We start from the raw sequence: 57,671 nt of genomic DNA, 5'->3' as shown, positions 1-57,671 counted from the left end.
CACCCCGAGATATTGACACGAGGACCAATGACACAACCCTCGCCTACAACGCAATGCTCAATCATGCATTCTTCAAAAATTGTGCAGCGCGCGAGTATAAGGGAATCGATGATCTCTGTTCTCTCCCCAATCGTGCTCTCTCTACCAATGACCGAAGAAGTGATTCTTGAAGTAGAGCCGAGTCTCACATCCCTTCCAAGAAAAGAATCTTCTAGGGGCTCAACATTTCCCCCCTGATCGCGCTCGATTTGCGCGCCATAGATTGCCTTTTCAGATTGCCTGTTAATGCGCTGTGCCATGAGGAGGTTTGCTTCTAGTAGATCAAACGGTCTTCCTATATCTTTCCACAAGCCTGAAATCTTGTACCCATAAACTCCTCTCCCATTCGCCAAAAGCTTTGGAAAGAGGTTTTTCGAAAAATCGAATTTCTCTTCGAAGGGTATCTCCTCCAAAACTCCCCTCTCAAGCACGTAAATCCCAGCATTGACAAGATTTGAAAAAATCTCTTCTTTAGCTGGTTTTTCCTTAAATCTTAGTATTTTCCCGAGCTCATCTATCTCAACTATTCCAAATTCCTCGGGTCTGCTCACCTCAGTAAGTGCAAGCGTGGCCTCGGCGCTTTTTTCATCATGGAAGTTGACAAGCGCCGTAATATCGACATCTGCAAGCACGTCGCCGCTTGCTACAATAAACCTTTCGTCTAGCTTATCCTGCAAAAGCTTCACTGCGCCTGCAGTCCCCATCGGCTCTTCTTCAAATGAATAAATAATATTAACTCCTAGTTTCTCGCCGTTGCCAACAGCATCCACGATATCGCTAGATCGGTAAGAACAGGTAAGAAAAATGTCGGTAATACCTGCTCTAGCTAGCGATTCAATCACATAATCTAGGCAGGGTCTGTCTAGGACTGGTAACAACGGCTTCGGCCTTGTGTTTGTGAGGGGTCTCAATCTTTGACCCTCACCGCCTGCCAAGATCACCGCTTGATTGATTTTCTTCAATCCTATCTCTCCTCGATAGCGTCGAATCGTGATATGTGAATAAAAAATAAAAAAACAACTGATTTTACCTGCGCTAGATATCGTTGCGTGGAGCTATTGCTTCTTCGGTTTCATGTATCAAATCCCGAGCAATTTCGTGCCCAATCCTGGCCTCCCACTGGGATACAAGAAACCACGATCGAACTTCACACCCTCCGTAGGATCATTAATAAAAAAGAAATGTGAATCCAGATCGGCATATTCGACAGAGCGCCCCGACAACGAAAAATGGAGCCCCCCTGCTATTGAGGCCTGACATTCAGACATGCAACCAACCTGCGTTTTCAGTCCATGATCGCAACAGAGTTCATCGACGAGCCTCGATTGAAAGACCCCTCCGAACTTTACGAGTTTTATATTTACCATGCTTGCAAGATTCTCAGCGACAATTTTCTCTACGTCCTGGAGACTCTTTGCCGATTCATCTGCCATGATTGGGATTGATGAACGTGATGCAAGCTTTTCCAGGGCTCGCAGTTCTACAGCTTTTACCGGCTGCTCAACGAATTCGATGTCAAAGGGCTCGACCGCCTGGAGGAACTTATCCGCTTCCTCGAAGCTATATCCTTGGTTCGCATCGATTCTCATCACCACTTGCCTTCCAAAAACCTCCCTCAATGCCGCTATTCTCCTGATATCTTCTTCAACATTGAGCCCAACCTTCACCTTTAGAATATGAAATCCATGTCCCACGGCGATGCGTGCTTTTTCAATAGTTTCACGAAGAGGGGCAATGCCCAATGTATATGAGGTTTCGATCGTCATTTTGTTTCGCCCTAGGATATCACAGACTTCCTTACCTTCAGACTTCGCCACGAGATCGTAAAGTGCAAGATCGAAGCCACATGCAACTGCCGGTGATCTCGGTATCACCTCATTCATCAGGTTGTGAATTTCCTCGAGTTTCTCTGCATCCAATCCCCTCACTTCGCTACAAATCGTCTGGATAGCATAAAGAACGGAGTCGTCTGTCTCACCCGTCACAAGATTCGGCACCGCAACACCGATCCCAGTAAGTTCCCCGGATTTCAGCAAAATGATGAAATTTATGACGTCTTTTGATGTTCCAGTGGCAATTCGAAACGGTTCCTTTCGCTTCAAGCAAATCTTCATAATATCAATTGAATCGATTCTCACAAACAATCACCAACCCCATTTCTTGAAGCGCAAGTCATAAGACCACGCGGACGACATTGTCGTTGATGTTCGCACCAATGGCGTGCGCCACTGGGCGACATTTTGCGCGCAGGATGTAAGCAACTGGAGCAAATGAGCAGTCCGATAGGGCTTCGAAATTGGCCATCCCTTTTGATATGATAAGGTCCGCATCTTCAAACTGCTTCCTTAAGAAGGGGTTCAATCTTGAAACATCGACGCCGATCGCAAACATGCCCGTCGTTTCTAGTTTGTCGAGAATTGATGCGACCGAAGTTTCAACTGCGTCTTCCCACGTTGCGTCAGTAAGGATCGGTTTCCCTTTTACCACGCCAGTCACTTTTGTTCCGAACGACTTGACCTCTTCGATGAGGAGCTTGTCAAAAATGATTTCACCGCAGTTATCGAAGAGATAAACAATCCTCTCGGCTTCTTCCAAAATTTTCCTCATCGATTGTACATCATTGACATTAAGTCCCTGCGCAATAATCGAATCAAAGGCATCAGCAAATGCATCTGGCCTTTCGACAGACATACGAATTCCAAAATCCAGCACGTTGCCTGCGATGGAACAAAGACACGCTGCTTCAAGCCGATCTTTCGACTTACTCACAAAATCTTTTGCCCGTTCGAGGAGTGAGGCTGCCGCCAAATTGCTCTTCTTTTTTAGATCTTTATACGGGTCGGAACATAATAATTCATATGCGCGTTTGTGTACCCTCGTGGCAACTTGTGCTGAATTGACACCAGGTCTGAACTCTCTGCAAAGTACCTTCAAACATTCCTCCATCACCTCTTCTTTTTTATCTGGCAGACACAGCCTCGTTTCATAAAGGACGCGTCCGAGAAGGCACGGCACACATTCCGCATCCATTCGCATGCTTGGGCCATTACATCCCCTCAAATTAACCCTTTGCAAAATTCTATCTTGATATTCCCACATAAGAACGATATTTGGGCCAGTGTGGAGAAACTTTAATAGATGCCACCGCATTGTGAAGACGAAAGGATGTGGGGATAAGATGGTTGAGTCCGTCACCCTGAGGGTCGCGCGTGCCCAGCACCAGTCTGAAGTTGGCCTTGGAAGGGCTAGAATTGATGCAAAGACTAGAAAGGAGCTTGGCGTCGAAGTCGGTGATGTCATAGAGATCATTGGGAAGAAAAAAACCGTGGCAAAAGTGTTTAGGGCCTCTCAAGAGGACGAGGGGAAAGGGATCATACGCATCGATGGTATGATCAGGTCTAACGCGGGCGTTTCGATAGGAGAGAAGGTGACTGTAACGAGGGCAGATCCCCAGCCCGCCTCCAAAGTTGTAGTGGCACCGAAGATTCCTCAGGGGAAGAAGGTGAGGTTCGGGCAGGGGGTGGAGGAGCTCTTTAGAAAGGGGCTCATTAATAGGCCGCTGATCAAAGGCGATGAGATCATTATTCCCAATATCGCACTCATGGGCGGCTTTTTGCCCTTCATCGTCGTTAATACACAGCCAGCGGGTGTCGTAGTTGTGGGCGAGCACACGGAGTTGGCTGTCAAAACCGAACCAGCTGAAACTACTGAAATTGTAACGCCCTCTGTAACCTATGATGATATCGGTGGCCTCGAAGCAGAGCTACAAAGAGTTCGGGAAATGATCGAGCTTCCTTTGAAGCACCCCGAGCTCTTTGATAGACTTGGAATCGATCCCCCCAAAGGCGTGCTGCTCTACGGACCGCCTGGTACGGGTAAGACTCTTATTGCAAAAGCAGTGGCGAACGAAGCGGGTGCAAATTTCTATGCAATACAAGGTCCCGAAATTATGAGCAAATACTACGGACAAAGTGAACAGAAACTGCGTGAGAAGTTCGAAGAGGCAGAAAAGAACGCTCCATCGATCATATTCATCGACGAAATAGATTCGATCGCTCCAAAGAGAGAGGAGGTTCAGGGCGAGGTTGAAAGGAGGGTGGTTGCACAGCTTCTAACGCTCATGGATGGACTTGGCGGGAGAGGACAGGTTATTGTCATAGGCGCGACGAACCGTGAGGATGCCCTCGATCCAGCGCTCAGAAGACCGGGGAGGTTTGATAGAGAAATTGAAATCGGCGTACCTACGAAGGAAGGCAGAAAAGAAATTCTCCAGATACATACACGTGGCATGCCGCTTGCTGAAGACGTCGATCTTGACAAATACGCGGGCCTGACGCATGGATTCGTAGGCGCCGATCTTGCTGCCTTGGCAAGAGAAGCGGCCATGAAATGCCTTGCACGACACGTTCCGGAATTGGATCTAGATAAACCCGTTCCACCCGAGTTGCTTGAAAAGATGAAAGTTACAGCAAGAGATTTTGATGAGGCTTTGAAAGAAGTCGAGCCAAGCGCTATGAGAGAAGTTCTCATCGAGATTCCTCGTGTCACCTGGGATGACATAGGTGGTCTTGAAGATGTCAAAAGGCAGTTGAAGGAGATGGTCGAGATGCCCCTCGAAAACCCAGAGGCATTTCGACGGATGGGGATCAGACCGCCTAAGGGGATCCTTCTTTACGGTCCGCCTGGTACTGGAAAGACTCTCATTGCTAAAGCTGTGGCTACAGAGTCGAAGGCAAATTTCATTTCTATCAAAGGTCCAGAGATTATGAGCAAGTGGGTTGGAGAAAGTGAAAAAGCGGTTAGACAGATTTTCAAACGCGCAAAGCAGGTAGCCCCTTCCATCGTATTCCTTGACGAAATCGATGCCATCGCACCGAGGAGAGGGTTTGGCGGAGATACGAAGGTTATTGAAAGGGTTGTGAACCAGTTGTTGACAAGCATGGACGGCCTTGAGACCCTCGACCGTGTGACCGTGATCGCAGCTACAAACCGCCCTGACATTGTAGATCCAGCCATCTTGAGGCCTGGTAGATTCGATCGAATAGTCTATATACCCGTGCCAGATCTGAGCTCGAGAATATCCATTCTGAAGATCCACACGAGATCCATGCCTTTAAAAGATGTTGATATCGAGTTGCTTGCCGAGAAAACCGAAGGATACGTCGGAGCTGACCTCGAGAATCTCTGTAGAGAGGCGGCGATGACTGCACTGAGGGAAAATAAGGATGCGTGCATCGTGGAGAGTAGACATTTCGAAGCAGCGTTGAGAGTTGTGCGTGCGTCGGTCGACAAAGATGTAATAAGACAGTATGAGAACATCGGAAAGAATTTGCAGAAGGTTAAGGCGGGTTGGGAGGAACTAGGAGCGTACAGGTGAGAAGCAATGCGTGGCTTTCTTAACACTTCACATAAGGAGTTTTTGCATTCGAAGCCCATCGACACCGCTCTTGTAATAGTCTTTTAGTTTTCGGACAACCACAAAGTCCAGCGACTGATAGAAAGTTATCGCCTTCAAATTCTGCACGCTAACCTCGAGCGTCATTCTCTTACACTTATGCTTTCTTGATAACTCTTCAGCGGCGCGCATGAGGGAAGAGCCTATTCCTTTGTTTTGGCATGCAGGATGGACGCAGATCGAATACACGCGGGCGGAGTCGGAGTCACTTCTAAAGAGCAAAATGAGATATCCACAAATTCCGCCGTCGTCATCCTCGACAAAGGTAGCAGATTTTGCCTTGGTTACGAGGTAATTGATTTGCCTGCGGTTGAATCGATCGTCTGTGAAACAAAGATCTTCAATTTTCTGGATCATTGGGATATCTGATCGCGATGCGAATCTTATCAAATACTAACCACCGGCTAAATATTGAACGATTCTTTCGTAGACTTCCGGGTTTTTCGCGTCTTCTCCTCCAGCATCGATGTTGGGATTGTCATTCACTTCGATCACAAGATATTCTCCATCAACTTCCTTGATATCCACGCCGTAGAGTCCTTTGCCGATGGATTCTGATGCCTTTATTCCTGTTTCGACAAGTTCCTCATCAACTTCCTTGAGATCCATCGCTTCAATCCTCGCCCAAGTAACATGCCCGTTTTCACGATGTTGGATTTTCCAACTGCTAGGCGGCATCACATACTTGCAGACAAAGAGCACTTCTCCATTGAGCGTTGTCACACGCCAGTCGAAATTCGAAGGTACGAAACGCTGGGCGACGATGCTGCTTGTTCGTCTGAAATATCTCTTAGCGGTTTCGCAGAAATCGTGCAGATTATCGACCTTCTCAACGTAGGTTGAAAAACTTGAAAACGGTGCCTTCAAAACGAGCGGAGTGCCCAATTCTTCGAAAGTATTCTCGGCAACTTCATGGGTTAGCGCATTCTTGCTGATAAATCTCGTCTCGGGAATCCTGAGCCCGTTTTTCTCGAGTCTCATGTACATGTTGATCTTATCGCAGCAAATTATGATTGAATCAGGATCGTCGATTACACGAAGTCCGTTCATCTCCGCGATCCGCGATGCAACGTACGACGCATTCATGGGATCTGTCGTGGATCGAATGAAAAGCGCATCGAATTCCGGAATTCTATGGATTTCGGATCTGAAAATGTAATCAAACCGGTGTCCTAAATTAAGCGCTGCCACTTTGAAATTTGTGAGCGCGTTGAGTTCCTCCGATCGATTGATCGTATAGCGTTCAACAAAACACGCTATATTTGCCATTCATTCGCCTTCCTAAGAAGCTTGAGCTCTTTGCTCTTGAGCTGATGAAGTGGTAGTGGCTCGATAGCGCTGAGCATGATTTCCCCATCCTCAATCACCCTCACTTTGCAAAGCGGCAGGTGGAAGAGCATCCAAATTCTCTCTGCGATTCCTGTGAACTCGTCAGTTGTAGCTGTGCCTACCACGCATTTGAATTCCCTGATTGACGCGTCTTCCCTTATTTTTTGAACAAGTATTGGAAACTTATAGTTCCTCGTGAGCGATTTGCTAATAGTTTTTACATGACCTTCTTTGTACACGACGCTGTGCTTGCGCATGAATGGGTTAATTGGATAAACAATTGCAGGGGGTTCAAAAAATCCGTTCGAAATATAATACTCGGGAATCGGGATTCCTGCACGCTTGGCGCGCTCCATGCATATGGGCACGACGTATGCATCGAGAGCTTCTTTTACCCTGGGATAAACTGGTATCCCCAGTACCTCGGCTTCAACGCTCTCATAATGCCCTTCACTCAGGTATCTGTAGTCACCTGCGATGTTAACGAAGGCGCTTTCTTTATGTGTGTATTCAAGCCTTTGGCTTAAGCCCATCACGAACGACCTGCGCGAGGAGGTCTTAGGACCTCGTCGAAGGGTGCGTTAAGAAGTTGCTTGATTAATAAATCTTTCCTTTCAATTTCTGGAATTCATCTACTTCATGAAAAGACGTATAAATATAAGGTCCCAACCTTAGTCGCAAAAAATATTTACTCTTATCTTCACACACAGAAGGTACAAATATTTCGAATCGGCAAGAAAAGAATGTAAGATGTCAATTTCGAATGAAGAGAGCGATCTCAACCGTTATCGTGAGATTCACAAGGCTTGATTTAGAATCGGAAAACGGCTTTGCAGGAGCAGATTATTTTGACAAAATGGACATCAATGAGCCCGTCTTCTGCCACACAATCATTTTTCCAGATAGGCCAGATCTAGGATCCTTTTGAGATAAAGCTAAATATGGACTATTTCATTCATATTACCAGATAAATGAAAAATTTCAAAGGGTGCTCATTATGAGAAAGTTCATCACGGAATTGAAGGGCAAGACCGTAATGACGAATGATGGACAGATTCTGGGAATGATTGACAATTTCGTCATTGACACAAGTACAGGCGAAATACAACATGTACTTGTAGTGCCAGCAGAAGAAATTGAAACCCGTCTTTACAAGACAGATGCCCAAGGCCGACTGGTACTGCCATTCAGCGAGATGCGAGCGGTGCGAGACGTCGTCGTTATGAATATCAGCTGAGAAAACCAATGAATATACCTGCTGGTGTTACTACCTGCCTTCTTTGAGAAGACCTAGCACCCTGTCCCGGTTGACTCTGGCATCATGGAATTTTGGCGCTTTTTCTAGCGCAGCGTTATAGAGTTCTAATGCCCTAACGAACTCCTTCTTTCTCTCAGCAACAATGCCAAGACAATTAAGAGCGTCGGCGCTCTCTTCGAGACGAAGTGCCGAGAGGAAGGAAGTGCTCGCACCTTCGAGATCGTCACGCGCCAGATGGCACATCCCTTTATTGATGAGAAATGAGGGGCGGGTGTCAAGAACAAGAGCTTCGTCAAAACATTTTAAGGCCTGAGTGTACTCAGCCGTCAAATAGTACAGACACCCAAGATTGTTCCACGCATCTGGATATGCCGGAGCAAGAGAAATTGCCTTTTTAATAGACTCCATCGATCTCTCAAGATCGCCGATAAGACGGTAGCAGACGCCCAGATTGTTTAAGATCTCTGGGGTAGATTCACCCTTGGCAAGAAAATCTTCAAACAATTTAATTGCGTCGTGGTATTTTCCTGATGCCATGCACAGAAGAGCCATGGCCTCACGAGAAATCCCTCCGTTTCCCTCTAGCGAGGAAGGTTCGAGCTGGTTAGTACGGTTCGTCTCAAGAAGCAGAAGTAATTGCCTGGCATTGGATTCCGGGCATCTGCCAAGAGCGTTAAGGATTCTAAGGCTATCTTCCCTCCTCCCGAGACGATAGACGATAGCCTCCAAATCGAGCAAATTGTACTTGTCAGATGGGGATTCCCGCACGGATTCCCTGATTGAAGCCAAAGCTTCTTCCATGCGTCCAAGATTCAAAAGGAGCCCAGCTCGAAAGCGGTGGGCAAAAGGTACACGCGGCTCTATCTTTAGACATTTTTCTATTTCCGCTAGCGATTCTTCATACCTGCCCAGAGAAGAAAGAATAATGGCGGCGCTGAGAAATTCCGACACAACCCCTTCTTTCTTTTTTCTATCAAATACCGCAATCATATCCCCCGCCGCAAGAGCTTCATCTCTTTCAGCTAGCGCCTCTTCTAGGTTTGGATTCAATTCAAGTGCCATGTTAAATGAGTTCGCAGCTTCCTCAAAGAGACCAGCTGCCTTCTGAGCATGGCCAAGCTGCAGCCAGAACTCTGCTCTTCCTCCTTCCACCCTCACAACTTCCTGCCATGCGTCCACTGCTTCGTTTATCATAGCCAACGATGAAAGGAGTGAGGCTTTATTGACGAGAGCTTCCAAATTACGAGGATCGCTTGCAAGAGCAAGTTCAAAAGATTTCAGCGCCTCATTTGTTCGTCCCATTGCTTTCAGCACAAGTCCTCTGTTATTCAAAGCCTGAGCATGCGAGGGGTAAATGCGCAACATCGCATCATATACCACAAGTGCTTCCTCGAGTTTTCCAAGCTGGTAAAGAGCCGCACCCTTGTTGAGAAGCGCTGGAGCCATTTGAGGATGCAGTTTGAGAGCATTGTTATATGCATGGACTTCGCCTAGCAAATCACCAGATTGACCTTTGAAAACCCCGAGAAGATACCACGTGTAAGCTTCATCTGGTTTCATCTCGATAGCCTTTTCACACGCTTCAATTGCCCTCTCGATTTTTCCTAATGAAGCCAGTGCCAGTGCTTTCTTCTGCCAGGCAGCAAAGTTATCAGACTTGATGCGAAGAGCTTCTTCAATGCTTGATAAGGCTTCTTTAAACTTATTGCGCTTCATGAGCTCTTCGGCTGCCTGGAGTGCCGCATCGAACTTCTCTTTGCTCGGGAGATATCTCGGTCCTTCCCTTTCGAGTATGCGTCGGTCAATTTCGCTGAGGAGTCTTTCAGCGATTCCATATTTTCTGAGCAATGCTACGAATATAGAGCGATCCGCAAACGCTATCTCATTATCCTGCGCAAATTTTCTCGCAGATTCATCAAAATCTCCGAAAACTATCAGGCCAGGAATCCTTTCTTCAAGTTTTGCCTTTTCTCTAATTACTTTTAGAGTTTCGAGGGATGCATCGCTTGCCCGTCGAGATATGAATATAAGATATTTCTCTTCTTTCTTTTCCGCTTCAATCATAAGTGACTCGTCGTATTTAGCGACACCAGTCACCATAATTTCCATCGAGCGCAACAACTCTATGGCAACTTCCCTAAACCCATTAGCATCCAGTGTCGCAATGGCTTCGGAAATTCTCTCGACGAGTCGCTGCTCCAGACTCTCTTTAATATCTTTCATTTTAACCTGCCTGCAAGTGACATCAATCTTTCAATCTTCCAATCGCGCTTCTCCCCTGAAAGACTCTCAATAATCCCCATCGCCATATCTTCCTTTCCAGATTCAAGGAGCGCCAGCGCCATGAGCACCTTGATGTGCCTTTTCCCCTCCTCGGACTCTTCTTCCACAACGAGCTTTTCCAGTCTAGCTAATGATTGATCGATTTCTCCAGTGAAATACGGAATTGCTGCTCTATTCACTTTTGCGATTTGCTCCAAATGGCGATAACTCCTACTGCGCTCGTATAACTCCTCAGCGCTCTCACGAAGCGAATTCACGAATGGGTAGAGACCCGATGGATCAATGGGAAGTTTGATCACTTCTTTAGTGAGCAACATTTCGACGTTAGCTATACGGATCGATGCACGAGCGCCTGTTTCCGTTCCATCTTCGAGTTTTGATGATGCCTTCAGGACTTCAAGTAAGATGTTGCGATGCGGCAAACGTTCAATTCCATACAGTCTCAAATCAACCCCAATGTACGAAAGATATCGATCGACAAACACTGAGAGCTCGCCTGAGTCGCCTGAATGTATGAGTTCCCTCAGGCGCAAGGAGGCATCTATTCCCCTTCCAAAAATGACGTCTGAGGAGTGGAAGGGACCAATCCTCATTGAAGCGCTATTCAAGCGATTCAGGCGCATATCCGCAGTTGGATCGAGAAGTGAAGGCATCAAAGCCGTTGGATCTCCTATCATTTCAAAGCAGTTCCTGCAAAGCAGGATGCCTTCGCCTGTCTTCCCGCCGCAGCCGAGACATGACAATGGAACACCATGTAAGTATCAGCGCTATCAAATAAAAAATATTGGCTTCTCGGTCAAGGTTTAATTTGCGGTGGCGCGAAATCGCTTTGACATATAAACGCCGTTTCTCGAGTACCCTAATGATGCATAATATCGTCTTGCACCAACCCCGCTTGTCACATTGATGCCTCTGCATCCATTTTCTTTCGAAATTCTCTCAGCTTCAAAGAGAAGACGTTTTCCGAAACCGCGGTGTTGCCACGAATTACCTTCATAACCGATTGGTATCATCTGGCCAAATACCTTAAGCTCCCTCAAGGATGCCATGTCATTCAACAGAGGATCGCTTATTCTCAATCTCGCATAGCCAACCAAAGCCTCCTGGGAGGGGATCTCCAAAGAAATGAAGAATTCGTCTCCTCCTGAAGCCCTGTATTTTAATACTGTGAGCTCCGCCTGCGACACTTCACCTGGATCTACGCCTAGCAAACCGACCTCCCTGCATCTTATGCAGTGGCATTTTGTTCCTTCTCTCTTCATTCTTTCTTGAACCAACTCTCGGAGATGCCCTTTGTCAACGCCTGCCTCTATGAGAGGTACTGGAATATCTCTCTGAATTCTTTGAATGCGCACATATGGAGGCACGATTTTTTTCATATTGGAGATGACCTCAACAGCTTCATCTGTCAGGTACGGTCTGTATTCGCCTGCTTTCCACATATCGTAAAGTTGCGTGCCCCTGACGACAAGTGTGGGATAGATCTTGAGCATATCGGGGCGGAATCTTTCGTCTTCAAATATCATGGAAAAACTTTGCAAATCTTTCTCAGGTGAGGAGCCGGGAAGACCGGGCATAATATGATAGCAGACCTTAAGCCCTAATTCTTTGGCAGTGCGCGTAGCTTTCGCCACTTCTTCAGTGCCATGACCCCGACTGACGAGGCACAGAATTTCATCATCGAGTATTTGAACGCCGAGTTCAACTCTCGTTGCACCGAGCGCCATAGAAAATTCAGCCCTCTCCCGATCGAATGCATCTGGTCGAGTTTCTACGGTCATGCCTATGCACCGATGTCGAGCTGTCTCATTAATTGAGTGCGCCTCTTCAAGAGAACTGCTTCTAGATCCGTTCATGGCATCGAAACAACCTTTGACGAATGCTATCTGGTAGTCCTCAGGACGTGTTGTGAAGGTGCCACCCATTATGATGAGGTCTATTTTGTCCGTTGGATGTCCTATGGATTCCAGCTGCTCGATCCTGCATTTTACCTGCTCGTAAGCGTCGAAATCATGCGTCTGCGCCCTTCTCGCAGCTGGTTCCTTTCCCGTATACGATTGAGGCGATCCAAATTCGACACCACCCGGACAGTAGATGCACTTGCCGTGTGGGCATGGGGAAGGGGATGTCATAACTGCAACAACTGCCACGCCACTCAGAGTTCTGACTGGTTTTCGCCTCAGCAGTCGCTCAACCAAAGGATATTCATATTCATCGGCCGCGGCAAGGGTTTCTGAGTTTGGAGGGATCGAGTCGAGTCCGAACTGCTTCGCTAGTTCTATCTTTGCCGACTGAAGGGCATGTCTATCCCTGATCTCACCAGCAAGTATTCGCCTGATGAGTTCACCATGGTAGCTCGCACGGAGCTTATCGCGAGTATTCGATGTCATGCCACTTTCAACGTAATTATTCATCCGTAAAATCACGTCGTTTTATCTAAAATAAACCTCTCGCTCTTCGCTTTCCTTCTTTTCTTCCTCTTCTTTGAGATACAGCAAGTCGATGGACACGACCGCAATACATGGAATCAACCTGATCCTGCCTGTGTCAGACCCATGCGTTTCATCGAGCTCTATGCTGATCGCAGTGTCGTGCCCGAAAGCAATATATCCTCTGAATTCGCCAGAGGTTACCAAAGGCTGGTTGTCTCCTCCCCTGCTAATTATGCGGCATCTTGAGCCCTTTGTAAGATTTGGCTCAATCTCCTTACCAGACATTTACTCAGCCTCCTCGATCAATTTCTGAAGATGTTCGACCGTCTTACGATAATTTTCCATCGCCATTTGGACATTTGCCTCGGTAAAACTCCACGCTTTCCTCAAATCGCCGTAACGTATTCTGTATCCTTTTTTGATCTGACCATCGCGTTCGGTTTCGATTTCTTCGATGAGATCAAGAGACTTGAGTTTATTGAGATGTCTGTAAACTGTAGGTTTCGTCGTATTGAGATACGCTGAGAGTTCGTCGACAAGCCACGCCCGCTTCAGATTTTTAACAAAGCACTCCAAAAAAAGTCGATACGGGATGCTTTCTTCCGAGTCCTTTCCTTTTTTTCTCGCATCGAAATTCTGTGGAAGATATCCTATCAGCTTGAGAAATTCAGCTACGACTTCCTCAACATTTCTGATAGGAGTTAGTGGGGTATTGCTTACGACGGTGAGTTGAAACATAGTATCAAGGATATCGAATTATTTTAAGCATATTAATTTTATACTATCGGTGATGCCATTTCTTTTTGCAATTTTTCATATTTAGCCGTATTGGAAGTTATTGTGCTGCGAAAGCGCTACGAAACAGAGCTGGTGCAGGAGTCATCTTTTTTTGCTGAAGGTGTAATTTTGCCTCTCAAGTAATTATGAAATCGCGCCTTCCTTCGTCCATTTGGTACAATATACCTACCGGTGTTGTACAAGGAGGACAAAATTCATCTAATTGTGAGAAAGTGATTTATAGAATGTTAATATAATTGAATATGGTGAGCTGATGAAGCGATCAGCAATTTATGCGATTGTGGTGGTGATCATAGCTCTGGTCGCCGCTGTTGCCGTTGCCGTTGTTTATGTCCCAACAACACAAGAAAAAATCATCTATTGGACACAAATTGCACCAGCACAACAAAGGGCAGCTTTAATAGACAACATCGTCCAGGGTGCTGTTAGTTGGGAGCCCTACGTTTCAGATTCGTTGATCGATGATACAGCAGAAGTCATCGCGTGGTCAAATGAAATATGGCCCCATCATCCATGCTGTGTGGTAGCGGTGAAAAAGAGCTTCGCCGAGTCTCAGGATGTAGTCAACAATGACCTGGTAGCTAGGGTTGTGAGAGCGCATATCGATGCGACAAATTGGATTTCAGAAACGATACAAAATGGCGGTGAGAACTATACGAAATTGCTCCAGATTGGTGCTCAGTTCAGCGGGAGATCAAACGAAGTTGTGGAATCTGCAATCGAACACATCGAATTCAATTATGGAATCACACCAGCAATCAAAAAGTGGTTCGAAAATTACACCTCGATGTTTGCTGATCTCGGCCAGATATCGTCCCTAGGCGGGTATTCGAATGTGAGCGCCTTTGTCGACTCGATCGTCAACACGACGTATTTGGAGAGGGCAATGAGTGTGACGCCCAGCGACACTATTCTTGGCACGGTAAGACTTGGCTATCTTATGGGAGACCTGCATCAGTTTGCAAGAGTTGTCGCTATGAACGAATCGTTATGGGGTGGCAAGACTCTCTTTGAAAAATACGGCGTTGACATTCAATCACCGCCACCGTACGCAAATGGAGCTTACTTAATGGATGGTTTCGCAAGAGATGAAATCGACATGGGATATCTCGGAAGTCCTCCGGCACTGTTAAAGCGCATCAATGCGAATATCCAGATCGAGATCGTGTCGATGGTCAATAGTGGCGGATCTGCGATCATAGCAAAATCTGGCTTCGCCAGTTTCAGCGAACTTGAGGGGCAAACCTTCGCCACTCCAGGAGTAGGTTCAATCCAACATCTTCTACTGATGTACTACGCCAACGAGAATGGATATAAGCTCAAACTGAAGGGGACGTAGAATCCCTACAAACCTTTTTCTTTTTTGATTCAATAAGGGGAACAAATGAATTTCTCGTGGGCATACGTCAAAAACAACTGGAAAAGACTATCAGAAGAGGGGAAATTGAGAATTTTCTGGATAACTCCTCTCTCACTTGGAGGATTTCTGGTCGTATGGTGGATTCTATCAATCCTACTCAAGCTCGCATACCTCCCTAGCCCAATAGAGGTTTTCCAAGCACTTATCGAATCATTTCGCATACCAGCACCATCCCTTGGCATTACAATGACGAGCAACATCGCAGCTAGCCTTCAGAGATTTCTCATAGGTTTTGTATTAGCGTTTATTGCAGCGGTTCCGCTTGGGCTAATTATGGGATTCTTTAGAGGCGCGGAGATGTTTGCAAAACCCATCATCGAGGTCTTTAGACCGATTCCGCCGATTGCCTGGGTTCCGATATTCCTCCTCATTTTCAAGCTATTCTATGGTCCTGTGATGGTGATTTTTATCGGCGTATTCTTCCCGCTCCTTTCAAATGTGATTTTTGGCGTGAAATCTGTGGATTCAACCCTCGTCGACGCCGCGAAGACGCTGGGAGCTGATAGACTGAGACTATTCACCAAAGTGATATTTCCGTCAACGGTGCCTTTTCTTATGACTGGAATAACGATCGGTCTTGGAATTGGATGGATGTGCATCGTTGCAGCTGAAATGATCGGTGCGGTAGGTGGTGGAGTTGGTTACTATATCTATTTCATGGAACAATTGGGTCGATATGAGTATATGTACGCAGGCATGGTGGTTATCGCAATTCTTGGCATATTGACGGTGGGAATCAGCAGGTATGTCGAACAATATTTGTCAAAACTCATGGGGATGCGATGACGCTGAGCATAAAGAATCTAGAAAAGCGGTTCCGTAAGGACGATGAGGAGCTCGTTGCAATAACCGATTTCAATCTGGAGGTCAGAGATCATGAATTTGTGTGCGTTCTTGGTCCATCAGGGTGCGGAAAAACGACTCTCCTGCGTATCGTGGCTGGTCTCGAAAGCAAGACGTCGGGTTCGGTGATGCTTGATGGGGTCGAGATCACAGGTCCAGGATCCGATCGAGGAATGGTATTCCAAGAGTTCGCCTTGTTTCCGTGGCGTACCGTAAGAAAAAATATTGAATTTGGCCTCGAAATCAAGAAGGTTCGAAAGGAAGAAAGACACGTTATATCAGATAAATATATCCAGCTAGTGGGACTCAAGGGTTTTGAGAATTCCCATCCCTATGAACTTTCGGGCGGCATGAAGCAAAGGGTCGGCATCGCAAGAGCACTAGCTAACGATCCTAAAATCTTGCTGATGGACGAGCCGTTCGGAGCACTCGACGCGCAGACACGTAACATGATGCAGAAGGAACTTCTGCGCATCTGGTCCGAAACGAAAAAGACGATTCTATTCGTGACACATTCTGTCGACGAGGCCGTCTTTTTGGCAGATCGGATCGTCGTCATGACGTCTCGACCTGGAACAGTCAAGGAGATCTTTGATATTGATATGCCAAGGCCCCGAGATCGAGCAAGCGTGGAGTTTGCATCGCTGAGGAAGCACATTCTTGCCGAGCTGGAGAGAGAAGTCACATCGTCGGATACAATAGTCAAAACCTAGAAGATCTTTTCAGCCGCGCGTTCAATCGCCCTCAAGACAGAATTATGAGGCACTACGACTGCCACAGGTATTGATAGTATCTTCTCTACCGTTGGCGCAATTATCGGAGCGCATACGACCGCAAGCGCACCATCCCTTTCTGCATTCACGGCTGAGATTATCGCTTCTTCCATTGTCGAAGCGGGGTATTCTTTGACTTTGATATTCTTACCGCCTATTTTCACAAATCGCTCTTCAATCTTCTCGAGCACTGGTCTGCTTGCAATTATCGCGATGAAATTGCCAGCTGGATGCTTCTCAAGCTTCCTCACGGCCATAACTATGCTACGAACAGTCCGCAGATTTGGTTCTCTGTGTCCCTGCATGATCTTATAAATCGTGCTCATCGATAGCCCTGTTCGTTCGCAAAACTCAGAAACGCTGACCTGTAAATCTTCTTCAATAATCTTTCTTAAAGACTCTCTGAATCCTCCTTCACTTCGGAGCATCCCAGATATCAATTCCGTCTCGAGCGACATTCGATCACTTGCCTTCCATATTCTTGACAAATTCCGCGGCCCTAACCCCAGCAACGCATCCCTGGCCAACTGCTTTGGCAAGCTGCCAAGGTTGCCCAGTCACGTCGCCGCACGCAAATACACCCTCCACTCCGGTTTTGCAATCTTTGTCCACCTCAATAATTCCTGAAGGATCTGGTATGATTCCAACCTCGAGTGCTAGTTCGACAGCTCCCTTGGCACCCAATTCTATAAAGACCCCATCAACCTCGAGTTTTCGTCCATCCTTCAATGCAATGCCAGTTACCACTTCGTCTCCAAGAATTTCAACTGGGTGAGCTGGTGAAACGATCTCAACTGTCGAACGCTTCACTTTCTCCATAAGAGGTTTCGCTATCCTGATTCCTTTTGAAATCCAGTAAACCTTATTTGCATATTCCTTGAGTAGAAGCGCCGAGGATGCAGCGACACTTTCATCGCCGATCACTGCCACCCTCTTTCCCTTAAAGAAATTACAGTCACATGAGGCACAATAACTGACGCCTCTCCCAAGGAATTCTTTTTCGCCTTTAATTCCCAGTTTTACTCTGGATATGCCTGGTGCCAACACAATAGTCTTTGCATTGATCTTCCTCTCGTTATCTGTTTCCAATAAGAAATGATCTTCATTCTTCACAAATTTGATAACATCCTCTTCGAAGATCTCGGCACCAGATTTCTTTGCCTGGGCCAAACCTATCTTCAGTATATCAAGACCCTCAATAGAATCGATGCCAAAGTAATTCTCGATCTTCGCTTTTACCAACGCGCTTCTATCTATGTGTCCGATTGCAACGACTTTCACTTTGCTCCTTGCAGCATGAATAGCCGCCTGCAAACCAGCTGGTCCACATCCAATAATCGCTACATCCGTCGAAATCTCGTTCATCAACTTGAGATTAGAGCTTGCAGTAATAATAACATTTTTTGAAGCCCGCGGTCAACCTGTTAGCGAAGAAGCCTTGATATTATCGATCCTTTTGTTTGAGAAAAGATATTGTTGCTCTTATTTCATCAATTCTCATCTCGAGGGAGAATGAAGGAGAATGAGCTGGCCGATTTGCCTCTAGTTCAGCTAGCTGCTCTTCCAATTCCTTGATTCTTTCTCGAATGTTAAATTCGTCCATGTTTCTCATTAAATGTACTTTTGAAGCTTCTTAAGTATCTGGTCCTTTGGCATTGCGCCGACTATTCTATCCGCAAGATGCCCTTTGTGAAATACAAGAAGCGTGGGAATTGCCTGGATTCTATATTTAACCGCGGTCATCTGGTTCTCATCAGTATTCAGCTTGCCGAAAACAATCCGCCCCTGAAGATCTCTTGCTAGAGCATCTATGACGGGTGCAATCATCCTGCATGGTCCGCACCACGGTGCCCAGCAATCAACCACCACGGTATCATATCTTTTGACAAATTCATCGAAATTACCATCGGTGATCTGGATTGGCTCAGACGGCATTTCAAGACTATTGACTTTTTGCGCCTTAGACATCAGTGCCTCTAATTTCTTTCTTCGAATTTCTTCGAGTTCGTCCATTTATATCACCCGGTTGTGTTCGATCTAGACAAAACCGATACTTTCCTCTATTGATATTAATCTTTTTCCCAAATTTGTTCCAGCCGCGTGTTTCAATTATCTCAAATGAAGGAATAGTAAATGATGAAAGCAATTTAGGTTTGCCGCATCTAAATCGGACTTCGCTGCCATTAATACCAATTGACCTAGCACCGGGCAGATCGCAATCCGTTCGCTTCATAATACACTTCACGAATGAACACTTCGCCCCGAACCCGAAGGCTTTTTAAGCGTCAAGGATGATATCGCAGTGGGATATCTGATGTTGGAGGAAGCATCGGAATTAATCGGACTGCAGGTATACACGCCAAACGGAATCTTTGTTGGCAATGTTAACAATCTTGTGATAGAGCTGGAGAAGAAATGCGTTGATGGTATTTTTATTAGCGAAACAAATCCACTTTTGGTTGAGGATTCGAAGGCAATCAACATTCCCTATAGGTGGATTCAAGCCATTGGAGATATTATTATTTTGAAGTATTTCCCCAAAAGAGTAACTACGAAAAAACCCGCCGTCAAGCTTTGATAATAGGAAGCTTTTTATTCGCTAATACATACAAGGCGACCATGACCGTTAAAATTAGAGGCAAAGTCTATATTGATCCGACAGCTGTCCTTATAGGCAATATTTCGATCGAAGACGGCGCTAGCATATGGCCATTTGCTGTTCTGAGAGGAGATCTGAATACGATAGCCATCGGTGAGGGGACAAACATTCAGGAACACACCACGATTCACGGGGACGAAAGTTTCCCCAATATCATTGGTAGAAATGTATCGATAGGTCACGGTGCCGTAATACATGGGGCTACCATTGGCGACTACTGCATTATAGGAATGCAGTCAACAATTCTTAACGGTACAGTCATTGGAAATGAATGCATTATTGGAGCGGGGGCACTCGTTACAGCAGGGATGAAAATCCCGCCCAAATCGGTCGTTGTAGGCGTCCCGGCAAAAATCATACGAGAAGGCGATGAAAGCATCAAGGAAAAAGCAGCGAGGAATGCGGAGGAGTATCACAAACTCAGAGATTCCTACCTTGCTGGTAAATATGATCGCTACAAGAGCCACTAAACCTCAAATTATTCCTCAAAGGCGCGAGCAATTCATCGATATCCCTTTTGCATATACGAGATAATTCTTCATGCATTGCTCTCAATCGCTGCGCCGCCTTATCAAGTCCTCTCCTTTCAAAATCCACTGAAGCATCCCACACCGTTCGCACACTAAATTCGCCGACGAGATTGTCCGCATGCGTAACTATTTTTTCTTCGAGGGTTTCCGGCATGTATATTCCAGCAGGAAGGCTAAGGGCCGCGGCTTCCTCATCAGTCAGTCCAGCTCCCAGATGCCTCTGGATTATTCGCACAATTTCATCCGGTAAATTTCGCCTCCTAGCGATATTCACGCCCTCGATGACATGATCAACACCATGTGTGCGTGTTCTTCCGATATCGTGTAGCATGGAGCCAGCGACGACTAAATCGATATCTGCACCGCAGCATTTGGCTATTCTTTTTGCGACTTCCTTCACTGTACAGCAGTGCTTTATTATGCTCGGGCTGGCACCCTCTTCCACCAGAATGCTGATACATTCTTCTTCATTCGGCATCGCAGACAACTTTCTTCCCTCTCTCGCACGGAATGATCTTCAATTTGCCTTTGAAATCCCTTCTGAGACCTTCACCCTTTAGATATCTATCGAGAAATACGGCCAATGCTGCCACTTCTGAATGGGGCTGATTGCCAACGGCGACATTGAAAGTCGCGAGATCGTATACTTCCGCTGGAACCTTCTCAGCACCAACTACGATGAGCAACTTCTCAGCACTGATTCTCGGTAGCGCGTCATCGATATGTATCCCATACATGGTCAGGTGTACGATCGCTCCTTCGAAAGTTTTGACGATTTCTTTCCAATTGCCTACGCCTGTTCTAATAACGAAATCGCCGCCAAAGCGATCAGCGACACTGCGGATACCCTCCTCCAGTTTCGTGTCCTGAGTGGTGATTAGAATACCCTTTGCGCCAAATGCTCGAGCTGTCAATGCCACATGAGTAGTGACTCTTTTGTCTCTATCCGGGCGATGACCAAGCCTTAGTACCCAAATTTCTGTCATCGATAATTCTTCCAAAATTCAATCTTTTACGCGTTCGATTCGATGTCCTCGGTAATCCAGCTTGACAGATCTCTTGACAATACTCTTCAGCATCGTTGAAGTAATGCCGAGAGCCTCTGCGATGTCACCAGCAAACTTTCCATCGATGCCCACGAGGTCAAGAATCTTCTTTTCAATCGCATCGAACTCCTCTTCTGGCATCATGGCCACAGCAAGCACGTCGCTAATCTCATACACGGGCCAGGATGCATTGATATGGAAAGATGTGTAATATGTGCGGTATGCCTTATCTGGCGGAGCCCCGCTTACTGACTGCCATTTCGTCTCAACGAGCTTCATCTTTTCGAAGAATTTGAGGGCGTCTTTCCCCTCTGGCCCAAACTTCTCCTCTATTTCCTTAGAGGTTCGCCAATCGAGGGTCACCTCTTTCAGAACTTCTCTTTTTATTTTGGTATCAACTGCCCTCAACATAGGCACTAGATCAGAGGGGTCGTTGATCACCTTTATCCTGTTCATACGGTACCTTATTGAGTTGTGAAAATATAAAAGGATAGGATAAGCAGACGGTTGCCAGTAAAGTCAGCATCGATAAATCTATGACGGCAACGCATTTTGTTCCATATGTATTATAAACCTCCTCGAAGTTCCGGGAAAGAGATGAAAATCGTTTACCAATGCCTCGTGTGCGATAAAGTGCACGAAACGCTTGAAGATGCACAAAACTGCCATAACGGCCCCGTCCAAGGAATTCAAAGGGGCATAACGAGGTACCCAAAGAAGTCGTTTTTCGGCCGCTGAAGATCGATAACGCACATGACTTTAAGTTTGAATCAAAGCAAACACGATATAAATTCCGATCAAAGGGACAATTATCATAAGAAAATCATCGTCGACAAGTTTCAATTTCAGCCGTTCAATACCGATAGCCAAGGATGTTGCAACGATTGAAGCAAGCATTACCGAAAATTTCACGCCCTCGAAATAGCTCAGTGAAATGCCTGCAATTCCAAAATAAACAAAAATGGGGACCCAAGGATAGGTTCTGCTTTTCCTAATTCTCAGTTCTCCGATCAGGGGATCTACCCATCCCATTCCCATGAGAACGGGTGCTGAGTATTCAAGTGGAAAAAAAAGAAAAGCTAGGGTCATACCGATAGCCGCCCATGCCGCAGCTGACATCTGGTATTGCTCATAATCTCTCATTCCGGGAATTCTTGGCTTGTATTTTAGCCTAAGAAATTCTGCCACAAGAACGACAAAGAGTATCAGAAGAAGTGCAGTTTCCCTACCGATTCCTCCTTTCCAGAGGGGATCTGGAAGAAAGTAGTAAATCAAGAAGGCCGGCGTAGCCAGGTGGATAATTCGCCTTAGTAATGCGCTTGATATCATCGGAACTGCCATGCTAGTAATACAAATTCTAATTATACGATTATATCTTGAGTTGATAGACTCAATCGATCCGCGGGTCAACAAAATTTTGAAACGCATAATGTGAGTATATTGCTTTGAATTTTCGATGATTCTCTGAATCTCCAAATTAACAATCAAATAAAAATTAAAAAATAAAAAAAATCAAGTAGATACACGTGTTATCATGAGTATTGGAGGGAAACCATGGGGGCGAAAAGTGTCCTCACAAGTAAAATCGAAAGCGAGATCGAATTACTGCAAAGACATGTCATAATGCTGAAGGCAATTATGGAGCATGAGCCAATTGGTATCATCAGGTTATCCGAGCTTCTCAACTGCCCACAGCATAAAGTGAGATACTCACTGAGGATTTTGGAGCAGGAAGGTTTGATTAAACCCTCGCCCGAAGGGGCCATTACGACTGAAAAGCTCAGTACATTCCTGGAGAGTTTACGAAATACACTTGAGTGGATGAGCAATACCGTCAAGGAATTGCGGGAGTCCTTGGATTGAAGGATATCCTCCGATGTATGACGCAATCTAGCATCCCTTTGAGCTCTGTTCGGTTAACATTCCATACATGCATTGGTGAGTTGAACAGCGAAGTATTGGTAGAGGAAAAAGGATTAATATAGGGCTGGCATTTTACACGGTCGCCCAACTGTGCCGTCGTAGCTCAGCTGGTAGAGCGTGTGGCTGTTAATCCCCTTCATGGGGAGTTGAAACCACAAGGTCAGCGGTTCGATCCCGCTCGACGGCGCCATTCTAATCATATTTTATCGCCGTTTAGTGAAATACGATTTTAAAATCGCTTTTCGCCAGCAATCCGCTGTTAATCTACAAGCAGCAATCCAATCCATGATGGTTCTTCATTTCCATAGAAGCTTATGTTCATCCCTGCTTTTTTGGCGGTCTCAATAACATCAATTCCAACGGCTTCCATCGAGGGTCTTGCGTCAAAGGGCCTTCTGCACACTTTTCCAGATTTCTGTCCAACGCATTCGTCGCAAAGCCTACACGCCCCGGCGGAGAGTCCAGCTGCAAACCTGAAGCCCAATTTTAGGCAATCTCGTTCAAGTTTGCGAAGGATCTCGACGAGCGTCCTTTCGCTCTTCACAAGCGGTTCCTTGTAATTCTCTATGTCCCTGATTTCATTTAATGATGCCTCTTTACCTACGGCGGCGATCAGGTCCCATTTAAGTTGTATTCTGACCCTAAGGAGTATCGCATACCTGTAGTAGGAGAGGATTTTAATGAATTCATCTGAGTTTATCACGTTAGGTGGGCACATGAGATTGTATCCATAATTCGGGCAAATAGGAACCATACATTTCAAGCGTACCCTAGGATCCACCACAATACTTTGAGTCGAAATAATGATTGCCTCAGATGCACCATAAGCTTTTGCCTTTTCGCACAGCATTTGAAGATCCTCAGTTAACGCCACATCGCTGCCTCCTTCGTTATGAAGATCGTTCTCATTAATATCAAAGCTTTATGTAACCCATATATCCGTCGGAATATACTCTAGATCAAGCACTTTCTTTGGAGATGATTACTTGCGATAAAGAATTTTCAAGTCATTTCGCGCATATAGGCATACCCCAATTGCGTAATTGGGAGAGAAAATGCAATAAATGGTTTTTGAAGGGCTAACTTGGAGGAATTCCGCTTGGAATAGTTGTAAATGTGAAATACATGACACATAGGTGCATGCTCAAAAATAAGAAAATGTTGCAAAGCGAGACTTCCATATTCCCATGAAATCATGAATTAGAATTTGATATGCTCTTCAAGAAACTGTTATACAATCTACAAAACATTACGGCTTCGTTTTTCCCAGTGAGGCGCTGTCTTTATGAGTTGACGGCAACAGATTTATATCGAGCTGCATTATAACGAGAATTTTGCTAGTATCCACAAGAAGGGCCCGTAGCTTAGTCTGGCGGAGCGTCTGGCTCATAAGGTTGGCCTGAGATACCAGATGGTCGTCGGTTCAAATCCGGCCGGGCCCATCTTTCATCAATCCTTATTTTCGTTGCTTCTAATGAATTTGAAAGATGTGAGAACCTCGGGCTCGATGAATTTCATCTCGATAGCGGATATAGATTGTATAGATTTCCTGCCAGCATAATCTAATTTTGTATCAATATAATTCAAGCTGTCAGTAATGAAAGGAATAGATTATTCTAAAACTTAACATCTCAAAAAAAACTTCGCACGACTTATATAAATTGCTTACTAAACACACAAGCCCTATTCATGTGTGAAAGTGAAATGCCCGACTGTCTAATATTACGATCCAAAGGCTCGCCATAATTGTATGATTCGGGTTAGTTTGATGCAACCTTAAGTTGATCCACTATACATGGTTTCAAAGCTCTCTTGTTTTTTGCTCGTATCAGACCTCTTTATTAAAAAATAAATTCCAAAGCGACCGATCTTATTTTCATCCCACAGAGGAATAACAGTAGATTCCTTGCACATTGTCAACTATAATGCAAAAAGTAAGATGCCTTTTGCACCCATAGGACCGAACTTTTTCGGAATAATATATATATGAAAGAGCTTACAATTGTTAAAGCGACCTATAAGGTCGAGCAGCCGTCCTTACAGGACAAAACCACATGATGGAGGGCGCTTCGCCAGACCTTCCTCCTTGCAATCCCCCTGTTTTTCTGGCGCCCTCCTGACCGTGCGATGATGAATCGATGAGCACATGAAATAACACATCCATTTCCCAAGGGATTGTGGGATATGATTTAATTGCAGACATCGTTCTTGAGTACCGTAAATTGTGGGGATTTCGGAACAAGAAGATGATAGAAAGATCTACAATCCCTTCCTATTCAGATACCAATATGCTTTCTTCAAGAGATATGACGATTCCATAAGGGAGCCGATAATCGATGTTTGCTGCGGCGATAGCGATATGCTTGACTTTATCCTTGAAAACGGCAGGAAAGACATTTACGGAATAGATTTCTCTAGGTTGCCATTAACATTGCAAAGATCAGCTCGGCAAATATTTAGAAAATGAAGTCAAACCTTGAATTATGCCAAAACATATGATCAATCTCTCATTGTTTCGGCGGCAAACTGTTTAGAACATTGATTTGCAAGGTGCTTTCCATCAAACGGTCTACCCAGGCGCTGTGAAGATGGTGTCCGAAGCAGCGATAATTCTTTGTCACGGTGCACTAGCGAACGTATCCACCCCATCAGAACCGACCTGCCTAGCAGTGCAGTTCCGGTTGCATAAGGAAAAGAAGACACATAGACTCATAGATGAGGGAGGGATCGGTAGATGCTATTTTTCTGGAGAACAATTAGTGATCGTTTCCGATGAAATTTCGACATTGTGGAAAGGCCAGAAAGGGAAGTATTAATGCGTATTGAAAGGTTACCTCACAAGATGTGGGTTTTGATTTTGAAGTGGAAGTAACGCTAGCGATTTTCCACCTCGATCGCTGATTTCAGAAGCATGAATCGATTTTGCGAGTAGCCTTTGATCACCAGTTACGACATAACCCTTTTATCGCTGGGACAGTCAAATTGCCGAGAACAAAATGTGGGATTGATTTCATTTGGATATCTGAGGCTTGCAAGAAGATGAATACATCAATTCTGTTTAATATTCGTTTAAGATTTCATGCCTTAATGAATTCATATTCCTGCCGGCTTGGCATCATAGGTTGCCCGATACTCGAAAACGAAATTGTTTACTTAGCAGTAAATGACAAAGATATTTCGCAGATCATTGTAATCCGTACAGAAGAGTCGAGGAGTTTGCTTCACAAGCTAAGCAGCGCAACAAGCGCGAAGATTATATGCATCGAAGAAGGGGAGATTCATAATTTGAAACAAGTTGGCTACAGCCTTATCATATTGATGAAATCGATGGCGCTCCACGAGGATCCACAGAAATTGCGTGGGGAAGTAATGCAATCGATCAAACAAATCGCACCAGTATGCGATTCCATTTTACTTTTCTATGGTCTCTGCGGAAATGCGTTCAGAGATCTCACAGAAATTAAGACTGCTGCCGGAAAGGATCTCTTTATACTAGCAGATGAATGCGAAAGACCAGTCGATGATTGCATTGCCGCAGTTCTCGGCGGAACGGAGGGCTACTATCGACTTTTAAAACGATATCCTGGTGTATTTTACCTTACGCCAGAGTGGGCTGAACACTGGCGCGAGCTCATTTTTAAGATGGAGTTAACTCGCGGTGCTGAAAGAGGAGATCTCAGCGTTCTAAAATGGATTTTTGAACTTGCAGGTTATAAGAAGGCGCTGAAGATTGACACGGGATTGGGAGATAAGGAGGAGTTTGAAAGGTCTGTCGCCGAGTTTGCGAGAGAGTTCAACTTCGAGTTGGGTTCCCTTGAAAAGGAGTTCATTACGCTTGATGCCATCGTGCGATCCTATGATAAAGCGAAGAAATGTGCCCTCCACAGAAATTAGAAAAGGCGCTGGACTTTTTGAATTCATAAAGAGTCGTGCAGGAGCTTACCGGTGCCCTTTTGCGGAATTTTCTTGCCTCTTATTATTAGTTTGTTGCACCAAAGCAATACCATTTCCATTTCCAGATCACGACCACCTTTGAAGTCAGACATCGATAAAAGATGATATGACGAAGTATGTACCCAGAGCTGCGAGAAAGGCACCGAGAATCATCTTTACCTGCCTCTGCCGGGGGCTAATAAATTTTTCATGCCGATGCACGACGAAAGATACTGAGATATAATAAGCTAGGTCAGATACCCAATGACCCAGTGTGACTATTAAAGCGCCGAGAAGGCCCATCAATTCTATCCCAGTGAGCAAGAGTGCAAGACCCGCCGTAGCCCACCAAGGCGGTTGTGAAGGGTTGAGGGCAGTATAAAAAATTCCGCCTACAAAAGACGAGTCTACGCGCCTCCTGATCATCTTGGTCTCACTGTCCTTATTCAGCATCGTAAATATGCCCATTGTAAACATTACTGCCCCGCCAACGAGGAAAATAATCCATTTGAAATCGATGAGAAAATATCCAAAACCGAGGAGTAGGACAGCTACTATACCAGCTTCCCAAACAACGTGCCCTAGAATGATTTCGTGAGCTGTGACCTTGCCTTTCTGGTTCGTATCGAGAACGGTGAATGCAAAAAGTGGCCCAGGGATTATAGCCCCACTAAGACCTACGATGAAACCAAGGGCAAAGAGCTCTGCAACTTCCAGCAACATTTTCTCACTCATCTTCAGTATGGCATTTTAATGGTCGTGCCATTATCTTTAGCTGATTTAGGCAAGACAGTTAGTAACTTCATTTGATTAATAAGGTTCTGAGCTTCATGCCCGGAGATTCAACTGTTGAGTGAGATGACGAGGTGATGTCACTCGAGGGCCTTTTTATTTTCCAGGTCGATGTGAGTAACACCAAAGGTGAAGAATCATCAGAAAAATGTCGATTAAGGTAAATTTATGCTGTAAATTTTTGAAATAGCATAATCTGGTGCTTAAATTCTCATGTGCAGACATCGAGGACATTCATGCGCATATCATACTCGCAATTACTGCCGGTTGCGCATAAATGGCAAAGTGGTGGTTTTCCATCTGATCAACTAGGTAGTCCCACATCGAGTTGGAATTTTGGAAGCACACCTATTGCAGTTACTTTTGCCTGTCTGTAATTGGAATCCTATAGAACATTTGGTACAAATTGCAGAAGATCTCGGTCGACAGAAAGCATAATCGTTAGAATTCATTATGTCCACCTATGGATCAATGGACGCTCCTTGGACTCATCGCAGGGTTTCTCACGACCATGGGATTTGTACCTCAGATTATTAAGGGTTTGAAAACGAGGAGATTGGAAGACGTGTCGATTGGGATGCTCCTCTTATTGTGCGCGGGCATGTTCCTGTGGTTGGTCTATGGCATATTCATAAATAGTGCTCCTGTTATGTTTTGGAATGCTGTTGCGTTCACGCTGAATATCATTCTAATCGGGTTGAAACTCAGATTTGACAAAAGCGGGATCGCAGATAAAGGGGTTTGAATATCATAAACTAGGAAACTTGATGAAAATGGGCATCATTTAGATTTATTCCCAAGCATGCTAATAAGTTCCAAGCAGTTTCTTGGCGCATTTGCATTGAAATCATTATTCCAGAAACCGTATACGCAATCAACATTAAGTGACTGAATGAATTTGACCCATTCTCTAATTTCTTCGCTCTTATATTCATATCTGTACCACGATTTGCGCCCATGCCACCTGATGTAGGCAAAATCAGCGGTCGGTTCGGTCATGAAAATCATTTTCGGAGAATCCACGAAACAGATGGCCACGCCATACGTTGCAAGCAATGACAGCACTTCACTCGTGGTCCAGTTCTTGTTCCTGAATTCGATAGTAAATTTAAGATCCCTGGGCAACATTGATAAAAAATTCTCGAGTTGGACAAGATCCTTCTTTATCCCTGGTGGCAACTGAATCAGTATTGGGCCGAGCTTTTCACCCAAAATTCTCATCCGCGTAAGAAACAGTACCAGTTCCGCACCAACATCATTTAGCCGCTTTATGTGTGTAATTTTTCGGCTCATTTTCGGACAGAAAAGAAAACCTTCAGGTACTCTCATGCGCCAGCTCTTAATCAAGCCCTCAAATGGCAATCTGTAAAAGGACATGTTGATTTCGACAGTATTGAAGATCTTTGCATATTCTTCTAGCATTTTACTTGGCTCACAGTCTTTACGATAAAATTTACCGATCCAATCCTTATAGCTCCATCCACTACAACCAAAGCGATACTCCTTTGAAGTCATGCTCAACGTGTTCTATTTTAAGAAGATCTAAATTAAGAATTCTCTTAGCAACTAGTATAGAAATTAGATTCGACATAAGAAATGCTCGCTGACGCTGAGGTCAATAAATTTCAAGATGCAAGAATGGTAGTGAAGCTAACGATTCTTGATTCGAGCTCAAGTAGAGAATAAATAAATATAATTTGACGGATTCAAGAACTGCTGTTTGGCGACTTTGCATCAAATTCTGGGGGAAAATAGTCTTGAATGCAATTGAAGTCACGAATCTCGTTAAGGCTTACGGCAAATTTGTTGCGGTTAAAGGCATTTCATTCACGGTCAAGCAAGGAGAGATCTTTGGGCTTATTGGTCCCAATGGCGCGGGCAAGACCACAACCCTGCGAATCTTAGCTACACTGCTTCAAATTTCATCCGGTCATGTAAGGATGTTTGACAAGGATCTTCAAAAGGAGCAGGCCGAGATAAGAAAAATGATCTCATACCTTCCAGAGGATGCTGGTGCCTACAAAAACCTTACAGGCCGCTCGTATTTGGAATTCATGGCCGCGTTCTTCGATCCTTCCAAAAGCGAGCGATACAAAGCAATGGTCAATAGAGGCATTGAAATAGCAAATTTGGGTGAAAGAATCGATGACAAGATTGAAACATACAGCAAAGGTATGAGCCGGCGCCTTTTGGTCGGCCGAGCCCTAATGGTCGAGCCGAAAATAGCAATCCTCGACGAGCCGACTTCAGGCCTAGATGTCATTAATGCAAAGGAAATTAGGGATATCATCAGAAGAGCCTCTTCCCATGGAATGTCCGTCTTGCTATCATCACATAACATGCTTGAGGTGGAATTCCTCTGCGACCGAATTGCGCTAATTAACGATGGTCATATTGTTGAAACCGGATCGCCTAAAGAGTTGAAGGAAAAGTACGGTGCCGCTAACATTGAAGAAGTCTTTGTCAAGGTGGTTTCATGAGAGGGTTCCTCAATATAACGAAGAAGGAGCTCAGGGAACTGTTGACGCCTTCCGCCATCATTCCGATAGCAATTATGGCGATTATATTTGCCTCGATGGGGAATATGATCGGGAGCGTTGGCGAAGAGGTTACAAAACCTCCCGTGATTGGAATAATCGATTTCGATGACAGTACAATTTCGCGAATTGCGACTTCGACTCTTGGTGGGTTATCTGAAGTGGCGTATAATGGTTCTGATATTGAAGAGGGCAAGCGTATCGTTGAAGAAGACGGTGGCACTGCCCTCATTGTATTCCCGGAGGATTTTTCAGAGAAGATACTCGATAACAAATCCAGCGAAATCCAGATCATTTGGATCATGAGAGGGAGTGGGGTTCTCGACAGCATTCCGTCAAGCGTAGTAGATGCGCTCATACAACAGATGAATTACGCAATAGCACAGCATTTAATCGGAAATGAGACTCCCGTAAACTCACAGACGATTCTTAATCCCACGTTAAAGAACGAGACGACGATTTTCAAAAACAGAGAGTTACCGGGAGTTTCTCCTAATACAATAATGGCAATCCTATCTCAGCAGAACTTTGTTGTGCCTCTTGTGGTTGTTCTTGTGATTATTATTTCAGGTAGCACTGTCATCACCTCGATGGGCAACGAAAAGGAAAACAAAACACTTGAGACCCTTCTCACATTGCCTGTGAGCAGAAGTTCGATTGTTTTCGGAAAGTTGGTTGGAGCGGCGATCGTTGGTCTGGTCATGGCGCTGATATACGTGCTGGGATTTGGGTATTATGTTTCTTCGCTGCAGGAACAATCACCAATCGATCTGGAAAGATATGGATTTTCCCTGGATATGTTCGACTATGCGCTCGTAGGTGGTACACTCTTTCTGAGTCTGTTTGCTGCGCTTTCTTTGTGCATGTTGCTCGGGATTTTCGCCAGAAACCTCAAATCTGCACAAACGCTCACGATGCCGATTTCGTTCCTTGCAATCATACCGATGTTCGTACTCATGTTCGGTGATTTTGACACTCTCCCTCTGGCAGTACAAGCTGCGCTATTTATCATTCCATTCTCGCATCCAATGCTTGTAATGCAGAGCCTTATGCTCGACAATTATGTGTTTGTCATAGCGGGAATCCTATACGAAATAGTGTTTGCTTTGGTAACTGTCAGTTTTGCAGTTTGGCTGTTCAAAAAAGATATCTTAATAACAGGTAGGCTTAGAAAGGGGTACGAAAAAATCAGTGGAAAGACGCTTCTACAGGCATATCTGAGAAATAAATTCGTGAGGCGGAGGTTCTGAGGGCGCTAAAATGTTCTCTGGCTATGTTTAATTTTCTTGCTCAACTCTTCCCTCTACCTAAACATCCTAGAATTACCGATTAAGAACTTCACGAGGGTTTTCCAATCAGCCATTTAAATAGATTGCTCTCTCGTCCCTGATGGGCTTAGCCTATTATTAGCAAATCCAATGAACTTAATCCGTTCTCATGCCTTTATCAACTCATCAACTGCTACGCTACAATAAATATAACGGTACATCCTTAGTCTAAGATTGCACAATCTATCTATTTATTTATAGAGGGTTCTTGAAAAAAAACAGTGAATACCTCCTTTAATTCATGAAGCAAAAAAATGCAATTTTCAATGCAACCAGGCATATCTTGACCAAGATAACCATATAGCCGAGTAGTGCGCTCGTGGCTAACTAAGATCTGGTCAAGAGAAATGCGGTAAAGACCGAACGAATTAAACACATGAAGCCAATGCAGATCGTGATGTTATGATTATGAAGGGCAATAATAGGAGCAATGAGGGTCAAAAGATAATCCAATCAATCATTAATGGGGCAAAAATCTGCAGAATTGCGCTCTGCGACGGCGGAAAGGCATACATTATACCAATGAGTTTCGGCTATGATGGCAAGCGCATTTATCTACACTCATCAGAAAAGGGAAAAAAGGTCGAGCTGATGAGAAAGAGCACAAGTATCTGTTTCGAACTCGAATCTCATGTTGAAATTAGAGAGAGCAGCGTTCCCTGCAGGTTTGGAATGGATTACAAGAGCGTGGTAGGTTACGGAAAGCTCGTATTTCTCTCTTCGATTAGGGAAAAAAAGGAAGCTCTCTTGACAATAATGGAACATTACACTGGCAAAAGAGAGTTCGAATTCAATGAAGAAGTAATGAGGCGAACGCTCGTCATTGCAATTGACATCGAGGAAATGACCTACAGAATCTCAGAAAAGACTTTGCTGCAACCCGAGAACTAATGAAGAATAAAACAAACCCTACTTTTTCGAAAGGTTATTAAAAAAATAATGGGATGGAAGAGGGCTTACGCCCAAATCCATTTTTTGGGATCTGGAACTTTCTTGAGATCAGGGATTGCGAAGTCCAGCCCGAACTTCTTCAAAGTCTCTTCCGTGGGAATACCATTGACCCAGCCCCGGGCCTCATAGTACTCCTTGAGCATTTTGTCCAACGGCGGAACCTTACCAGCAGCTCCACCTTCTTTCAAGGGTTCAAACATTCTCGGAGGCAATGTGTCATTCCTCTTGGGATCATACCCATGTTTCAGCGCAAACATTCTGCAAAGCTGGTTAATCCTCCCGCCAACCTCTTGGAATAATTGCTTGGTAGTGTAGTTCCAGCCGGTGATTGCATTTATCATTTCAGCCTTCAACTGGTGTGTATAACCAGCAAAGTCATAGAATAGACAGAAGCTTAAGGCATTGTCAAACTGGCAAATATCCTGCCAAGCAACCGCAGCCTTTCCCTTTAGTTTGTCGTCGAATCTATCCATCGGCGGCAGATCATATTCTGGCACAGGAATACCTAGCTCAGATCCTTCTGGGAAGCCAGTTACATGGCACGGCCCTCTTGGACCGGTAGCGTAGTTAACCGCCATCGAGAAGAAAGCCCTTGGATCGTGTGCAGGTATAACCGCGTTGTCCTTCTCAACAGCGATCGCGGGGCATCCAAGCTTCTTAGCTGCAACCTTTAGACCCTCACCGAGCAATCTAGCTGTAGGATTCGACCTCATCGCAATCATCTTTGCTAGCTTGCACATTGCAACACCGTCTCCCCATTTCAGCTCGAATCCGAGGTCTTCCTTTTTGATGTAGCCCTTCTCGTACGCTTCCATTGCAAATCCGACCACCCCACCGAATTCAATCGTATCCATGCTGTACATATTGCAGAGATGACCCGCATAGTTGATTGCCTTCAGGTTGTCTACCAAACAGTTACTACCCATCATTCCCAGAGTCTCATATTCAGGTCCATAACCATCCATGTCGCACGGTGTGCCTTCCCTGATGGTCACACGCCTGTGGCAGCCCATCACACAGTTAGAGCATGCATCTGGCTTCGGTTTCAATACCTTGTTGAATTCGCCACCGGCGGATCCGATCTTCCGGGCACCCTCTGGCCAGGATCCAAGAGAGAAGTTCTTCATCGGCAATAGACTTAATTGCTCCCTCGGGATAACCGCCATGGCCTGTCCTTCCTCACGGTTTTGCTTAGCAAATTCGTTATCCTTAACGGCAGCGGCAACTTTCTTTTTCAATTCCTTGAGTTTCTCTGGATCCTTTGCAGTGATTTTCTTGGAACCTTTCAACACAATAGCCTTAACTTTCTTCGAGCCGAGGACAGCTCCGCCGCCCATTCTCCCCGCATTACCATGACCATCATAAGTGACCAGCGCTGCATACCTTACAAGATTCTCAGCAGCAGGCCCGATTGGAATAACGACAGCGTTTTTGTCGCCCACCTCTTTCCAAAGTGCCTCTTGCGTGTCGTGAACGTTCATGCCCCAAAGTTTCGACGCATCATGAATTTCGACCTTGTCGTCCATGATCGAAATCCAGACTGGCTTTTTCGCCGCTCCCTTGATGACAAGCGCATCGTACCCGCACTTTTTCAATTCCTCTGCAACATAGCCTCCTCCAGTAGACTGCCCCCAAAATCCCGTCAGTGGTGACTTGAACGAAATAGTGTATCTTCCCGATCCCAGAATTCCCTGACCTTGAATTGGTCCAACCGCCAATACGAAAACGTTGTCCGGTCCCAATGGGTCGGCGCCTGCCGGGATTTCGTCATAACAGATCTTAATTCCGAAACCGACGCCCCCCAGCCATTTCTTTGCGAAATCTTCGTCAAATGTCTGCGTGGAGACCTTGTTACTGTTTAGATCGATTTTTAAAATCTTTCCCCAATACCCGTACATATCTCCTGTTCCTCCTTTTGATTAGGCGACGGGGTGCAACAATGCATGATCCCGTCTCCTCCCCTCTCATCCAGCAGACCAGTACAGATCATTATGCCGAGCTAGATGAGTTATGGTAAATGACTTAACCCATTTGAGCACTATAAGAATTTCGATATGCTGGATTCAACATATCGCCAGAGTGGCGAAACCCTTGCGTTTTCTGATGTGCGAGTTTTTGATTGCAAAAATGAATTTACTATCTTTGCTGCGCACGACTTTCTAACGACCGATCAGTCTCAAAATACACAAAATTAAATTGCTAGAAGCTCAGATATTTCCAACCTACGATACGCCAAATGACGGAGAGGAGAAATATATCATGAACAAAGCTGTTGAGAGTATTGAAGATGAAATCTCGATATTGGTCGCAGCGATCAGAATCGAGGAGTATGGATATGAGTTCTATCTGGAATTATCTAGACAAATAGATGATCACATTGGAGCAGCATTGTTTAGAGGTTTGGCAAGAGACGAGGAGTTGCATAAGTCAATGCTGGAAAGAGAGATTCTTGAAATGAAGCCTGAGGTTAAGATTTCTGAGCTCACCCCAGCGACCAGTTTTGTTGGCCTTATCCCTGAAAAAGTTTTCCCCCAAAACCTCAGAAGTGATTCTGATAAAAAGGAAGAGTATATCCAGTCAATCCAGATAGGAATAATTGTTGAAGAAAGATCTGTGAAAATGTATGGCGAAGCAGCTGCAACTGTATTGAATCCCAAAACTAAGAATCTTCTATTGGGATTGGCGAAGTGGGAAGAGGAGCATAAGAAGCTGCTTGACGAGAACCTTCATACCTTAAAGACCGAGGGTGCCTGGTATGGATATGTTCCAATTTTGGAAGGTTGAATAGGATAATAGCTACGTGGCACACTGCTTTCATCTCACATCTTTTTGCCAAGAGAAATCTGTGGAATTGGAGCGCATTTGATCTAGACCTTCGAGGCGATGCTTCGGAGGCCCGCGTTGCAGTGTGAGAAAAAATAAATACCGTATAGTCATCCATGACTCATCATCTCTTCCTATCCAAGGCGAAAGACCAGATAAAAACGAATAGAGGTGCGCTAATGGTCAAACTTCCGGATATTAAACGGGATCTCCTTGCCTGCCTGCAATGCGGCTATTGTGTCCGCGTCTGCGAAACATGGAAACAAACTCCATGGGAATCAGTAACGCCACGCGGCAAGATTTTTTATCTCAATCAGTTGATGAAAAGATCACCTGTAGATAAGCTCTTGGGCCGTAAAGTGGAAATCGATGAGGAATTTGTAAGAGCTCTCTACATGTGCACGGGCTGTGCCGCATGCTGGCCTGTCTGTCATGTACAAATCGAATTTGCTGATTTTTGGGAGAAGGTTAGAGAATGGGTTGTAGAGCAGGGTGTCGGTCCATTAGAAGCCCATAAGAAATTCCACGAAAGAATACAGAAGGTTAAGAATCCTTATGGGGAACCTGAAGAAAAAAGAGACGCATGGTTTCCCAAAGACATTCCGCGATCAAACAATCCCGAAATTATCTTTTTTGCTGGTTGCACTGCTTCATATCGAGTTCAGAACACTGCAAAAGCAGGAGTTACCGTGCTTCACCGCGCAGGGGTAAGCCTCAATGTTCTTGGCCCTGATGAATGGTGCTGCACATCGCCTGCGCTGAGAACTGGGATGACGGATCTGACATCCAGATTTGCGGAACACACCATAACATCTACGGAAAAAAGGGGAGCGAAGAGCATGGTAACTACCTGCGCAGGTTGCTATAAAACTACACGAAACGACTATCGAAAGTACTATTCATCCCCCACCTTTGAAGTCTATCATTTTTCCCAATATGTTCAAAAGTTACTCAAAGAAAAGAGACTTAAGATTACAAAGGAAATCAAAGCCAGGGTTACATATCACGATCCATGTCATCTCGGAAGGCATGCTGGCGTCTTTGATGCACCGAGAGAAGTGATCAAAGCAATTCCTGGCATCGATTTAGTTGAGATGGAACACAATAGAATGAACTCTATGTGCTGTGGTGCAGGCGGCGGATACAAGTCCGCATTCAATGAGTACGCGGTGAACATAGGAGCCGAGCGTGTTAAGGAGGCGCTTGCGGTCGGTGCGGATATGATCATTTCAGCATGTCCCTTTTGCGTCTTGAATCTGGAGCAGGGAGCTAAGAAAATAAACGCCAATATCCCTGTCAAGGACATATCAGAATTGCTGCTTGAGGCTACTGAGCCGCCCAAGCCGAGTTAGCTATCTGGACGGTGAGGCTTTCGTCAAGAAACATTATGGGTAAGAATTCTGCGCGTTAATTGAATCGCATGAACCATCCCGCAACAGAAGTCGTCTTTACAAGATTAGCTATATTTCCCACAGCTGTAGCAAAACCATGCGTCGTACTCTGGAAGATATGTAAGCACTTGGCCACAATAAGGGCAACGCTTAACAACTTCCAATTTAGTTGGAGGAGGATTTGACACAACCGGCTTCGGTTTTTTTGATGAAATGTCAATCAATTGAACAGCAGATCCAAAAGCTGCAACAATTATGAAAGCAGGAACGCAAACATACCAACCCATTCCCAGTATATCAAGAGCCCAGGCGACCATTGCCCCGCCAACGATTGCGGTGAAAAGCATGACCAGCCGATCGTAAATCAGAAAGATAATAACGAATGCAGCTACGGCGATTATGATCGAGACTACAGGTATTGACCAAAGCGAGTAGGATAGCAGAAATGCAGCCGCACTCAGCACCAGGGCCATCGCAGTCGCAACAATGTAATAGAAGAAAATCGCAAGAATCACCCCCGCAATCGCGCCAAGTATATAGGCTGCAACAACTCCGCTGAAGGTCATACCGATTGTGTATCCTAGGGTAAAGCCAAGAAACGCACCAACGATCGCCAAAATGCTTTCGTAAATCCTGTGACCTGCAAAGGCAAGAGCAATTCCAAAAACCAGTAATAATGCAACGATCACCCATTCAAATTCCCTTGGACTAAGAAGCAGCGGATCCATTCGATCACTTCCGAAAATCTTCCTAACACAACCGCCTTATGATATGTTCAAACGCAGTTATTCAACCTTTCGACCAGAAATAATTTTACGTAGGCTTGAATAGAAAGAACAAAGAAGCGTAAATAGGTTAATATAATGTAATCTATTCGATATCTTGCGCTTTGCATTATGGTATTTGAACTTCTTGATGAAAGGATCCAGGCGATTCTCAGTGCGAAGAACATCCTCGAGCCCACTGAGCCCCAAAAAGGCGCGATACCACTCATACTCAGAGGAGCTCACGTACTCGTGGTTGCTCCAACCGGCATAGGGAAAACTGAGGCGGCAATACTTCCAGTATTTCATCAGATACTCAAAACCGGAGGCGACGGCATACTATGTCTTTACATCACACCTCTGAGAGCGCTTAACAGAGATATGTTACGGCGCTTTCAAGAATTCAGCAACACCCTTGGAATAAGCATCGCTGTACGACACGGGGACACTTCCCAATCAGAGCGCGATGCCCAGGCGAGAATTGCGCCACAGGTGCTGATCACCACCCCTGAAACGCTCCAGATTCTGTTCACTGGGAAGCGGTTGAGAAAACACTTGGCAAATGTCAGGTGGGTCGTCATCGACGAAATCCACGAGCTTGCCACAGACGAAAGGGGGGCGCAGTTGGCAATCGCACTAGAACGGCTTGTGGAGATCGCTGGTGAATTCCAGAGAATCGGCCTTTCTGCCACTGTCGGAACCCTGTCCGAGGTTGCTAATTTTCTTGGCGGCGTTGGTAGAAATGTCTCAATTGTGCAGACAGATGTGATAAAGACATTAGATATCCAAGTCCAGGGACCTGAGGTATCAGATGAAGACACGGAGCTCGCAGGAATCCTTCAAAGTGATCCCCAGCTCGTCGCGTGCATGAGGCGTGCAAGGCAACTCATTGACTCCCACCGCTCAACCCTCTTCTTCGTCAATACCAGAGATAATGCTGAGGCACTTGCTGCCAGGTATCACCTTTGGGATGAAAACTTTCCAATTGGAGTCCACCACGGTTCGCTGTCGAAAGAGATCAGGATTGAAATGGAGGAAGCTTTCAAAAATGAAACGATAAAGGGGCTTATATGCACCTCTTCCTTGGAACTAGGAATAGATGTGGGGAGCGCGGACTTTGCTATTCAATATAACTCACCGAGACAGGTCACCCGATTGGTTCAGAGAATGGGTCGGGCGGGCCACGGTGTTGGGAAAATTTCCAAAGGTGTCATCATTGCCTCGTCACCAGATGAAATTTGTGAGAGCCTGGTCATCGCAAGGCGCGCCCTTGGAGGGGAGTTGGAACCTTCGATCGTGAGAGAGAAGCCCTTGAGTGTCCTTGCGAATCAGCTTGTTTCAATGGCTATGAACTCTGACATGAGAATTGATGATGCCTATAGAATCATCAAAAGAGCGTATCCCTTTAGAAATCTCAAGCTAAAAGAGATGAATAGCATCCTGCGGCAGCTCGAGCAGGTGGGATTAATCCGAATTTTGAGCGATACTTTCAGGAGATCTGGAAGAGGTATGCGCTACTTTTACGACAACGTTTCTATGATTCCAGATGAAAAAACGTATCGGATAAGGGACATAAGCACGAGGAAAATAGTCGGAACGCTGGATGAGAGCTTTGTCGTCTCTTTTGCTGAACCTTATGCCACATTCATCACGCGCGGAAGAACTTGGAGAATCATTGAATTAAGAGAAGACGAGATACTCGTTGAACAGGTAAAGGAAATAGGTTCTATCCCATCGTGGGTGGGCGAAGACATACCCGTTCCATTTGAGGTGGCGCAGGAGGTCGGCGCTCTCCGCAAGAAACAGGAATTTCATGATTATCCAGGGAATGACGAGGCAATGAAAAGGTTGAAAGAATACCTCACAAAACAAATTGAAAGGCATCCTATGCCCTCGGAGACTTTATTGACGCTGGAGATGGGAAATAGGATTGCGGTTTTAAACGCCTGCTTTGGGACAAAGGTCAACGAAACGATTGCGATTGTCCTTTCCCTGCTTCTCACTGCGAGGCTCGGTGAAAGTGTCTCGATAAGAACGGATCCATATAGGATCTTCATCGAACTACCAAGGGACATTCCTCCTTCGACGATGTTGGATACTTTGATGTCGATGAAGGCCGAAAACATCCAGGATTTGGTGAGGAGAGCGATCAGGCAGTCCTCCTTCATGAGGTGGCGTTTTATTTACGTCGCGAAGAAGTTTGGAATTGTTGAGAAAGGCGCCGACTATAGGTCAGTCAACATTTCACGGTTGATAGATGTATTCGAGAACACGCCGATATATGAAGAGACCGTCAACAAGATTTTCTGGGAAGATCTTGATGTTAATCGCACAAGCGAGGTCCTCAAATCGATAGAAAGGGGGGAGATCAAGATAGAAGTATGCAGCCTTTCACCAATCAGCCTCAGTGGGCTTGAACATTCTCGAGATTTGATCACGCCTCAAAGGGCCGATAAATCAATCCTTGATGCTCTAAAAAAGAGGTTGGAAGGGGAGGTAACGTACCTCACTTGTCTCAATTGCCAGAATCAGTGGAGAGCGACGCCTCGCGAGGCACCAAAGAGAATCGTTTGCCCACGTTGCAGAGGTTCCATGATAGCAGCCCTTCATTCTTACAATAGGGACTTGGTTAAACTGTTGAGAAAGAAAAAACACTCAGATGATGAAAAGAAGGAGATACAGAAGATGTATAAAAACGCGAGCCTTGTGAACGAATTTGGCAAGCAAGCCATGTTTGTATTATCTGCAAGAGGCGTGGGGCCTGATACAGCATCAAGAATACTCATGGGATTTTACGACAATGAAGAGGATTTGCTTCGTTCGATCCTAAGCGCGGAAATTAACTATGCACGAACCAAGCGGTTCTGGGACTGAGAGGAAATGACTGGGTTTTTAAGATACAAATGATCGCCGATTTGGATTTCTACGAAGTCGCCTGGTTTCATAGGGCCAATGCCTGATGGTGTTCCAGTTGCAATGATGTCACCACGCTCAAGGGTCATGAACTTTGAAATATAGGAGATAACTGCGTCAATCTTGTGGATCATCATCGACGTACTTCCATGCTGTTTGACCTCACCGTTTAATTTCAATACAATTTCCATATCATCGATGTCTCCAGCCTCAGCTATTGGAACTGGTTTTGACATAGGAGCAAACGTGTCGAATCCCTTGCACAGCGTCCACGGAAGTCCCTTCTGCTTTGCTTTTGCTTGCAAATCCCTAGCTGTAACGTCATTGAAAGCTGCTATTGCATGAATATGGTTACGGGCCTCCCTTATCGGGATTTCCCTGCCAGACTTTCCGATGATTATGGCTAATTCAGCCTCGTAATCAACTCTACCAATGCCGTCAGGAATGATTATGGGTTCTCCGTCTGAAATCAATGCGCTGGGAGCCTTCAAAAAGAATACGGGTTCAGACGGTTCTTCAGTATTCATCTCTTTTGCATGATCTGGATAATTGCAAGCAAGACAAATGATCTTCTGGCAATTGATCGGTCTCATTGACCTCCTCCTTCAAAAAATCTAGCGATCGTCGCTGACCGTTTCCAACTTAAATAGGACACCCATTCCCTTTAACGTGGCGTGCACTTTATCAGCTAAGTATACAGCGTCCTCGACGGTTGCCTTGCTGTCCCACCTGTACATACAGTCGTAAGCACCAGTAGTGGTTTCGAATCCAAGATTGTGCAGTGCACTAAGCACTTCTGATGGTCTGGAACCATTGGAACTGAAGATAATGGTCATGTAAGTGATCATCTATCTCACTCAATCTCTAAATTACAGAGTATCATAAAAACGTTACACCTATAATATATGCACATAACGAATTACGCAACTTTCTCATGCCTTAACGAAGCCTCGGGCTATGATATAAATTTCGGAACTTGACGGACGGGATGCCTTCGGACTGTGCAATTTCACATCGGTGAAGTACGTCCTGACCTTGTCAAGATATTCATCTAGAAGATCGCCTTGGAAGACCTTGACCACCATGCTTCCTCCACCCTTGAGGCACTTCTTCGCAAACTCAAGCGCATGCTCGCATAATTCCACGGATTTTGCATGATCAGTTGAGTAATTTCCACTGATGTTTGGTGACATATCAGAAAGGATTACATCCGCACTTCCTTCGATCTCCGCAAGCACTTTTTCCACAACTCTATCAGATCTTACATCACCGCGTACCGTTTTCACTCCATCAATCGGTTCTATCCATTGCAAGTCTACCCCAACCACAACTCCAGTTTTCCCGACAGCTTCTTTTGCAACCTGGAGCCAACCGCCCGGAGCAGCACCAAGATCTACGACCCGATCGCCTCTCTTAATAATCTTGAATCTCTCGTTAATCTGCATTAGTTTAAAGGCGGCCCTACTTCGATAATTCATTGCTTTTGCTTTCTTATAGTAGAAATCACGGCGGCGTTCGATTACCCAGCGTCTCGGCATCTTGACATTATTACCCTGACCTGATAAGATAAACCTTTGCCTAGTATGTCGGGACAAAAAGTTAATTGTGACCTCATGAATTAACCAAACGGCGTGAGAGATGGATCGAGACACGTGGACGTACAAAAAAGCCGGGGTAGATATTAGAAAAAAATCTGCAAGTATTGAATCCCTCGTTAAGGAATTGAAATACAGACGAAAAGGTTCCGCAAAGGCTCTCCCAATTAAAGGCCAATTTACTGGATTAATTGATTTTGGGGAAGTGGCATTGACTTTGTGCACTGACGGCGTAGGTACAAAGCTCCTAATTGCAAGGAGCCTCAACAAATGGGATACTGTTGGTATCGATTGCATTGCCATGAATGTCAATGACACTATTTGTGTCGGCGCTGAACCCATTGCGGTAGTTGATTACCTGGCGATGGATCGTCCGAACGAAGAAATTGCGGCTGAGATAGGGAAAGGACTTGAGGTGGGCGCGAGGCTTGCAAATGTCGATATTGTTGGTGGCGAAATTGCCGTTCTACCAGAAATCGTCAATGATATTGATCTTTCGGCCAGTTGCCTAGGGTATGTTGAGAAGAAAATGATCATAGATGGGAGCAAAGTATCAGTTGGCGATATCATTATAGGTCTGCCTAGCTCTGGGATTCATTCAAACGGACTCACCCTCGCGAGAAAAGTGCTTGAAGCCAATGGAGTAGGATACAACGAGACGATAGCGGGTCTTGAAAAACCGGTTGGCGAGGAATTGCTAACGCCCACGGAAATTTACGTTGAGAAGGTCATGAAATTGATTAAATCCGTGCACGTCCACGGAATGGTAAATGTTACCGGAGGCGGGCTACGCAATTTTGTAAGAATCAAAAGCAATGTGAAGTTTGTGATTGATGATCCTCTGCCACCCCAGCCGATTTTCGACGTTATCGCGGAACTCGGAAAGATCGATAAAAGAGAATTGTACCAGACATTCAATATGGGAATGGGATTTGCCGTGATTTGCCCTGAAGACGAGGCCGAAACTGCGCTAAGAAGTCTCGGAGGGGGCGCAAAAATTGTTGGCCGTGTAACAAGTGGAAGGGGAGTCGAAGTCTCGCATCTTGGTATCATTTACAAGGCCTATTGAAAAAGCTACGACCTATCGACGAACGTACTCGAAACGATCACTAACTGAAAGGTAATGGCTATTGCGCAAGTTGAGTAGGCTGCTTAGCCATCTATTTCGAATTTCTTCTCATGAAATGAGCTATGACCGCAACAACCGCTCCTAGAGCCGTGCATGTTTCTAAAGAATGTCCCCCAAATGTGACGTCAAAGTGATGACTCGCAATTTCGATGATGTCCTTCGGAAGGCCTCGAGGTCCGGCTCCGAAAAGCATGCAAACACTCACGCCCCCTCTTAGCATCCCGCAAATGTCATCTACATTCCTTTTTTTATCTGTCTCGGGATTACACGTAGTTGCAACGATCTCTCCCAGCTGAGGGGGGAATCCTCTTTTGATGTATGGAAACATCTGAAATCGTCCTTCTTCGGCTAGTGTCCGAAGATATCGCCCCTCTTCCCCGATCGAAGTTGTTGTGGCCACCCATTCCGCAACCTCATATGGCCTTGATAGTTCAGGAGGAAATGGAAAGCCAAATGTGGCTAGATTCATATCAAATGCAAGAGCCAGTGGTCCCGCTCTCGCAAGAATACGCCGATGGGCTTCCCTGAATGTGATGGGATCGTATGAATTCCAGAGTCCTATTGTCGTACGTCCGATCATTGGAACCTCTTCCAAATAAAAGCAGAACCCTTAAGGAATTCTGAAATGAAGAGAGGAGGGGTTCTCAATTGTGTATCGAGGTGATCAGATTTTCAACGCAACCTTCTTGATTTCCCTAAGTTCGTCGTTATCCCAAATGAACTGCAACCTCTCTCTATTTTTCCAGATTCCTTTTTGAAGTATATAACCAGCCATCAGGCTCAATCCAATCGAGGCTTCAACATAAGCCACCGATTTCGTTGCCTGCTTGCTGATCTTCCCCCAAGACTGGGCCTCTTCGAATGTGCAACCCGATAGTCCACCCCAGAATGGTACATCCATTGTTATCTGAACTGCGTAATGGTGACCGCCTTTATCATGACCGAGAGCGTATGCAACAACCTCCGTTTGCTGTATGAAGTTCTTCGGAACCCCGCCTCCGATGTAGATAACCCCTGTTCTGTCTGAGTGGATCATAATCTGCGTGAGCTCGTATAGATCCCTTATAGGATCTATCCTCATGCATGGCTTCTTTTCCGAGCGCATTTTCGCGTACATTTCGGTCAGTGCGATGCCTATTGATGAGTCGTTAAGCGCCGGAACAAATATGGGGACGCCGTATTTCCTGGCATTGTGGAGAATTGAATTCTCGTCTTTTGCATGACTCGCAAGTATCTCTAAAAATTCCCTGCTCGAGTAAAATTTTGGCTCTAATTTCGAGGCGATATCGGCTATATATCTATCAGTCTCATCAAATTTCTTTTCATCGACAAGAGTGTCGTAGATTCTGTCCAGGAACAGTTCTCTCAATTTCACATCATCGATAAAAGGAGAACACTTGTAATGGTGATAGCCCCTCGCTTGATAGAAATCCTGATATGGAATAGCCCCAGTTGAAACGATCACGTCGACTATGCCGTATTTGATCATATCTACGATGACCTTTCTCAGACCAGCAGCAATGAGCGGCCCTGCTAAACCTAAGATAATTGTTGGTCTCATGGGATCGGTAAGCGCATTCTCGTAGACAGTTGCACAGTTTGCAAGAGCCCTGCTCTGCACTGAGCTGTCTTTGTAAGCCTCAACGAGATCTTTGACATTCTTGATTCTATCAAAGTCGATTGCTTTGACCGGGTCCTTCAAGAGTTCCTTTCTAGTAACCATATTCCAATTCCTCCTTTGTTAATCTGAACTTGGTCCACCCATAGGGCTGACCGCCCTTTGGGATAGTCTAGAGACTTCTTTCCACCTTCTTCGGGCGACTACAGATGGCGTATTCATCGCCATCGAAAAAGACATCCAGCTCTGGATGCTCTGCTTGGATTTCTTCGATTTTTTTTAAAACTTCTCGCAACGTCAAATTACTGTTCTTGTCGATTTTGACGTGTATTCTCTTTTCCATTTCCAAGCTCCTGGTCGAGGCCCGAATTTATCAAGATATTTCTGTCAGTATATATCTTTTTGTTCAATTTTGGCCCGAAGAAAGGTTGTCTCTATTTTCATAATACCGTTAATTGAAATTTCTGAATCGATCTGCTTAAGTAATCAATCGAGAACTTTCATTCGCACGGAATGATTCCTTAAATTTCTAATGAAAGAATACCATTCTTAATCTAAAAAGAATAGCCTCAGTGAAGATATTACGACTACGAATAATATAACCACTCAATCTTAATTCGATCAAATGGTCAGATATTGGAGGAATTGGGGGTAGGACTCGATTGCAAAATATTAAAATACAAAGTAGAAGACTTAAGACCAATTAAATAAGTACTCTTCGGAAACAGAGCAATCAGCAGGAGAAATTGATGATAAAAAATGAAGATAAAGAAGAAAGAAAGGAGGATAACAATTTAGATAACTCTGCTAATTATAACAAGACTTCCGATAATGTCAGCCCTGTTGCTAATTCCTCGAACACTGATTCTGTTCTGAGAAAATGGCTAGACGGCGAATATGATCTGATCACTTGGCTTGATGAGTCTACGAAACATCCGGGAACTGACACACTTTCGTCAACCCCCGCTGCGATCCACACGGACTCGCTTCCTGATTTGATTGCGTCCTATGAATCTGAAATCACTCATCTCAAGAACGAGATCCTCGAATTGAAAGGAGAACAAAAGTCATCTGCTGAGGAAGAATACAAGAAAATCAAGGAAGATTACGAGCAAGTTACTAAAGAATTGGAGAGACTTACCAACGAAAATGCGAGGCTCAGAAGAGATCTTGAAAATGCTGAGGGGCGAATTAAGGCCATTAAAAGTCGGCTTGAGGAATTTCTCGCCGGTGTTCCAGTCGATCAAGCCGAAATTCTCAAGAAAGCTGTTGAGCTGGATGAGAGGGAAAGGGCAATTCTAGAGAGAGAAAGCACTCTGGCAAAAGTAGGCGTAGCAAGCGATGCAGTTTTGAAGACAGGAGCGCTTGAGGAAATCGGTATAGAAGACCGATTTCATGCTGAATTGCTCGAGAAAGAAAACGAATTCAGAAGAAGAGAGCAAGAATTGATGGCAAGAATTCAGCAACTTGAGGAAGAAGTGAATCAGAAATCAATCGAGAATAAATTGCTGCAAGATGAGATCAAAATTGCGAAACTGAGCGCGCCTGAGGCAAAGGCAGAGATCGAGGAGAAGCTCAAAGATCTCAAGCTCAAGGAACGTTCGCTACTTCTCAGAGACGAAGAAATAAGAAGATTGAAGGAACAGCTCCAGGAAAAGGACGAAGAACTGCAGAAACTCAAGTCAATGATCACATACAAAGAGGAAGAGCTCATCCGGAGAGAGGAAGATATTCTATACCGGGAAAAACTTCTTACAGAAGAAAGAAGACGATTTGATGATGCCAAAAGAGATGCAACGAGCATAGAAGAGCATGAAAGATTGAAGCGCTTGGAAGATCTAAAAGCTGAGATCCAAAGGAAGGAGGAAGAGCTCCGAGCGAAAGAAAAATTCCTCAATGCAAAGATGGAAGAGCTGCGACTAAGAGAGCAGGGCATCATTGAAGATGAGATTGCGGCAAGGGAGGAACAGCGTGCACTTGAAATGCAGCAACAGAAGGTCAAGACCGGAAACCCAAGACTTGACGATCTGCTTCTCGGAGGAATTCCTTTTGGTTCGAATGTGCTCATTCATGGTCCACCATTTATAGGCAAGGAAGTCATGGTCAATCAGTTTATTGCTGAGGGTCTGAAAAAAGGTATTCCCGCGATCTGGATTTTGACCGATAAAGGCCCGAATGACGTTAGAGAGGAAATGAAATACGTAATGTCGGGCTACGAAGAATATGAACGACTCGGTCTTGTTAGGTATGTTGATTCATACTCGAGAAGCATGGGCGATACTTCCCAGGATCCCTATGTTACCTATATCGAGGAGCCCACGGATCATGATGGAATAATGGACGCCGTTGAGAAAATTGCAAAGGAGTTTAAGGAAAAACACGAATATTATCGCTTAGCTTTCCGCTCGATATCGACCCTCATTGCATACTCCGACATCAACACGGCATTCAGATTTTTGAGCCCATTCTGCGGCCGCAGGAAACGAGATAAGGCCGTGTCGTTATATGTTGTGGAGAAGGGGATGCACAGCGAGCAAGAAATCCAGATGATGGGGTCCATCATGGATGGGATGATCGATTTCAAAGTTGATCAACTCAAGACATACTTCGCTGTGATCGGAATTTGTGAGGTGCAGTCCCGCGCCTATATACGATACACTGCGAGTAAATCCGGGCTAACCATCGGGTCATTTGCGCTCGAACACATTCGCTGATCAGTTAGAATCAATTGTCAAATAGATTAGGCCACCTCGACGCTATCTCCAGGCCCACGAGTTGCTCTTTTTTGGATATTGATCTTTGGCAGAGGAATTGGTGGCGGCAGTCTCAAATCTCTCGAAATGAGTAGTGCAGTTGGTACGCAATTGGAAACGACAACGTTGTGAACGATATTTGCGATGTCATCCGGCATTGATCCCTTCTTGTTCCATTCTTCGATGATTCTTTCAACTTCACCTTGAAGAATTATCTGCCCCTCCAGCTTTATAAAACCAATACCAGCATAATTTGTTGTGAAGCGAAATTCTACAGAAGCGGTACCTTCTTCACTCTTAGTAATGCGCGTCACACTGCTGTTCTGCTCAATCCGAATATTCACCAAACGCTCTCCGGTTTTCGAAAACCTCTGCGCTTCTATACCCGTTATTTCAAAACCTTTAACCTGCGTCATTTTCAGAGCCGTCCCATAAATTCTCACGATCATCTGTGTACTCAATAATTAGATGTTTCGATTGTTTCTAAGAAAAGTGCCGCGGGCCGGATTTGAACCAGCGACTTCAAGATTTCTAAACCCCCAGCGGGAGTCTTCAGTCTTGCACTCTCCCAGCTGAGTTACCGCGGCGCACCATTGCGACAAAGGAAAAGGCTGTAATAAATTTTACCTAGGCTACCGAACAATCGGTTTAGAAACAATTGAATCTGATATTACTGTCAAGATCTGGAGATAATTATCATGAGGCACACATGAGCCTCTATTAATTTCAAAACTTTGCAACACCAACACTTCATAGTATGTACCCAATACGATATTTAGAAGATCTCATTGTGCATTAAAAAGGATACAGACTCATCTCAGATCATAATTTGACAGACGATATCAATGGAGGAAATGAAATTTCGTGTTATCAGAATGGCCAGCTGGCACGACATGTTTAAATAGTAATATGGTGCTTTTTAAGTTCTGGTTCTGGCATTTGGTGAGCATGATGAGGAGATCATTAGCAGGGGGTAGCGACTTAAAATCAAGAAGATCCTATTTTTTGAAGCGTGACAAAGAGGCGGTAGCGTCGACAGTTGGAACGATCATGGCGCTTCTTGTTTTCTTGACATTTCTCTCTCTCTTTACAAATTCATACATCCCCGTTTGGATGCAGGCAAATGAAAGATCCCATATGAATGAAGTTCTCAATCAATTCGGAGACCTCAAAGGAAGAATTGACAATATGATAATAAGTGCGGCTATAACTGGACAAACCGGGCTAAACATCTATACTCCGATAACATTAGGATCTGAGGGGGTGCCCATATTCGCATCTCCAACCGCCGGCCGTTTGCTGTATGAGCCCCTGGGTGGCGATAATGCACGATTTTCTGTTCAATTCAATTTTGAGCAATCGGGAGGGCAGAGCCAGCAATTTGTGGCAGAAGGTGGAGGATTTCTTGAGCTTTGGGCTCCAAATAGGTATTATGTACAGCAGTGGGTCGCCTATGAGAACGGTGCTATAATTGTGAAACAGCCCGATGGCGAGGTAGTAAGAGCATTTCCTGGTATTTCGCTCACAAAGACGGGAACTCAATTGACGGTTTCTATAACCCAATTGGATCTCCTCGGTACCAATGCATCGATCGCTGGAACAGGATCAGCAGGGCTTAATGTTGAGCTGATATATTATGAAACACAAGAATTCAGTATTTCTACAAGCAACAACGATGTCAGCCTTGTCTTGAGGACTATTTACGGAGCGGCGTGGAACCAATACCTGGACGAGCTCTGCAAGAAGGCAGGTGTGACATACGAACTCAGCAAAACTGAAATAAATGATGATGTCTATGAAATCACCTTGACGATTGAAGATGTCGATGAAGTTGCATATAGCAGAGCTTATGTCCAGATTACTATAATGGTGTGAGGATACGGTGGGGGAATGATGAACTCGGAGATTAATAACAAGGCGGCCTCTGAAACAACGGTTGGGGATGAGATTTACGATGACGACTTTATATCAGAAATTCATGGTAAGAGGGGGATCCGTGAGAAAGTTCGGGATTCGTATTTGAAGTTTCTCAGGACACTTGCTCCAGGTAGGGCTTCGCGGGTGCGCCTGCCGACTGGTGAGATAGCGCAAAGGGTAGAATGGTCAAAAGGAAGAGGATCTGTGATAACGGAAATTCCCCCCATCGCTGATCCGAATATCGAGGTTGTTGAGGTGTACCCGGTTGTAGAGCCATACAGCTATATCAGGGTCACATTTGACCGGCATACAAACGAATACTTAATGGAGGCTATCGAGCCTAGATTAAGCGACAAAGAAGCTAAGTTACTGGAGCTGATCAAAGATACGCTTGGAAGGACGATGGGGTATGATTGGGATAAGTTTACTGAGGTGGATAAAGAAGAATACCTGAAAGAAAGCGTTGAATCGTTTATCAGAAGTCGTGGCATTAAAATCGATCCGATAGCTAAGAAGAAAATCGAATACTACATATCTCGAGATTTTGTAGGATACGGTCCGATAGATCCATTCGTGAAAGATGAAAATGTTGAGGATATTTCATGCGACGGCGTAGGCATTTCAATTTTTCTATTTCACAGAAAATATGAAAGCATTAAGACGACACTTAAATTCGATGACGAGGAATATTTGAATTCATTTGTCATCGGGCTCGGACAGAGGTGTGGTAAGCAAATATCGGTTTCAACGCCTATTTTGGACGGGACAACGCCTGAAGGGCACAGGATTCAGGCGACTTACGCGAGGGAGGTTACCACGCGTGGCTCGACTTTCACTATCAGACGTTTCAAGGAAAAACCGTTCACGCCGGTGGAGCTGATTAAGTACGGTACTGCAAGCCCTGAGATGGTTGCATATTTCTGGCTTGGAGTTGAGAACGGTGAGTCAGCAATAATTGCAGGTGGCACAGCTAGTGGAAAAACCTCAACGCTGAACGCGATTGCACTATTTATCCCTCCAGCAGCTAAAATAGTGACAATGGAAGATACGAGGGAAATCAACTTGCCTCACGATAACTGGGTTCCTGGAACGACAAGGAGCGGCACAGGTGAAAGGGGGCCGGATGGCAAAGCTCCAGGTGAGATCGATATGTACGATCTCGTAAGAGCCTCCCTAAGACAAAGGCCAAATTACATCATCGTAGGAGAAGTTAGAGGAAAGGAAACTTACATCATGTTCCAGGCAATGGCTACTGGGCATACGACCTATTCAACCATGCATGCTGATTCTGTAAAGTCCATGGTAAATAGACTAGAAAATCCCCCGATCAATTGCCCAAGAATCTTACTCACTGCATTAAGAAATGTCATTTTGCAGACGCACGCAAGAGTTGGTACAGAGCTCGTGAGAAGGATCAAGCAAGTTATTGAGATCGTTGGTTTCGAGCCAGAAACCAATGAACTTATCACTAACACCGTCTATGAATGGGATCAAGCCACAGACAAATTCGTGTACAAGGGTCACAGTTTTCTTTTCGATAAGATCATGGAGATGAAAAGCCTAACCCATGAGGAAATGGCGCAGGAATTCAATCGTCGGGTAGATATTATCAAGTACATGGTGATGAAGGATATGACAGATCACCGTAAAATTTGGTCGCTTATCAATGCCTATTATAAGGATCCAGAAGCAACAATAAAGAAAGTTAGAAGAGAGTTAGCTGAAGGGGGTGCGAGCTCTGGCGCCTGAGGTCTCTGACATCTTTTCTAGACTGGATTCCATGAGAAAATCGTATATGAAGACGAAAAGGGCGGAGGAAGAGGGCGAGGAGATCAAAGGGCCACACATGATAAGACTTCCAAAAGGCGCCAAGCCTGAATATGTCAAACTGACAAAGTACCAACAATTTTGTTGGCGCACGCTAGGAGCATTCGTTAAGCTCAAAGCAAAACCGAATCCCAAACTCGAGCAATCATTGCTACAAGCTCATATGAAAATACGGCCTGAGGAGTATACTGCGTATGTGTGGATGACGACAATTCTTGTTGGCATTATTTCAGCGGTTGTCTCACTGGTATTCGGCGGCGCAATTATCAGCTTCTTAAACATCGACGTATCTCTCGTGCTCGTTTTTTCAGCACTCATTATTGCCATCCCTCCAATTCTCGCCTACTCAGTTTTGATATCACAACCAGCCTCCGTGGCCAAGAGGCGTGCCAGGGATATTGATAAGAGAATAGGACCGGCCATGAGTTTCATTTCCGCAATGGCCTCTGCTGATGTAAATGTTGATGTAATTTTCAAAGAACTAGCAAGGCAGCCAATTTACGGAGAGATTCGGAACGAGGCAGAATGGATCACAAGAGATACCGAGTTACTGGGCGTTGACATTTTGACAGCGATCAGTAACGCTGCCCAGAGAACGCCGTCGAGGAAATTTCAAGAATTTCTGCAAGGCGTGGTTACGACCGCTACATCTGGAGGACAGCTCAAACCATACTTCCTGCAGAAGGCTGAGCAATTTGAGAAAGAAGCAAAACTAGAAATGCGCTCTATGCTCGAGACCCTCGGTTTGATGGCGGAATCGTTTGTAACCGTCGTTGTTGCGTTTCCGCTGTTCTTGGTTGTCATCATGGCGATAATGGCAATTGTGCCTGGCGGCGGAGGCGGATCACAATCGACCCTCATGCTCCTTTATGCCGTTGTAGGGCTCATGATTCCCGTTTCTCAATTTGGATTCATTTTTTACATATGGAATATGACAAAAGAGGCGAGTATTTGAGGAGATGATTCGATGGTCGATAAGAAAAAAACGAAGGATGTCATCGATGTCAAACAGCTTGCGACTAAGAAGAAGGATCTTTCCAAGACGTTGCTTGTGATCGGAATAGTCTTCATGGTCATTTTCATTTTCATCGGTTTCCTCGACGCCATCGGCGGATTAAGTACTGGTCTTGAATGGATAGATTATACCGCAATTGGGTTGATGGCATTATGCGGCCCTTATGGGTTCTATACGAGCTACAAACATAAGCAGATTAAGGAAATCGAATCAAGGCTTCCAGACTTCCTAAGAGACGTTGCGGAGGCTGGACGATTCGGGATGACTTTGGCTGAGGCTGTTAAAGCAGCGTCAGGGGGTAGATATGGCAAGCTCACACCCGAAATAAAGAGGATGGCTGCTCAGATCGATTGGGGAGTGCCCGCTGGTGACGCAATGAGATTATTCGCCGAGCGTGTTAATACGCCGCTCGTCAACAGAATGATGTCAATTATCATCAAGGCAAATGATGCTGGCGGAAGTGTTGCCGACGTTCTCACAATGGTCTCTCATGACGCACGCGAAACAATGCTTAATGAAAATGAAAGAAAGATCGCAATGTCCACGTACATGGTTGTTACCTACATCGCTTTTGCTGTTTTCATTGCAACGATATTCATTCTGAACTCAACTTTCCTTCCAAAAATGGAAGAAGCGGGTCGACAGGTTGCAGAGGGTGCTGAGCAGGCCGGTATCACGAATCTACCCGCAACTATAAGAGCCGACGTCATACCACAAGTGCAGATGATCTTTGTCATCGCTGTTGTCATCCATGCATTTGGAGATGGGATCCTAGCTGGTGTGTTGCAGGATGGAAGAATCTCCAACGGTATGAGACACAGCTTCATTATGTTGGTGATTGGATTGATTGGTACGAGACTCATTTAAAGGGGATCTGGAATGGCGGGATCTGTTGAAGCAGAAAATGTGGCGGAGGGAGTACCTGCCGCTGTGATTGAGGAAGAAAAGAAACCAAGGGTGGGAGGACTGTCAAGTAAGTACCTCTCGTTGCTCTTGAGATTAAGAGGTAAACCGCTTAAGGTTCGAATCCCAGCAGGCATCACTAGAGGATCGCTCGATGTAATAACGGAGATACCTAAAATTACGGAAACGAACGTCGATGAGGTCGAAATAGCAAAGATCCACGATCCCTATTCATTCGTCAGAATAAAGTATGACAACACTGCCGGCGAATATCTTTACGAAGTCATTGAGCCAAGTCTTACGGAAGATGAGAAAAACATACTGGATGTTTTGAAAACTTCGCTGATTTTGACGCTCAACCTCACTGAGGTTGAGACACTAAAGGAAAGAGAGGATATTCTGAGACTCGCAACAGATTCACTTTTGAAGAATTTTGGAATAAGGTTGCATCCGATTTCGCGAGAAAGAATCCATTATTATCTCCGCAGGGATTTCATTGGATATGGTGTCATCGATGTTATGATGACCGATCCAAACGTCGAAGACTGTTCCTGCGACGGTGTCGGGATCCCACTATATATATTCCACCGAAAGTATGGCTCTATCAAGTCGAACATTAGGTTCGATGATGAAGCAGAGCTCGATTCGTTCGTGGTATGGCTAGCACAGAAATGCGGGAAACATATTTCGGTAGCCGATCCAATACTTGACGCGACCATACCTGATGGATCTAGATTGAACGCCACCTTGGGCAAACATGTGACGAAGAGAGGATCTTCTTTTACAATTAGACGTTTTAAAGAAAATCCATTCACTCCTATCGATTTGCTGAAATTCAAAACCATGAGCACTGACATGATGGCATACCTCTGGATTGCTACAGAATACGGAAGCTCTATGTTGGTCTGTGGCGGAACTGCCAGCGGTAAGACGACGACGCTAAATGCAATACTGCTTTTCATTCCACCTCAGATGAAAATCGTCAGTATTGAGGATACAAGGGAATTGAATCTTCCTCACGAGAATTGGATACCAGCCTTGACGAGGGAGGGATTCGGTGGTAGAGGAAGCGCAAACAAAGCTGGAACGATCGACATGTTTGAACTTCTAACCGCGGCTCTTAGACAGCGACCCCAGTACCTAATGGTCGGTGAGGTCAGAGGAAAAGAGGCGTACGTAGTATTCCAGGCAATGGCTACAGGTAAGACCGCATTCTCAACATTCCACGCAGAGGACGTCCAGGCGATGGTTCACAGAATGGAAAATGATCCAATTAACCTGCCAAGGGCCCTTTTAACGGCCCTTGACATCGTTTTACTCCAGGCCCAGGTGAAAGTCGGAACGAAGATGACTAGGCGCGTTAAATCGCTCACTGAGATTGTTGGCATGGATCCTGAGACTGGTGAACTCATCACAAACTCGGTACATGTTTGGAATCCAGCAGATGATACCTTCAGCTTCAGTGGTCATTCTTATATCTACGAGAAGGTGAGAACGATAAGGAACTGGTCGCCAAGAGAAATGGAGAGGGAAGTGAAGCGAAGGGTCGACATTCTTGAATACATGAAGAAAATCAATGTTGACAATTACAGAGATGTTGCAAAAATTATTTCCGCATACTATCGTGATCCTGAGAGAGTCATTAAGGAAGTCAGGGAGAAATTGGCTGAGAGCTGACAAATTGAAACGAATCCGATAAGAGCATCACTCAGATTGACGTTCTGCTATTTGGGTCTAGTGGGCGCGAAGTAAATCAATCCGCGCAGGATTCGCCAGATGGATCTCCCGCTTGGGGGTCCAGACCAAAAATCCAAGGACTATTCGTGCACATCTCAAAATTCTTTGGCAAATGAAAATTCATTGAATGTAATAAAAAATGTTAATCATTAAAAAAGAAGAAGAGGTTTGTGAGTCCTATTCTCGTTTCTCCTCTTCTCCCGATTTTTGTTTCTCCTCAGGACCTTCCTTCTTCTCAGCGGGGCGCTTTATAATCCTTCTCAGCGGTTTGCGCTTCTCTTCTTCTGGCGGTGCCTCTGATAATTCCTCCTTCCCACCCTCGAATACAGTGCCGCATTTGTGACACACTGTCGATCCCCTTGCATTCAGCGTACCGCACACGGGGCACGCAAATGCACCAAGCTTCCTCCTCTCCTCTTCTTGCGACAACCATTTCTCAAATGAGATGTATGTTGGCTGTTTCTTCCACCATTCCCTGAATTTTTCTTCAGAATATTTCTTCCCTAGCTCGCTCCTGGCTTGTTCCCTGTAAACCTCAATGAAACGGTTGTACTGTTCCCTCATTTTCTTCATGTATTCGTCTTCCTCTTCCGCAAGTGGTTCAGTGATAAATTTCGCTCCGCACTCAGGACATTCTGACGAATTGGCAGGTATCCACGCACCGCACTCACTACATTTAACAGTTCCTGATTCAAACTCTACACCGCACTTGGGGCACCGGCGGGAAGACTCTGGAATGAGGGCTCCGCATTCGCCGCATTCCACCATCTTACCAAGACCGTACTTGTACAGATAAACTGAGAATGCGATGATGATGGCAGCAACAATCGCGATTATGAGCGCGTAAACCCACCATTCGATGCCTGTTTCTGTAAATCCTTTCTCGATGGTGATTCCTACGACCTTATCAGTCTCTTCTCCTGAGATCGTCGCCGTAACAACAAGACTGCAACTTCCAGAGGCGCTTATCGGTATATAGACTACAGCATTGTAGTATCCATTTTGATTCGTTGTTACTGTATACGGCCCGCTTACGACATCGCCATTTGAATCAACTAGCGAAATGGCCAGTGCTATACCAGATAGCGGATTGCCGGTCACCTGATTTTTCACGCGACCGCTCACGACCATGTCTTCGCCAGCTTTGTAAGTGTATGTATTTCCTAAATCGACAATTATCACCGCTGTGGGTATTGAGATATTGAGGGTGGAAGAGAGCTCATTGTTATCTTCATTTGACTCATCGATAAGCCCATTGGGGTCGATTCTTGCAACAATCGAATATGTGCCCGCCGTGAGATTTACGGTCCAAGTGAGATTGCCAGTGATAGTAGCGCCAACTCCAAAGTCTTTTGTTATGGAGCCAAGATATCTCGGGATCAAATCTGCATCAATGGCGTAAAACGCTATACTCACTCCCAAAGCGGAAGCATATCCGCTGTTCTTCATTTCAACGCCCAAAACGACCGTTTCTCCAATGTACAACTCATCTACTACGGTGCCTCCTAAGGTCGCCTCTATACCTCCTAAAAACAGAATATCAGGTCTTGTATCATATATAACGAGTTGCTGGCTCGCAATGTTATTTGAGTAGCTTATTTCAGATACTATTAAATCAGGATTCACTACCACATAAATTGTCCTGGTCTGCGCACTCAATCCTGATGAAATTTCCACATCCCATTCGCCGGAGATGATAACGGTCTGACCGGGGCTGATCGCACCAGTGAATGTTTCATCGATGAGTGTACCAGAACCGCCAATTGCATCCAACCAGAACTCAACTACGGCACTTCCAGCTGTACTTTCTCCAATGTTTCTAACAGTAACATCCATTCTAATGTGCGTGCCTGCTGCCAGAGGACTTGCTGGTGAGAAAACAATTGTGGTAGGAGTCAAATCTCCGTAATTCTTTACGATGATTTCTTGATTTATGATGTTATCGACTTTAGTAGTTTCCTCAATCTCATTGAATTCATCTACAATTGCAACTATAGTCCAAGCACCTGGTAGACTTGGTATCCATGAGATAGATGCTGTTTCAGAGCTCCCCGCAAGAACTCTGGTTATAAGTGTATAGCCGACGAATTCTAGCGAGCCTCCATTTCTCAACTGATAGAAGGTGACATTGACATTTTCAGCTGTAATATCGCCTTCGTTTCGCACTGTAAGCACGATCGTTGCCGTACTATTTGTCACGGGAGATGTCGGTACCGATACAAGGTCTCCTGTTGTGACACGAAGTTGGGCCACGCCACGCACGTAAACAAGAGTGTAATTGACATTATTTGATTCGTCTAGCTCTTTCAGAAGATTATCTGGATCTACAACAACCGATAGATTGTGCTCACCGAGCGGCAATCCTGCGACCCATGTCGTGTTAACGGTGACGGTTTCCCCCGGATTAATCAATGCAATAACATGATTGCTGATGACACTCGCATTGTCATAGAATCTCACAACCACACCATTTGCCGGAACCACTCCACTATTCGTGATATTGGCTGTTAGTACAACCGACTGACCCCTTGCCGGAGAAGTGTCTGAAACCCAGAATGGCGGATCCAAGTCGGGCAAAGCACTTTGTATTGATACGACGACGGATTTATCGTTGCGAGCAAGCGGAGTCGCGTAGTAGGCCAGTGAAACGCCCATTGGGATATCTGTTTCATAAGGAGTTCCATCATACCAGTATGTGGCGTTAACCTTGTACCAACCAACATATTGAATCGAAGAAGAAGTTAATCTATCACAAAGAGCTGCTATTGTAACTTTGCCATTCTCGTTCGTAATTGCACCTGCATATAAGCTGCCATTTACGTAGTAATTAATACTGACATAAGCTCCCTCGAGAGGTATCCCGACGCCGTCTAAGACGGTCACAGTGAGCCATCTGTAATGCAACGCTACAGCAGATTCCTTGGGTTGAATGCTTGGAGCTGCTATACTGGTGAGAT

Annotated in this window: 57 protein-coding genes and 3 tRNA genes (2 of these 60 cut by a window edge); 27 read left to right on the top strand and 33 right to left on the bottom strand. The window is 45.1% G+C overall.

The window, feature by feature from the left end:
• The 3 genes from QW087_05325 to QW087_05315 all read right to left on the bottom strand — a co-directional run.
• A protein-coding gene (locus QW087_05325) for an NDP-sugar synthase (GenBank protein MEM2944140.1) crosses the window boundary here: on the bottom strand, nt 1-1,001 show its 5' portion. Its footprint begins 67 nt before the window's first position; only the first 1,001 of its 1,068 coding nucleotides appear in the window; it begins with the start codon at nt 999-1,001; its stop codon lies off the left edge, out of view.
• Nucleotides 1,002-1,118: 117 nt separating this feature from the next.
• Entirely contained in the window at nt 1,119-2,177 is a 1,059-nt protein-coding gene (locus QW087_05320) for a dipeptide epimerase (GenBank protein ID MEM2944139.1), read from the bottom strand.
• Nucleotides 2,178-2,211: 34 nt separating this feature from the next.
• The gene (locus QW087_05315; GenBank protein MEM2944138.1) at nt 2,212-3,075 is read right to left on the bottom strand and encodes an ARMT1-like domain-containing protein; all 864 of its coding nucleotides are present in this window, start codon (nt 3,073-3,075) and stop codon (nt 2,212-2,214) included.
• A 115-nt stretch (nt 3,076-3,190) separates the two neighbouring features.
• On the opposite strand from QW087_05315, the gene QW087_05310 reads away from it, so the two are divergent.
• Entirely contained in the window at nt 3,191-5,416 is a 2,226-nt protein-coding gene (locus QW087_05310; GenBank protein ID MEM2944137.1) for a CDC48 family AAA ATPase, read from the top strand.
• 27 nt (nt 5,417-5,443) lie between these two features.
• Here QW087_05310 and QW087_05305 read toward each other — a convergent pair whose 3' ends face one another.
• Genes QW087_05305 through QW087_05295 form a run of 3 tightly spaced genes read right to left on the bottom strand, consistent with a single transcriptional unit; the run spans nt 5,444 to nt 7,356 of the window.
• Nucleotides 5,444-5,884, bottom strand: a complete 441-nt coding sequence (locus QW087_05305; GenBank protein ID MEM2944136.1) for an N-acetyltransferase — start codon at nt 5,882-5,884, stop codon at nt 5,444-5,446.
• Between the two features lie 3 nt (nt 5,885-5,887).
• A complete protein-coding gene (locus tag QW087_05300; GenBank protein ID MEM2944135.1) occupies nt 5,888-6,763 on the bottom strand; it encodes a RimK family alpha-L-glutamate ligase in 876 nt (291 codons plus the stop codon).
• Nucleotides 6,751-7,356, bottom strand: coding sequence for a RimK-like ATPgrasp N-terminal domain-containing protein (locus tag QW087_05295; GenBank protein MEM2944134.1), 606 nt, complete (start codon nt 7,354-7,356; stop codon nt 6,751-6,753). Before QW087_05295 ends, QW087_05300 begins: the two co-directional genes overlap by 13 nt.
• 230 nt (nt 7,357-7,586) lie before the next feature.
• On the opposite strand from QW087_05295, the gene QW087_05290 reads away from it, so the two are divergent.
• Together QW087_05290 and QW087_05285 are read left to right on the top strand one after the other, a co-directional pair.
• Nucleotides 7,587-7,751 carry a hypothetical protein gene (locus tag QW087_05290; GenBank protein MEM2944133.1) on the top strand — a complete coding sequence of 55 codons (165 nt, stop codon included), beginning with the start codon at nt 7,587-7,589 and terminating at the stop codon, nt 7,749-7,751.
• 69 nt (nt 7,752-7,820) lie between these two features.
• On the top strand, nt 7,821-8,060 hold the full coding sequence (locus QW087_05285; GenBank protein MEM2944132.1) for a PRC-barrel domain-containing protein: 240 nt from the start codon (nt 7,821-7,823) through the stop codon (nt 8,058-8,060).
• Nucleotides 8,061-8,090: 30 nt separating this feature from the next.
• Here the strand turns inward: QW087_05285 and QW087_05280 are convergent, their stop codons facing one another.
• From QW087_05280 to QW087_05260, 5 genes are read right to left on the bottom strand one after another with little or no spacing between them, the layout of a single operon-like run.
• Nucleotides 8,091-10,304 carry a tetratricopeptide repeat protein gene (locus QW087_05280; protein MEM2944131.1) on the bottom strand — a complete coding sequence of 738 codons (2,214 nt, stop codon included), beginning with the start codon at nt 10,302-10,304 and terminating at the stop codon, nt 8,091-8,093.
• Nucleotides 10,301-11,107, bottom strand: coding sequence for a hypothetical protein (locus QW087_05275; GenBank protein MEM2944130.1), 807 nt, complete (start codon nt 11,105-11,107; stop codon nt 10,301-10,303). The genes QW087_05280 and QW087_05275 overlap by 4 nt, the downstream gene beginning before the upstream one ends.
• A 60-nt stretch (nt 11,108-11,167) precedes the next feature.
• A complete protein-coding gene (locus tag QW087_05270; GenBank protein MEM2944129.1) occupies nt 11,168-12,778 on the bottom strand; it encodes a tRNA uridine(34) 5-carboxymethylaminomethyl modification radical SAM/GNAT enzyme Elp3 in 1,611 nt (536 codons plus the stop codon).
• Nucleotides 12,779-12,796: 18 nt separating this feature from the next.
• The gene (locus QW087_05265; protein ID MEM2944128.1) at nt 12,797-13,081 is read right to left on the bottom strand and encodes a hypothetical protein; all 285 of its coding nucleotides are present in this window, start codon (nt 13,079-13,081) and stop codon (nt 12,797-12,799) included.
• Nucleotides 13,082-13,534: a helix-turn-helix domain-containing protein gene (locus QW087_05260; GenBank protein ID MEM2944127.1), complete on the bottom strand. Its 453-nt coding sequence runs from the start codon at nt 13,532-13,534 to the stop codon at nt 13,082-13,084.
• Nucleotides 13,535-13,847: 313 nt separating this feature from the next.
• Here QW087_05260 and QW087_05255 point away from each other — a divergent pair, with 313 nt between their 5' ends.
• The 3 genes from QW087_05255 to QW087_05245 are packed head-to-tail and all read left to right on the top strand — an operon-like array spanning nt 13,848 to nt 16,570.
• Nucleotides 13,848-14,933 carry an ABC transporter substrate-binding protein gene (locus tag QW087_05255; protein ID MEM2944126.1) on the top strand — a complete coding sequence of 362 codons (1,086 nt, stop codon included), beginning with the start codon at nt 13,848-13,850 and terminating at the stop codon, nt 14,931-14,933.
• Nucleotides 14,934-14,978: 45 nt separating this feature from the next.
• The gene (locus tag QW087_05250) at nt 14,979-15,800 is read left to right on the top strand and encodes an ABC transporter permease (protein MEM2944125.1); all 822 of its coding nucleotides are present in this window, start codon (nt 14,979-14,981) and stop codon (nt 15,798-15,800) included.
• Complete coding sequence (locus tag QW087_05245) at nt 15,797-16,570, top strand: ABC transporter ATP-binding protein (protein ID MEM2944124.1); 774 nt, start codon at nt 15,797-15,799, stop codon at nt 16,568-16,570. Before QW087_05250 ends, QW087_05245 begins: the two co-directional genes overlap by 4 nt.
• Here QW087_05245 and QW087_05240 read toward each other — a convergent pair.
• The 4 genes from QW087_05240 to trxA form a co-directional block, all read right to left on the bottom strand.
• Nucleotides 16,567-17,088, bottom strand: coding sequence for a helix-turn-helix domain-containing protein (locus QW087_05240; GenBank protein ID MEM2944123.1), 522 nt, complete (start codon nt 17,086-17,088; stop codon nt 16,567-16,569). The genes QW087_05245 and QW087_05240 overlap by 4 nt on opposite strands.
• 4 nt (nt 17,089-17,092) lie before the next feature.
• Nucleotides 17,093-17,995: an FAD-dependent oxidoreductase gene (locus tag QW087_05235; protein MEM2944122.1), complete on the bottom strand. Its 903-nt coding sequence runs from the start codon at nt 17,993-17,995 to the stop codon at nt 17,093-17,095.
• Nucleotides 17,996-18,074: 79 nt separating this feature from the next.
• Nucleotides 18,075-18,242 (bottom strand): hypothetical protein, encoded by a 168-nt coding sequence (locus tag QW087_05230; protein ID MEM2944121.1) that lies wholly within the window; start codon nt 18,240-18,242, stop codon nt 18,075-18,077.
• Entirely contained in the window at nt 18,242-18,643 is a 402-nt protein-coding gene (gene trxA / locus QW087_05225; protein MEM2944120.1) for a thioredoxin, read from the bottom strand. Before trxA ends, QW087_05230 begins: the two co-directional genes overlap by 1 nt.
• Before the next feature lie 301 nt (nt 18,644-18,944).
• On the opposite strand from trxA, the gene QW087_05220 reads away from it, so the two are divergent.
• Together QW087_05220 and QW087_05215 are read left to right on the top strand one after the other, a co-directional pair.
• Nucleotides 18,945-19,208 carry a PRC-barrel domain-containing protein gene (locus QW087_05220; GenBank protein ID MEM2944119.1) on the top strand — a complete coding sequence of 88 codons (264 nt, stop codon included), beginning with the start codon at nt 18,945-18,947 and terminating at the stop codon, nt 19,206-19,208.
• Nucleotides 19,209-19,249: 41 nt separating this feature from the next.
• Complete coding sequence (locus QW087_05215) at nt 19,250-19,759, top strand: gamma carbonic anhydrase family protein (protein MEM2944118.1); 510 nt, start codon at nt 19,250-19,252, stop codon at nt 19,757-19,759.
• Here the strand turns inward: QW087_05215 and QW087_05210 are convergent.
• The 4 genes from QW087_05210 to QW087_05195 all read right to left on the bottom strand — a co-directional run bounded on the left by QW087_05210 (nt 19,710) and on the right by QW087_05195 (nt 22,206).
• Nucleotides 19,710-20,297 (bottom strand): HDIG domain-containing protein, encoded by a 588-nt coding sequence (locus tag QW087_05210; protein MEM2944117.1) that lies wholly within the window; start codon nt 20,295-20,297, stop codon nt 19,710-19,712. The two genes, QW087_05215 and QW087_05210, sit on opposite strands and share 50 nt — an antisense overlap.
• Nucleotides 20,287-20,805, bottom strand: a complete 519-nt coding sequence (locus QW087_05205) for a tRNA (cytidine(56)-2'-O)-methyltransferase (protein MEM2944116.1) — start codon at nt 20,803-20,805, stop codon at nt 20,287-20,289. Before QW087_05205 ends, QW087_05210 begins: the two co-directional genes overlap by 11 nt.
• An 18-nt stretch (nt 20,806-20,823) precedes the next feature.
• Entirely contained in the window at nt 20,824-21,321 is a 498-nt protein-coding gene (locus tag QW087_05200) for an ArsR family transcriptional regulator (protein ID MEM2944115.1), read from the bottom strand.
• Between the two features lie 303 nt (nt 21,322-21,624).
• The gene (locus QW087_05195) at nt 21,625-22,206 is read right to left on the bottom strand and encodes a hypothetical protein (GenBank protein ID MEM2944114.1); all 582 of its coding nucleotides are present in this window, start codon (nt 22,204-22,206) and stop codon (nt 21,625-21,627) included.
• 213 nt (nt 22,207-22,419) lie between these two features.
• Here QW087_05195 and QW087_05190 point away from each other — a divergent pair, with 213 nt between their 5' ends.
• Both QW087_05190 and QW087_05185 read left to right on the top strand, forming a co-directional pair.
• On the top strand, nt 22,420-22,728 hold the full coding sequence (locus QW087_05190; GenBank protein MEM2944113.1) for a hypothetical protein: 309 nt from the start codon (nt 22,420-22,422) through the stop codon (nt 22,726-22,728).
• 152 nt (nt 22,729-22,880) lie between these two features.
• Nucleotides 22,881-22,978, top strand: a tRNA-Asn gene (locus tag QW087_05185).
• Nucleotides 22,979-23,047: 69 nt separating this feature from the next.
• Here the strand turns inward: QW087_05185 and QW087_05180 are convergent.
• Complete coding sequence (locus QW087_05180) at nt 23,048-23,662, bottom strand: DUF2284 domain-containing protein (protein MEM2944112.1); 615 nt, start codon at nt 23,660-23,662, stop codon at nt 23,048-23,050.
• Between the two features lie 479 nt (nt 23,663-24,141).
• On the opposite strand from QW087_05180, the gene QW087_05175 reads away from it, so the two are divergent.
• The 3 genes from QW087_05175 (at nt 24,142) to QW087_05165 (ending at nt 26,682) form a co-directional block, all read left to right on the top strand.
• Nucleotides 24,142-24,230: transfer RNA gene (locus QW087_05175), tRNA-Ile, on the top strand.
• Between the two features lie 1,140 nt (nt 24,231-25,370).
• On the top strand, nt 25,371-25,604 hold the full coding sequence (locus tag QW087_05170) for a hypothetical protein (GenBank protein MEM2944111.1): 234 nt from the start codon (nt 25,371-25,373) through the stop codon (nt 25,602-25,604).
• A gap of 271 nt (nt 25,605-25,875) precedes the next feature.
• Nucleotides 25,876-26,682, top strand: coding sequence for a DUF1638 domain-containing protein (locus tag QW087_05165; protein MEM2944110.1), 807 nt, complete (start codon nt 25,876-25,878; stop codon nt 26,680-26,682).
• Nucleotides 26,683-26,826: 144 nt separating this feature from the next.
• Here the strand turns inward: QW087_05165 and QW087_05160 are convergent, their stop codons facing one another.
• The gene (locus QW087_05160) at nt 26,827-27,456 is read right to left on the bottom strand and encodes a LysE family transporter (GenBank protein MEM2944109.1); all 630 of its coding nucleotides are present in this window, start codon (nt 27,454-27,456) and stop codon (nt 26,827-26,829) included.
• Between the two features lie 520 nt (nt 27,457-27,976).
• Between QW087_05160 and QW087_05155 the strand changes: the two genes are divergently transcribed.
• Entirely contained in the window at nt 27,977-28,258 is a 282-nt protein-coding gene (locus tag QW087_05155) for a SemiSWEET transporter (protein ID MEM2944108.1), read from the top strand.
• A 35-nt stretch (nt 28,259-28,293) separates the two neighbouring features.
• On the opposite strand, the gene QW087_05150 is transcribed toward QW087_05155, so the two are convergent.
• Nucleotides 28,294-29,028 carry a DUF72 domain-containing protein gene (locus tag QW087_05150; protein ID MEM2944107.1) on the bottom strand — a complete coding sequence of 245 codons (735 nt, stop codon included), beginning with the start codon at nt 29,026-29,028 and terminating at the stop codon, nt 28,294-28,296.
• 242 nt (nt 29,029-29,270) lie between these two features.
• Between QW087_05150 and QW087_05145 the strand changes: the two genes are divergently transcribed.
• From QW087_05145 to QW087_05135, 3 genes are all read left to right on the top strand, one after another.
• Entirely contained in the window at nt 29,271-29,993 is a 723-nt protein-coding gene (locus tag QW087_05145) for an ABC transporter ATP-binding protein (GenBank protein ID MEM2944106.1), read from the top strand.
• On the top strand, nt 29,990-31,300 hold the full coding sequence (locus QW087_05140) for an ABC transporter permease (GenBank protein MEM2944105.1): 1,311 nt from the start codon (nt 29,990-29,992) through the stop codon (nt 31,298-31,300). Before QW087_05145 ends, QW087_05140 begins: the two co-directional genes overlap by 4 nt.
• 486 nt (nt 31,301-31,786) lie before the next feature.
• Entirely contained in the window at nt 31,787-32,269 is a 483-nt protein-coding gene (locus QW087_05135; GenBank protein ID MEM2944104.1) for a pyridoxamine 5'-phosphate oxidase family protein, read from the top strand.
• A gap of 65 nt (nt 32,270-32,334) precedes the next feature.
• On the opposite strand, the gene QW087_05130 is transcribed toward QW087_05135, so the two are convergent.
• Nucleotides 32,335-34,227, bottom strand: a complete 1,893-nt coding sequence (locus tag QW087_05130; protein MEM2944103.1) for an aldehyde ferredoxin oxidoreductase family protein — start codon at nt 34,225-34,227, stop codon at nt 32,335-32,337.
• Between the two features lie 361 nt (nt 34,228-34,588).
• Here QW087_05130 and QW087_05125 point away from each other — a divergent pair, with 361 nt between their 5' ends.
• Nucleotides 34,589-35,113 (top strand): ferritin family protein, encoded by a 525-nt coding sequence (locus tag QW087_05125; protein ID MEM2944102.1) that lies wholly within the window; start codon nt 34,589-34,591, stop codon nt 35,111-35,113.
• 155 nt (nt 35,114-35,268) lie between these two features.
• Nucleotides 35,269-36,504 carry a (Fe-S)-binding protein gene (locus tag QW087_05120; GenBank protein MEM2944101.1) on the top strand — a complete coding sequence of 412 codons (1,236 nt, stop codon included), beginning with the start codon at nt 35,269-35,271 and terminating at the stop codon, nt 36,502-36,504.
• Between the two features lie 104 nt (nt 36,505-36,608).
• Here the strand turns inward: QW087_05120 and QW087_05115 are convergent, their stop codons facing one another.
• On the bottom strand, nt 36,609-37,271 hold the full coding sequence (locus tag QW087_05115) for a hypothetical protein (protein MEM2944100.1): 663 nt from the start codon (nt 37,269-37,271) through the stop codon (nt 36,609-36,611).
• Between the two features lie 168 nt (nt 37,272-37,439).
• On the opposite strand from QW087_05115, the gene QW087_05110 reads away from it, so the two are divergent.
• Nucleotides 37,440-40,181, top strand: coding sequence for a DEAD/DEAH box helicase (locus tag QW087_05110; protein MEM2944099.1), 2,742 nt, complete (start codon nt 37,440-37,442; stop codon nt 40,179-40,181).
• On the opposite strand, the gene QW087_05105 is transcribed toward QW087_05110, so the two are convergent.
• From QW087_05105 to QW087_05095, 3 genes are all read right to left on the bottom strand, one after another.
• On the bottom strand, nt 40,151-40,813 hold the full coding sequence (locus QW087_05105; GenBank protein MEM2944098.1) for a fumarylacetoacetate hydrolase family protein: 663 nt from the start codon (nt 40,811-40,813) through the stop codon (nt 40,151-40,153). The genes QW087_05110 and QW087_05105 overlap by 31 nt on opposite strands.
• Nucleotides 40,814-40,834: 21 nt before the next feature.
• Nucleotides 40,835-41,068, bottom strand: coding sequence for a hypothetical protein (locus tag QW087_05100; GenBank protein MEM2944097.1), 234 nt, complete (start codon nt 41,066-41,068; stop codon nt 40,835-40,837).
• An 84-nt stretch (nt 41,069-41,152) separates the two neighbouring features.
• Nucleotides 41,153-41,758: an RlmE family RNA methyltransferase gene (locus QW087_05095; GenBank protein MEM2944096.1), complete on the bottom strand. Its 606-nt coding sequence runs from the start codon at nt 41,756-41,758 to the stop codon at nt 41,153-41,155.
• Nucleotides 41,759-41,858: 100 nt separating this feature from the next.
• Here QW087_05095 and purM point away from each other — a divergent pair, with 100 nt between their 5' ends.
• Nucleotides 41,859-42,884: a phosphoribosylformylglycinamidine cyclo-ligase gene (gene purM, locus QW087_05090; protein ID MEM2944095.1), complete on the top strand. Its 1,026-nt coding sequence runs from the start codon at nt 41,859-41,861 to the stop codon at nt 42,882-42,884.
• Between the two features lie 91 nt (nt 42,885-42,975).
• On the opposite strand, the gene QW087_05085 is transcribed toward purM, so the two are convergent.
• The 3 genes from QW087_05085 to QW087_05075 all read right to left on the bottom strand — a co-directional run bounded on the left by QW087_05085 (nt 42,976) and on the right by QW087_05075 (nt 44,911).
• A complete protein-coding gene (locus tag QW087_05085) occupies nt 42,976-43,524 on the bottom strand; it encodes a DUF531 family protein (protein ID MEM2944094.1) in 549 nt (182 codons plus the stop codon).
• Between the two features lie 84 nt (nt 43,525-43,608).
• Nucleotides 43,609-44,667, bottom strand: a complete 1,059-nt coding sequence (locus tag QW087_05080) for a deoxyhypusine synthase family protein (GenBank protein MEM2944093.1) — start codon at nt 44,665-44,667, stop codon at nt 43,609-43,611.
• Between the two features lie 67 nt (nt 44,668-44,734).
• Complete coding sequence (locus QW087_05075; protein MEM2944092.1) at nt 44,735-44,911, bottom strand: hypothetical protein; 177 nt, start codon at nt 44,909-44,911, stop codon at nt 44,735-44,737.
• Between the two features lie 400 nt (nt 44,912-45,311).
• On the opposite strand from QW087_05075, the gene QW087_05070 reads away from it, so the two are divergent.
• Nucleotides 45,312-47,276 carry an ATPase domain-containing protein gene (locus QW087_05070; GenBank protein MEM2944091.1) on the top strand — a complete coding sequence of 655 codons (1,965 nt, stop codon included), beginning with the start codon at nt 45,312-45,314 and terminating at the stop codon, nt 47,274-47,276.
• Nucleotides 47,277-47,302: 26 nt separating this feature from the next.
• Here the strand turns inward: QW087_05070 and QW087_05065 are convergent, their stop codons facing one another.
• Complete coding sequence (locus QW087_05065; protein ID MEM2944090.1) at nt 47,303-47,764, bottom strand: hypothetical protein; 462 nt, start codon at nt 47,762-47,764, stop codon at nt 47,303-47,305.
• Nucleotides 47,765-47,808: 44 nt separating this feature from the next.
• Nucleotides 47,809-47,902: transfer RNA gene (locus tag QW087_05060), tRNA-Phe, on the bottom strand.
• Between the two features lie 364 nt (nt 47,903-48,266).
• Between QW087_05060 and QW087_05055 the strand changes: the two genes are divergently transcribed.
• From QW087_05055 to QW087_05035, 5 genes are read left to right on the top strand one after another with little or no spacing between them, the layout of a single operon-like run.
• The gene (locus QW087_05055) at nt 48,267-49,190 is read left to right on the top strand and encodes a hypothetical protein (GenBank protein MEM2944089.1); all 924 of its coding nucleotides are present in this window, start codon (nt 48,267-48,269) and stop codon (nt 49,188-49,190) included.
• A gap of 18 nt (nt 49,191-49,208) precedes the next feature.
• On the top strand, nt 49,209-50,981 hold the full coding sequence (locus QW087_05050; protein MEM2944088.1) for a type II/IV secretion system ATPase subunit: 1,773 nt from the start codon (nt 49,209-49,211) through the stop codon (nt 50,979-50,981).
• Nucleotides 50,982-51,027: 46 nt separating this feature from the next.
• Complete coding sequence (locus QW087_05045) at nt 51,028-52,014, top strand: type II secretion system F family protein (GenBank protein ID MEM2944087.1); 987 nt, start codon at nt 51,028-51,030, stop codon at nt 52,012-52,014.
• Nucleotides 52,015-52,026: 12 nt separating this feature from the next.
• Nucleotides 52,027-52,941: a type II secretion system F family protein gene (locus QW087_05040; protein ID MEM2944086.1), complete on the top strand. Its 915-nt coding sequence runs from the start codon at nt 52,027-52,029 to the stop codon at nt 52,939-52,941.
• Nucleotides 52,942-52,953: 12 nt separating this feature from the next.
• A complete protein-coding gene (locus QW087_05035) occupies nt 52,954-54,654 on the top strand; it encodes a type II/IV secretion system ATPase subunit (GenBank protein MEM2944085.1) in 1,701 nt (566 codons plus the stop codon).
• 237 nt (nt 54,655-54,891) lie between these two features.
• Here the strand turns inward: QW087_05035 and QW087_05030 are convergent, their stop codons facing one another.
• Nucleotides 54,892-57,671: the end of a CARDB domain-containing protein gene (locus QW087_05030; GenBank protein ID MEM2944084.1), read on the bottom strand. The gene runs 3,352 nt beyond the window's last position; the window shows 2,780 of its 6,132 coding nt (coding positions 3,353-6,132); its start codon lies off the right edge, out of view; its stop codon occupies nt 54,892-54,894.

This window comes from Methanomassiliicoccales archaeon, assembly GCA_038850735.1.
Lineage (GTDB): Archaea > Thermoplasmatota > Thermoplasmata > Methanomassiliicoccales > JACIVX01 > JACIVX01.
This window is presented reverse-complemented; position numbering and strand designations above follow the sequence as displayed.

Bases quoted from the DNA above. Each gene is read 5' to 3' on its own strand.
- QW087_05255 (MEM2944126.1), top strand. From the start codon at position 13,848: ATGAAGCGATCAGCAATTTATGCGATTGTGGTGGTGATCATAGCTCTG.
- QW087_05240 (MEM2944123.1), bottom strand. From the start codon at position 17,088: ATGTCGCTCGAGACGGAATTGATATCTGGGATGCTCCGAAGTGAAGGA.
- QW087_05130 (MEM2944103.1), bottom strand. From the start codon at position 34,227: ATGTACGGGTATTGGGGAAAGATTTTAAAAATCGATCTAAACAGTAAC.
- QW087_05080 (MEM2944093.1), bottom strand. From the start codon at position 44,667: ATGGTTACTAGAAAGGAACTCTTGAAGGACCCGGTCAAAGCAATCGAC.
- QW087_05085 (MEM2944094.1), bottom strand. From the start codon at position 43,524: ATGATCGGACGTACGACAATAGGACTCTGGAATTCATACGATCCCATC.
- QW087_05270 (MEM2944129.1), bottom strand. From the start codon at position 12,778: ATGAATAATTACGTTGAAAGTGGCATGACATCGAATACTCGCGATAAG.
- QW087_05050 (MEM2944088.1), top strand. From the start codon at position 49,209: ATGAACTCGGAGATTAATAACAAGGCGGCCTCTGAAACAACGGTTGGG.
- QW087_05215 (MEM2944118.1), top strand. From the start codon at position 19,250: ATGACCGTTAAAATTAGAGGCAAAGTCTATATTGATCCGACAGCTGTC.
- QW087_05315 (MEM2944138.1), bottom strand. From the start codon at position 3,075: ATGCGAATGGATGCGGAATGTGTGCCGTGCCTTCTCGGACGCGTCCTT.
- QW087_05230 (MEM2944121.1), bottom strand. From the start codon at position 18,242: ATGAGAAACATGGACGAATTTAACATTCGAGAAAGAATCAAGGAATTG.
- QW087_05205 (MEM2944116.1), bottom strand. From the start codon at position 20,805: ATGACAGAAATTTGGGTACTAAGGCTTGGTCATCGCCCGGATAGAGAC.
- QW087_05190 (MEM2944113.1), top strand. From the start codon at position 22,420: ATGGGGGCGAAAAGTGTCCTCACAAGTAAAATCGAAAGCGAGATCGAA.
- purM (MEM2944095.1), top strand. From the start codon at position 41,859: ATGGATCGAGACACGTGGACGTACAAAAAAGCCGGGGTAGATATTAGA.
- QW087_05070 (MEM2944091.1), top strand. From the start codon at position 45,312: ATGATAAAAAATGAAGATAAAGAAGAAAGAAAGGAGGATAACAATTTA.
- QW087_05245 (MEM2944124.1), top strand. From the start codon at position 15,797: ATGACGCTGAGCATAAAGAATCTAGAAAAGCGGTTCCGTAAGGACGAT.
- QW087_05055 (MEM2944089.1), top strand. From the start codon at position 48,267: ATGAGGAGATCATTAGCAGGGGGTAGCGACTTAAAATCAAGAAGATCC.
- QW087_05195 (MEM2944114.1), bottom strand. From the start codon at position 22,206: ATGGCAGTTCCGATGATATCAAGCGCATTACTAAGGCGAATTATCCAC.
- QW087_05285 (MEM2944132.1), top strand. From the start codon at position 7,821: ATGAGAAAGTTCATCACGGAATTGAAGGGCAAGACCGTAATGACGAAT.
- QW087_05210 (MEM2944117.1), bottom strand. From the start codon at position 20,297: ATGCCGAATGAAGAAGAATGTATCAGCATTCTGGTGGAAGAGGGTGCC.
- QW087_05160 (MEM2944109.1), bottom strand. From the start codon at position 27,456: ATGAGTGAGAAAATGTTGCTGGAAGTTGCAGAGCTCTTTGCCCTTGGT.
- QW087_05110 (MEM2944099.1), top strand. From the start codon at position 37,440: ATGGTATTTGAACTTCTTGATGAAAGGATCCAGGCGATTCTCAGTGCG.
- QW087_05280 (MEM2944131.1), bottom strand. From the start codon at position 10,304: ATGAAAGATATTAAAGAGAGTCTGGAGCAGCGACTCGTCGAGAGAATT.
- QW087_05125 (MEM2944102.1), top strand. From the start codon at position 34,589: ATGAACAAAGCTGTTGAGAGTATTGAAGATGAAATCTCGATATTGGTC.
- QW087_05220 (MEM2944119.1), top strand. From the start codon at position 18,945: ATGTTGGAGGAAGCATCGGAATTAATCGGACTGCAGGTATACACGCCA.
- QW087_05035 (MEM2944085.1), top strand. From the start codon at position 52,954: ATGGCGGGATCTGTTGAAGCAGAAAATGTGGCGGAGGGAGTACCTGCC.
- QW087_05300 (MEM2944135.1), bottom strand. From the start codon at position 6,763: ATGGCAAATATAGCGTGTTTTGTTGAACGCTATACGATCAATCGATCG.
- QW087_05265 (MEM2944128.1), bottom strand. From the start codon at position 13,081: ATGTCTGGTAAGGAGATTGAGCCAAATCTTACAAAGGGCTCAAGATGC.
- QW087_05065 (MEM2944090.1), bottom strand. From the start codon at position 47,764: ATGATCGTGAGAATTTATGGGACGGCTCTGAAAATGACGCAGGTTAAA.
- QW087_05290 (MEM2944133.1), top strand. From the start codon at position 7,587: ATGAAGAGAGCGATCTCAACCGTTATCGTGAGATTCACAAGGCTTGAT.
- QW087_05100 (MEM2944097.1), bottom strand. From the start codon at position 41,068: ATGATCACTTACATGACCATTATCTTCAGTTCCAATGGTTCCAGACCA.
- QW087_05120 (MEM2944101.1), top strand. From the start codon at position 35,269: ATGACTCATCATCTCTTCCTATCCAAGGCGAAAGACCAGATAAAAACG.
- QW087_05045 (MEM2944087.1), top strand. From the start codon at position 51,028: ATGAAGACGAAAAGGGCGGAGGAAGAGGGCGAGGAGATCAAAGGGCCA.
- QW087_05295 (MEM2944134.1), bottom strand. From the start codon at position 7,356: ATGGGCTTAAGCCAAAGGCTTGAATACACACATAAAGAAAGCGCCTTC.
- QW087_05095 (MEM2944096.1), bottom strand. From the start codon at position 41,758: ATGCCGAGACGCTGGGTAATCGAACGCCGCCGTGATTTCTACTATAAG.
- trxA (MEM2944120.1), bottom strand. From the start codon at position 18,643: ATGGACGAACTCGAAGAAATTCGAAGAAAGAAATTAGAGGCACTGATG.
- QW087_05150 (MEM2944107.1), bottom strand. From the start codon at position 29,028: ATGACTTCAAAGGAGTATCGCTTTGGTTGTAGTGGATGGAGCTATAAG.
- QW087_05155 (MEM2944108.1), top strand. From the start codon at position 27,977: ATGGATCAATGGACGCTCCTTGGACTCATCGCAGGGTTTCTCACGACC.
- QW087_05105 (MEM2944098.1), bottom strand. From the start codon at position 40,813: ATGAGACCGATCAATTGCCAGAAGATCATTTGTCTTGCTTGCAATTAT.
- QW087_05040 (MEM2944086.1), top strand. From the start codon at position 52,027: ATGGTCGATAAGAAAAAAACGAAGGATGTCATCGATGTCAAACAGCTT.
- QW087_05165 (MEM2944110.1), top strand. From the start codon at position 25,876: ATGAATTCATATTCCTGCCGGCTTGGCATCATAGGTTGCCCGATACTC.
- QW087_05235 (MEM2944122.1), bottom strand. From the start codon at position 17,995: ATGAACGAGATTTCGACGGATGTAGCGATTATTGGATGTGGACCAGCT.
- QW087_05115 (MEM2944100.1), bottom strand. From the start codon at position 37,271: ATGGATCCGCTGCTTCTTAGTCCAAGGGAATTTGAATGGGTGATCGTT.
- QW087_05200 (MEM2944115.1), bottom strand. From the start codon at position 21,321: ATGAACAGGATAAAGGTGATCAACGACCCCTCTGATCTAGTGCCTATG.
- QW087_05250 (MEM2944125.1), top strand. From the start codon at position 14,979: ATGAATTTCTCGTGGGCATACGTCAAAAACAACTGGAAAAGACTATCA.
- QW087_05260 (MEM2944127.1), bottom strand. From the start codon at position 13,534: ATGTTTCAACTCACCGTCGTAAGCAATACCCCACTAACTCCTATCAGA.
- QW087_05140 (MEM2944105.1), top strand. From the start codon at position 29,990: ATGAGAGGGTTCCTCAATATAACGAAGAAGGAGCTCAGGGAACTGTTG.
- QW087_05135 (MEM2944104.1), top strand. From the start codon at position 31,787: ATGAAGGGCAATAATAGGAGCAATGAGGGTCAAAAGATAATCCAATCA.